Source organism: Psychrobacter sp. SHUES1 (assembly GCF_001652315.1).
In the GTDB taxonomy this organism is placed as follows: Bacteria; Pseudomonadota; Gammaproteobacteria; order Pseudomonadales; family Moraxellaceae; genus Psychrobacter; species Psychrobacter faecalis.
Window position 1 is genome coordinate 115,343 of the sequence record NZ_LXWA01000031.1, and the last position, 57,671, is coordinate 173,013.

Annotated in this window: 39 protein-coding genes, 1 tRNA gene and 1 pseudogene (2 of these 41 running past the window's edge); 15 read left to right on the plus strand and 26 right to left on the minus strand. The window is 44.4% G+C overall.

Features of this window, described 5'->3' with window-relative positions:
- Both A7325_RS03125 and A7325_RS03130 read right to left on the minus strand, forming a co-directional pair.
- Positions 1–798: the beginning of a translocation/assembly module TamB domain-containing protein gene (locus tag A7325_RS03125; RefSeq protein ID WP_068404530.1), read on the minus strand. The gene continues 4,224 nt to the left of window position 1, outside the view; only the first 798 of its 5,022 coding nucleotides appear in the window; its start codon is at positions 796–798; its stop codon lies beyond the left edge, outside the window.
- 120 nt (positions 799–918) lie between these two features.
- Positions 919–4,485, minus strand: a complete 3,567-nt coding sequence (locus A7325_RS03130) for an autotransporter assembly complex protein TamA (protein WP_068404532.1) — start codon at positions 4,483–4,485, stop codon at positions 919–921.
- 324 nt (positions 4,486–4,809) lie between these two features.
- Between A7325_RS03130 and A7325_RS03135 the strand changes: the two genes are divergently transcribed.
- The 7 genes from A7325_RS03135 (at position 4,810) to A7325_RS13660 (ending at position 14,650) form a co-directional block, all read left to right on the plus strand.
- The gene (locus A7325_RS03135) at positions 4,810–6,150 is read left to right on the plus strand and encodes an MFS transporter (RefSeq protein ID WP_068404534.1); all 1,341 of its coding nucleotides are present in this window, start codon (positions 4,810–4,812) and stop codon (positions 6,148–6,150) included.
- A gap of 171 nt (positions 6,151–6,321) precedes the next feature.
- Positions 6,322–6,966: a 2-polyprenyl-3-methyl-6-methoxy-1,4-benzoquinone monooxygenase gene (gene coq7 / locus A7325_RS03140; RefSeq protein ID WP_068404536.1), complete on the plus strand. Its 645-nt coding sequence runs from the start codon at positions 6,322–6,324 to the stop codon at positions 6,964–6,966.
- Positions 6,967–7,212: 246 nt separating this feature from the next.
- On the plus strand, positions 7,213–8,430 hold the full coding sequence (locus tag A7325_RS03145; RefSeq protein WP_068404538.1) for a tetratricopeptide repeat protein: 1,218 nt from the start codon (positions 7,213–7,215) through the stop codon (positions 8,428–8,430).
- A 337-nt stretch (positions 8,431–8,767) separates the two neighbouring features.
- Positions 8,768–11,338, plus strand: coding sequence for an esterase/lipase family protein (locus A7325_RS03150; RefSeq protein WP_068404540.1), 2,571 nt, complete (start codon positions 8,768–8,770; stop codon positions 11,336–11,338).
- Between the two features lie 513 nt (positions 11,339–11,851).
- Complete coding sequence (locus A7325_RS03155; RefSeq protein ID WP_068404542.1) at positions 11,852–13,357, plus strand: cytochrome ubiquinol oxidase subunit I; 1,506 nt, start codon at positions 11,852–11,854, stop codon at positions 13,355–13,357.
- Positions 13,357–14,373 carry a cytochrome d ubiquinol oxidase subunit II gene (cydB, locus tag A7325_RS03160; protein WP_068404544.1) on the plus strand — a complete coding sequence of 339 codons (1,017 nt, stop codon included), beginning with the start codon at positions 13,357–13,359 and terminating at the stop codon, positions 14,371–14,373. Before A7325_RS03155 ends, cydB begins: the two co-directional genes overlap by 1 nt.
- Positions 14,374–14,533: 160 nt before the next feature.
- A complete protein-coding gene (locus tag A7325_RS13660; RefSeq protein ID WP_102077207.1) occupies positions 14,534–14,650 on the plus strand; it encodes a DUF2474 domain-containing protein in 117 nt (38 codons plus the stop codon).
- A 99-nt stretch (positions 14,651–14,749) separates the two neighbouring features.
- Here the strand turns inward: A7325_RS13660 and murU are convergent, their stop codons facing one another.
- Together murU and A7325_RS03170 are read right to left on the minus strand one after the other, a co-directional pair.
- Positions 14,750–15,478 (minus strand): N-acetylmuramate alpha-1-phosphate uridylyltransferase MurU, encoded by a 729-nt coding sequence (gene murU, locus A7325_RS03165; RefSeq protein WP_068404546.1) that lies wholly within the window; start codon positions 15,476–15,478, stop codon positions 14,750–14,752.
- Positions 15,479–15,586: 108 nt separating this feature from the next.
- Entirely contained in the window at positions 15,587–16,672 is a 1,086-nt protein-coding gene (locus A7325_RS03170; RefSeq protein ID WP_225211535.1) for an aminoglycoside phosphotransferase family protein, read from the minus strand.
- A gap of 363 nt (positions 16,673–17,035) precedes the next feature.
- Here A7325_RS03170 and A7325_RS03175 point away from each other — a divergent pair, with 363 nt between their 5' ends.
- On the plus strand, positions 17,036–20,101 hold the full coding sequence (locus A7325_RS03175) for an LPS-assembly protein LptD (RefSeq protein ID WP_068404550.1): 3,066 nt from the start codon (positions 17,036–17,038) through the stop codon (positions 20,099–20,101).
- Positions 20,102–20,288: 187 nt separating this feature from the next.
- The gene (locus tag A7325_RS03180) at positions 20,289–21,698 is read left to right on the plus strand and encodes a peptidylprolyl isomerase (protein ID WP_068404552.1); all 1,410 of its coding nucleotides are present in this window, start codon (positions 20,289–20,291) and stop codon (positions 21,696–21,698) included.
- A gap of 634 nt (positions 21,699–22,332) precedes the next feature.
- Here the strand turns inward: A7325_RS03180 and A7325_RS03185 are convergent.
- Positions 22,333–23,466: an endonuclease/exonuclease/phosphatase family protein gene (locus tag A7325_RS03185; protein ID WP_191689697.1), complete on the minus strand. Its 1,134-nt coding sequence runs from the start codon at positions 23,464–23,466 to the stop codon at positions 22,333–22,335.
- A 453-nt stretch (positions 23,467–23,919) separates the two neighbouring features.
- Between A7325_RS03185 and asd the strand changes: the two genes are divergently transcribed.
- A complete protein-coding gene (asd, locus tag A7325_RS03190) occupies positions 23,920–25,053 on the plus strand; it encodes an aspartate-semialdehyde dehydrogenase (RefSeq protein ID WP_068404555.1) in 1,134 nt (377 codons plus the stop codon).
- Positions 25,054–25,135: 82 nt separating this feature from the next.
- On the opposite strand, the pseudogene A7325_RS03195 reads toward asd, so the two are convergent.
- A pseudogene (locus A7325_RS03195) lies at positions 25,136–25,780 on the minus strand (SOUL family heme-binding protein).
- A 284-nt stretch (positions 25,781–26,064) separates the two neighbouring features.
- On the opposite strand from A7325_RS03195, the gene tgt reads away from it, so the two are divergent.
- Positions 26,065–27,216, plus strand: coding sequence for a tRNA guanosine(34) transglycosylase Tgt (gene tgt, locus A7325_RS03200; protein ID WP_068404557.1), 1,152 nt, complete (start codon positions 26,065–26,067; stop codon positions 27,214–27,216).
- Between the two features lie 150 nt (positions 27,217–27,366).
- Here the strand turns inward: tgt and A7325_RS03205 are convergent, their stop codons facing one another.
- The 12 genes from A7325_RS03205 to rimO all read right to left on the minus strand — a co-directional run bounded on the left by A7325_RS03205 (position 27,367) and on the right by rimO (position 42,631).
- Positions 27,367–28,719 carry a sodium-dependent transporter gene (locus tag A7325_RS03205; protein ID WP_068404559.1) on the minus strand — a complete coding sequence of 451 codons (1,353 nt, stop codon included), beginning with the start codon at positions 28,717–28,719 and terminating at the stop codon, positions 27,367–27,369.
- A 307-nt stretch (positions 28,720–29,026) separates the two neighbouring features.
- A complete protein-coding gene (gene lpxA / locus A7325_RS03210) occupies positions 29,027–29,806 on the minus strand; it encodes an acyl-ACP--UDP-N-acetylglucosamine O-acyltransferase (RefSeq protein ID WP_068404561.1) in 780 nt (259 codons plus the stop codon).
- A 257-nt stretch (positions 29,807–30,063) separates the two neighbouring features.
- Positions 30,064–30,573, minus strand: coding sequence for a 3-hydroxyacyl-ACP dehydratase FabZ (gene fabZ / locus A7325_RS03215; protein ID WP_068404562.1), 510 nt, complete (start codon positions 30,571–30,573; stop codon positions 30,064–30,066).
- Between the two features lie 114 nt (positions 30,574–30,687).
- Positions 30,688–31,704 carry a UDP-3-O-(3-hydroxymyristoyl)glucosamine N-acyltransferase gene (gene lpxD, locus A7325_RS03220; protein ID WP_068404563.1) on the minus strand — a complete coding sequence of 339 codons (1,017 nt, stop codon included), beginning with the start codon at positions 31,702–31,704 and terminating at the stop codon, positions 30,688–30,690.
- Positions 31,705–31,864: 160 nt separating this feature from the next.
- Positions 31,865–34,291, minus strand: coding sequence for an outer membrane protein assembly factor BamA (bamA, locus tag A7325_RS03225; protein WP_068404565.1), 2,427 nt, complete (start codon positions 34,289–34,291; stop codon positions 31,865–31,867).
- Between the two features lie 264 nt (positions 34,292–34,555).
- Positions 34,556–35,932, minus strand: coding sequence for an RIP metalloprotease RseP (rseP, locus tag A7325_RS03230; protein WP_068404567.1), 1,377 nt, complete (start codon positions 35,930–35,932; stop codon positions 34,556–34,558).
- A 59-nt stretch (positions 35,933–35,991) separates the two neighbouring features.
- Positions 35,992–37,200, minus strand: a complete 1,209-nt coding sequence (gene ispC / locus A7325_RS03235) for a 1-deoxy-D-xylulose-5-phosphate reductoisomerase (RefSeq protein WP_082894269.1) — start codon at positions 37,198–37,200, stop codon at positions 35,992–35,994.
- A 156-nt stretch (positions 37,201–37,356) separates the two neighbouring features.
- Entirely contained in the window at positions 37,357–38,166 is an 810-nt protein-coding gene (locus A7325_RS03240; protein ID WP_068404570.1) for a phosphatidate cytidylyltransferase, read from the minus strand.
- Between the two features lie 184 nt (positions 38,167–38,350).
- A complete protein-coding gene (gene uppS, locus A7325_RS03245; RefSeq protein ID WP_068404572.1) occupies positions 38,351–39,109 on the minus strand; it encodes a polyprenyl diphosphate synthase in 759 nt (252 codons plus the stop codon).
- Positions 39,110–39,371: 262 nt separating this feature from the next.
- Entirely contained in the window at positions 39,372–39,926 is a 555-nt protein-coding gene (frr, locus tag A7325_RS03250) for a ribosome recycling factor (protein ID WP_068404574.1), read from the minus strand.
- A 150-nt stretch (positions 39,927–40,076) separates the two neighbouring features.
- A complete protein-coding gene (gene pyrH / locus A7325_RS03255; RefSeq protein ID WP_068404576.1) occupies positions 40,077–40,802 on the minus strand; it encodes a UMP kinase in 726 nt (241 codons plus the stop codon).
- Between the two features lie 206 nt (positions 40,803–41,008).
- Positions 41,009–42,631, minus strand: a complete 1,623-nt coding sequence (rimO, locus tag A7325_RS03260; RefSeq protein ID WP_068404578.1) for a 30S ribosomal protein S12 methylthiotransferase RimO — start codon at positions 42,629–42,631, stop codon at positions 41,009–41,011.
- A gap of 135 nt (positions 42,632–42,766) precedes the next feature.
- Between rimO and A7325_RS03265 the strand changes: the two genes are divergently transcribed.
- The 3 genes from A7325_RS03265 to A7325_RS03275 all read left to right on the plus strand — a co-directional run bounded on the left by A7325_RS03265 (position 42,767) and on the right by A7325_RS03275 (position 46,175).
- Positions 42,767–44,119, plus strand: coding sequence for a two-component system sensor histidine kinase NtrB (locus tag A7325_RS03265; protein WP_068404580.1), 1,353 nt, complete (start codon positions 42,767–42,769; stop codon positions 44,117–44,119).
- 104 nt (positions 44,120–44,223) lie between these two features.
- Positions 44,224–45,870: a sigma 54-interacting transcriptional regulator gene (locus A7325_RS03270; protein WP_068404582.1), complete on the plus strand. Its 1,647-nt coding sequence runs from the start codon at positions 44,224–44,226 to the stop codon at positions 45,868–45,870.
- Between the two features lie 220 nt (positions 45,871–46,090).
- A tRNA-Leu gene (locus A7325_RS03275) sits at positions 46,091–46,175 on the plus strand.
- A gap of 82 nt (positions 46,176–46,257) precedes the next feature.
- On the opposite strand, the gene A7325_RS03280 is transcribed toward A7325_RS03275, so the two are convergent.
- On the minus strand, positions 46,258–47,280 hold the full coding sequence (locus A7325_RS03280; RefSeq protein WP_068404586.1) for a serine/threonine-protein kinase: 1,023 nt from the start codon (positions 47,278–47,280) through the stop codon (positions 46,258–46,260).
- Between the two features lie 96 nt (positions 47,281–47,376).
- Between A7325_RS03280 and A7325_RS03285 the strand changes: the two genes are divergently transcribed.
- Positions 47,377–48,342 (plus strand): ATP-binding protein, encoded by a 966-nt coding sequence (locus A7325_RS03285; protein ID WP_082894271.1) that lies wholly within the window; start codon positions 47,377–47,379, stop codon positions 48,340–48,342.
- Positions 48,343–48,355: 13 nt separating this feature from the next.
- On the opposite strand, the gene A7325_RS03290 is transcribed toward A7325_RS03285, so the two are convergent.
- From A7325_RS03290 to A7325_RS03320, 7 genes are all read right to left on the minus strand, one after another.
- A complete protein-coding gene (locus tag A7325_RS03290) occupies positions 48,356–49,477 on the minus strand; it encodes an MBL fold metallo-hydrolase (protein WP_068404589.1) in 1,122 nt (373 codons plus the stop codon).
- Positions 49,478–49,545: 68 nt separating this feature from the next.
- Positions 49,546–49,809 (minus strand): hypothetical protein, encoded by a 264-nt coding sequence (locus tag A7325_RS03295; RefSeq protein ID WP_068404591.1) that lies wholly within the window; start codon positions 49,807–49,809, stop codon positions 49,546–49,548.
- 92 nt (positions 49,810–49,901) lie between these two features.
- Positions 49,902–50,570, minus strand: a complete 669-nt coding sequence (locus tag A7325_RS03300; RefSeq protein WP_068404592.1) for a glutathione S-transferase — start codon at positions 50,568–50,570, stop codon at positions 49,902–49,904.
- Positions 50,571–50,825: 255 nt separating this feature from the next.
- Entirely contained in the window at positions 50,826–51,896 is a 1,071-nt protein-coding gene (rarD, locus tag A7325_RS03305) for an EamA family transporter RarD (RefSeq protein ID WP_068404594.1), read from the minus strand.
- Between the two features lie 374 nt (positions 51,897–52,270).
- Complete coding sequence (gene rarD / locus A7325_RS03310; protein ID WP_068404596.1) at positions 52,271–53,341, minus strand: EamA family transporter RarD; 1,071 nt, start codon at positions 53,339–53,341, stop codon at positions 52,271–52,273.
- 196 nt (positions 53,342–53,537) lie between these two features.
- Entirely contained in the window at positions 53,538–56,303 is a 2,766-nt protein-coding gene (gene gyrA, locus A7325_RS03315; RefSeq protein ID WP_068404598.1) for a DNA gyrase subunit A, read from the minus strand.
- A gap of 416 nt (positions 56,304–56,719) precedes the next feature.
- Positions 56,720–57,671, minus strand: partial view of an alpha/beta hydrolase family protein gene (locus A7325_RS03320; RefSeq protein ID WP_068404600.1) — the 3' portion only. Its footprint extends 653 nt past the window's final position; 952 of the gene's 1,605 nt are visible here — the last part of the coding sequence; its start codon lies off the right edge, out of view; its stop codon occupies positions 56,720–56,722.

A 57,671-nucleotide genomic window follows, 5' to 3' on the forward strand; every position in this document is an offset into this window, starting at 1 on the left:
GCTGACATCGCTGTCGTTATAACGGCTACGGACTTTACCAACGGTACGTTTTAGCGTACCGGTTGCGGTGATATTTAACGGGTCGATGTAGGCTTTTTCTAACGCACTTACCTCGACAATTCCGCTCAAATCTAAAGGATAGTCGCCTTGTAAATCTGCCTGACCTTTTAAAGCGCTGACTTTTACAATATCTGCATACTGCAATTTGCCGCGCCCGACGTTCACCACGCTACCAACCCAAGTCAAATCTCGCGCTTCGATATCATGCACGACGATAGGGTCTTTGGTGACTTGTTTATAAATAATGGTTTTTATTTTTGCTTGATCAAAGCGCAAATTGACTGGCAAACTAAGCGTTCGATAATCAAACGGCTCGCCCGTAGGTGGCTTATTATTGATAATCTCAATGGTTTGAATGTCGGCATCACGCAGATGCACTTCTTTGGCAAATACCGCGCGCCAGCCTATTTTGACATAAGCTTTATCGACCAATATCTCAAGGTCTTCGGTGGCGTTGATATCGATATCGCTGACCCAAATACCATCGCGCAGATTACCCCGACCGTATTTAAACTTAACTCCCGTTTCAGCACTAATTTTTTCTAAAATGAACTTTGTGCCTGACTCAGTACCGACCGCATATAAAAATATGGCGAACATAATCGCCAGTACAATCAAAATAAGAACCGTTAATTTGAGCAAAAAAGACAGGGAAAACCAACGTCTAACAGCGCGGGCATCGCGCTGTGCTGGATCTTCATCCGAGGGCTTATTTGGCGGGGTATTTTTGGTCAACATGACACTCAGCTATGTTAAAGAAGGATTACCAGCAAGCGCTAGAATGAAAAATAAGGCGGTTTTTGCGTTTTTATCAAGACTGCTATAAGCACTCGTGTTAGGCGTACTTATAGCAGCCATTTATAAAGGCGACCCGATAAACAGATGCAGTCTAACAGGGATGCTATCTTCCGTCACGCCAGCAGCAACATCGACACGTACCACACCAACCGGCGACGCCCAGCGGATACCGACGCCGACGCCAACTTTGGTATCGGTTTCAAAATCTTTGTCATAGGCATTACCGACATCGGTAAAGACTGCGCCGCGGAAACCTGGTCTAAACTCATAGTTATATTCAGCACTGCCGACTGCGAGGATTTGTCCGCCGGTGAGATAGCCTTTCTCAATCGGTGATAGGCTTTCGTAATCATAACCGCGAATACTTTGATCGCCGCCAGCAAAGAAGCGCAGTTTATAAGGCACTTCGTAAAAATCATCCGCCCAAATATAACCGGTATTTAAACTGCCCAGCACTTGGTGTTTATCGTCAGCCCCGAAGCTATAAAGACCGCTCACACCCGCGCGTAAAATTGCCATATCGGTATCACTTAGCAGACTTTCTGAACCTGCTTCAAGCGCATAATACTGACGGAACCCGCGGGTAGGATTGGCAGCATTATCGACGTCTGTTTTGCTCATACCATAACCAAATAACAAAGCGTGCTGCGTCGGTTTCGAGGAAGTAAAGCGCACTGGCAGATTGTCTAATTCTTCCTCATCGACGCCAGTTTCTAACTCATCTAAACGGTAGCGTACAGAGTAGCTACGATCCCAGCCATTTTCACGGCGGATATTACGCGCCAATGCTGCTTTTAAGGTTCGGGTAGATAAGTCAAAATTACCTTCGCCTTGATCGATAACCTCTTCTTCGTAGGTCAAACGGGCATCCAATTTATCGTTTAGCGGATGCTTCCATGGTCGACTGCCATACACGGCGACATTTTTGGTAATGCGCGAAACTTCGGTTTCCACCCCTGCTTGATAGCCTTTACGATTGATCAAATTATAATCTATCTTGGCAGTGGCGCGCACCCCAGTATCGGTACCATAACCGAGACCAACTTGGGCATCACGTGGTTTGTTTGCCGAAACAAAGACGTACAGCGGCACTTTTTTGTTTTCTAACACGTCCTGCGGGGTTTTGCGTCCAGCAAGCGTTGGCGGGACGAAGTTTTCATCGGCAAGGATATTTTCTTCATCAGGGAAGATTTTTTGTGCGACATTACTGATAGAGTCGCTGATTTTACCCAAAATACTAGTGGCTTTTTGGTCTTTTTCATCCAAGACGCGATCATCCGGCAGACGGCTTAAACGCTCAGCTTTTTGTCTAATGGCTTGCAGTTTACTCAAGGTTTCTTCATCGGCTTCAAACTCGATGGCAGCGATATCGGCTGGATTGACCGTCTCACCGCTAGTGGCGTAACGCTCAGCGTCATTTTCGTTAATGACTGTCTCATTTTGCTCGATATTATTGCTATCGAAGTCGTCATCGGTAGTATCAGTACTACTGCTATTAGGCGTATTATCAAAGGCTAAAGTACTGCTTTCTGTGCGCTCATCTGGCGGCAAAATCGTCTCGACGTTGACAGTATTAAAATAGCGGGTTGCCGATAAATCGTTACTAAACTTGGTCACGGCCGGACGATAAAATGGCTCGCCTTCTTCAAAGCCGACCAGCTGCTTTAATAACGACAACTCAACCGGTAGCTTTTCAGGATCGCGGGTCAGCGTACCCGACTCTTGATCATAAGTAAAAAACACCACTTCATCAAACTTGTAACGATCACCCGTATTGTAAACCAGCGACACATCGGCGGTATTGTCGGGCAAGATAATATCGACCGATTTGTTGAGCCAATATTGATCAAAGTAACCATAGGTATCACTGAGGGACTCAAGCGCCGCCTTACTGTCTTTATAAACGCGGTGATTAAAAATATCGCCCTCTTGTGGCGGCAAATCTTCTTCTAACTTGGCAAACTCTTCTTGCTCGCTGCCCTCGCCGCGAATGTCAACAATGCGGCTATCAACGCGTACCGGCTCACCCAACTTTTCAATAATGACATCAATGGTATCGGTATTTGGTTGGCGCAAACGTAGGGTCACATCATAGTAGCCGACGGCTTTGGCAGCATCTAAGGCGCTCTGGCGTAGACGCGGCAGCGCAGCAGTGTAATCAACCACAGACTGCACAGTGGTGTCATCAATAGCGGCTTTGATATTCTTAAAGGGCTGAATATCATCGTCAGCTTTGGTTAATTTTGGTTTAGCATTCCTTGTACTGTTTTGAGCGTTGTTTTTGCTATTATCGTTTAAATTATCTGCTGCGGCTTGTTGCAAATAAATGGTCGTCTCAACATGCGGTAGGGTGACGACGCCACCTTTAAAAAAGCGATTATACAGACGCTTAACAATATTGCCTTTTTTATTACGTGCTATCGGTTTGGGTTTCGCCGCTTGTTCGATACTTTCTTTTACCGCATTGACATCGTTTTCATAAATAGGCAAATAATCATCAGGATTGATGCTGTCTGACTGGGCATTTTCTATCCCACTATCCATGTCCACACTAGTCGCGCTATCGCCAGTGCCACTAGCAACCGAATCGCTGACGTCAATAGGACGCGACATCACATCATCTGTCTCCGCCTGCTTAGCAGCGGCCTCATTTCTACCCAAGGTTTCAAGATTGCTCGGTGCTGGTAAATTGGTAGCATCTAAACTCACATCGAGCCCAATTGGCGGCGTGCTATCGTCTAACCTTGCAACAGGCGCATCAAATGCGCCATCTAAAGCTTGAAAGTCATTGTCGTCATAACGCATACCATCGATATTATTAACGGCATTACTTTGAGTGATATTGCCGATATCTTGAGCGTTTTGCTTATCCATCGCCGCCAGCTCGCGATCAATCTCGTCAGCCGTCATCATCTGATAGCCTTGTTGCTGCACGCTATTAACTTGCTGCTCTAAGTTTTCATTGCTGTCAAATGCTTGGTTGTTGCCTAGACTATCTATGCCATTACCGATAGCACTAGCAAAGTCATTAATACTATCGATATCATTATTTGATAACTGGGACTTATCCGTGTTATTTGCTTGCGCGGTGGCGTTTTTGTTAGGATTTTTAATACCTAAGTTCTGCTCGCTATAATCATCCAATACCGATTGATCGATAATACCTTCTTCAACGGCTTTTTTTAGACGTAAGGCGTCCAAAGCAATATCAAGCTGGCTGTCCTCATAGGCATCTTTAGAAAGTGCTCGTTTAGACGAGGACTGAGCCGAAGAATTGGAAGGCGGTTTTGGCGTTGGTGGCTGCGATTGTCGTTGCGGCTGTGCAGTGGTCGCATCATTGCCACTATTTTTGATAAGTTGGCTGCTGCTTGCATTATTGGCCGTATTATTATTTAAATCAGTGGCGGCAAGAGCACTAGGCGCGATAGCAATACTGACCCCAAAGCCAACCAAACTGGTGGTCAATGCCCGAAATAGCGCCGTACGCGTAAAATAAAGACGAGGGTTATCCATAGGATTTATATGAGTAGGATGAGCAGTTTTAGCCGAACACAGCGGCGCATTTGACGCAGCAGCAGGCGGTATCCCCGATGAGTGGCGCGCTAGAGTTGAAGGCTGATGTTTCATATTTATTTCCTATCACCTCACGCGGCACAAGTGACGGTCGATGGCAATCGCCTCGTCTTACCGGTGAATAAACGTAGAACAGTTCGCTGACATTAAAGGTTTGGACGGCTAAAATTTACAAATCATAACTTAGTTAATTCTCAAATCATAGCACTGTGCGCATGTATTTTTACCAAAGCCTTGCTATTATACGGCGTAACATCGATAAAACCTATGCTATATTTCGATAAGTTTTTGATAGTATTGATAATTGTTTATCTGCCAATCACTGCGTAAAAGTTTGTTTTCTCCTTTATTAGCCGCGACCCATCTGTAGGAATCTTCATGGCCAATCAGTTTCAACTCTTTAAACATCGCCGGTTTAATGCCATGTTTTTTACCCAATTTTTGGGTGCTTTTAATGACAATATCTTTAAGCAAGCACTGATACTGGTGCTGACCTATACTGCTGCCAGCCAATTGGGCATGGAAGTCAGTATTTTAAATAACTTGGCGGCGATGTTGTTTATTTTGCCGTACTTTTTATTTTCGGCATTGGCAGGGCAAATTGCTGATAAGTTTGAAAAATCAAAACTGACGCGCTTAATTAAATTGCTTGAGATAGGTATTATGATTATCGCTGCTGTCGGCTTTGTCTTTGAATGGTACGCGCTGTTATTTGTGGCGCTGTTTTTGATGGGCACGCAATCGACGTTTTTTGGGCCGATTAAGTATGCGTACTTGCCACAAGCGATGAGGGAAAATGAGCTGGTCGGTGCCAATGGTCTGTTTCAAATGGGCACCTCGCTTGCCATTTTGCTTGGTATGATTATCGCTGGGGTATTGACCCAAATTACCCAGCCGCTATTTTGGATAAGTGTGACGGTGCTTTTTGTTGCGGCGATAGGCTATTTTGCCGCCCGTTTTATTCCCACCATGCCAGCGATGCAGCCTGATTTGAAGATTAATTGGAATATCTTTACCACCAGTATGGCGACGGTGCGTTATTTATACTCGTTGCCTTTTTTATTCTTTGTCATTCTTGGTAATAGCTGGTTTTGGTTTTATGGCGCGACGTTTTTGACCCAAACGCCAGAATTTAGCAAAGTCATTTTGCATGGCGATGAGTCCGTGGTGATTTTCTTATTAACGCTATTTTCAGTTGGGGTGTCGATTGGCTCACTACTGTGCAAATCCTTGACCAAAAACCAAGTCAGCTTGCGCTTACTGCCCTTTGGCATTGCAGGTTTGAGCATTTTTGCCATTGATTTATATTTTTCTTTGTCAGGGCTCAAACTCAGTGTCAGCTCGGCTACCTTATTTGGTATCAGTGATTTATGGGGTATGAGCGGTAGCTGGCGCGTATTTGCCGACTTATTCTTTTTGGGCTTTAGCGGCGGTTTATATATCGTGCCTTTATATGCCTCTATGCAGGCTTATGCGCCAAAAAGCCATCGCGCGCGTATCGTCGGTGCCAATAATATCTTTAATGCCATTTTTATGGTGTGTTCGGCGATTTTCTCGATTGTGGTATTAAATGCGCTGGGTCTAAATTTGCCGCAACTGTTTTTAGTCACCGGTATATTAAATATTATTTTTGGTATATTTTTATATTTCAAGCTTAATAAACATGTCAAACACGCCGTTATCCAAACCCATGATGACGAGCAGAATCGATACGACTAGCGCCAAACGCAATATGAATCGGCAAGCCAATAATTTCGCTGCCGAGATTGTCTATTGTTTGTTATAGTGGTTCGATAAGTGTTGTCTGATAGGTTTAGTGGCCTATTAAATAGCTTAAACCTATTCATCATAAGTTCTATTTATAATTCATACAGCCATCAGGAGTGAATCATGGCGCAGCGTTCCTTATCAAAAATTGACCAGCTATTACTTGGCGTAGATAAAGCATTGCGAGCGGTTGTACCGCATTCAAATCCTAGCACTCGCCCGCTGCCTGTTAGCAGTGATGAGATTCCTGAGCTAAGTATCAACGAAGCCCGTCATGTCGCAGGCTTGATGCGTATCAATCATACGGGCGAGGTCTGCGCCCAAGGGCTGTATCACGGGCAAGCGTTTGCCGCAAAAAACGATGACGTCAAGCAAGCCATGCAACAGTCGGCTGAAGAAGAAGTCGATCATTTGGTGTGGTGCGAGGTACGATTAGATGAGCTTGGTAGCCATCCTAGTATTTTTACGCCTTTATGGTACGGCATGTCATTTGGGCTTGGCGCGGTAGCAGGGGCGATTTCTAACGAGTTTAGCTTGGGCTTTGTTGCCGAAACCGAAGCGCAAGTTAGTGAGCATTTGCAAGACCATATCGGTCAATTGCCACCGCAAGATCGACGCTCAAGAGAAATACTGGCGCAAATGGATATTGAAGAATTACATCACCGCGAGTTGGCGCTGGCCAATGGCGGCGCGGCATTGTCGCCACTGGTGCGCCACACGATGCGCTGGATGGCCAATCGCATGAAAGCCACTGCTTATCATTTATAAGCGTTTATCATCTATAATACGCAGGCGCTACTAATCTGCATCCTTTTTTAGTGGCTACAGACGGCATTATTCTGTGCTTTTAACAATCCTACTACTGTTAGCAGTCAGATTAATTTGCTAGGGTATGAAAAATTTGTACGATTTTACGGAATGCCAAAACCTAACGATCAATCAATGGATGAATAGATAACAAGTCAGTAACTACAATAACTGATAAACGACAACGATTAAAAGGTAATTATTTTTATGAAACCCATCAGCCAAACCCCTATTTCTAATAAAGCGCCCCACTCTAGTAAAGCGCCTAGGCTTGCGACCCTAACGGCACTCGCTGCCGCTTGTACCATGCTGCTATCAGCGCCGGCAAATGCAGCTGAAGAAGCGAATACCGCCGCAGCGTCCGCTACGAGCAGCACAGCAGTACCTAGCGCTATCGATTCTAGTAAACGTATCATTCGCCTAGCCAAGCCAAATGTAACGATCAGCACGGCGCAAGCTGACGCTCAAGCCAATGTTGGAGTTGAGACTGGCGCTCAAAATAACGTTCAGCAGAGTACCGCTCAACCAACTAACGTCGCGCAATCAGCTAATAATCAAGCCCCTAATACGCAGCAAAGCAATGTCCAGCAGGCTATTGCCCAACCAAACCGTGCGCCTTTAAACACTGCGCAAAATGCTGCCCAGCCACCAGCCGTACCAACACCAGACACGTCCGAGTTGACCGGTACGACGCGCGTTTATGAGCGTGGTCCTATCACTGCGACGGGGATTGATTTACGCAGTGGTCAGCTGCCAAACATCCCAGCCCCGCAAGTGAGTATTTCAGATATCAGCTTTGTCCCTACCGTGCTCATACCGCAGCAGCAAGGACTTGGCACTGATAAACTGGACGTCAGCTTACTCGATGACTTTATCAAAGAAGTCTCACCAAATGCGCGCCATTATCCACCAAACTTCCCGAACCGTACCCAACGCCACAACGCCCGTGAAAAAATCAAAGTCTTGACTGAATGGATTGAGCCGTATGCTAAAGCGCCAAATGCCTCGTACGATGTCTTAGTTCGTGCCGCCAAACTCAATGGCATGGGACGCAACTTAGATTTAGGCTCAGAATATACGGTACGTGGCGGACAATATATCGATCGCGCCATCAAACTTAAACCAAATAGCGGCGAAGCCAACTTTATCTATGGCATGATGCTCTCAGAAGGTGGCGGCTTTAAAGAAGGTCAAAAATACCTTGATCAAGCCGTCACTCTTGGTTATACCGAAGCTGAGCAGAGTCTTGCGCAATCTGACTTATTAAGTGATCGCCGTGATAAGGCACTAGAGCGTTTACGCCGCTTGGCGCAACAAAACCCTGACAACGCTATTATTCGTCAACAAATCAAGCTCATCGAGGACGGTAAATTCTATATTTGGGATATCCCTGCCCCAGATATTAATATCAAACCAAGCACTTAATTCTTTGTGATGGAAACGTAAAGTGTTAGCTATTTGGTAAAATGATAGCTCACACTGTTTTCTAAAGAGCTGTAAAAAAGCGCGCTACAATTATGATTAATAATGTGAGCGCGCTTTTTTGTGCTTAATTTAGAGATATCTAAGTGGGCTTTGTTAAGCATTGCCTATCCATATTTTCGATAGTATTTCATGCTATATGAATATAAGATAGCTGACTATAAGACAACAACTACAATAGTCGAACAGCTCGACTTACGTTACACTCATGCTGCTATATAAATGTGACATTTATCACTTATTTATGATGCGTTGCTGATACTTATTACTGGAATGACCTATGATATTTGCTGACCCTGCCAACGATATGCCGTCGCTAGAGTATAAGTATAAGCATAAAAACAAGACGCCTTTTGCTCTACTCGCAGTGGTCGCCGCCATGGCAATATTGCCTGCCTGTAGCACCGTCTCCGTCAATAAAGAGCCCTCAGCAAAGACCATCGCCGCCCAGCGCGGCAATATCATCACCGATAACAAACTGAGTAGCGATACCGCCTCAGTCCTATTGTCAGCAGGGCTTAATGAGCAAGCGTGTATGCAGCAGTTTAACCTCTGCCTAACGCAGCTTACCGACAGCATGCTCAATGAACATTATCGCCCAGCTTTGGCAGTATTTGCTGAATTACACTACGCTAAAGCGCGCCAGCTTGGCGAATCTAAAGACTGCCGCAATGCCCTCGCCCGCCCGCCAATTGACCCTTATTATGCCAACGCGCCTTTAAGCGACACTGATGCCAAGGCGCAGCAAAAAAGAACCGATAGCTGCTTGATTGGCTATCAAGAACGTTTATTTGATGCCATTAAAACCAGTTATACCTATTTATTTTATGACAGCTTAGAGCATGATTTTGAAGGTGCGGATAAAGAAACCAGACGCTCACACGCGCAAAGTCGTATTCCAAATGAGATGGATATCCAAACCCAAGACATCTATAACGCTGCCAGTAACGATGTGATTACCCAGCTCTATCAAACGGCTGATGGTGGCGGTAAAATGATGGGTAATACCAAGGTAGAATATTTACCGACGTCCGCAAGTACTGCCACTAGCAGCGAGCAAGCAGTAATTGCCAATCTTACGGCCGTCAAGGGGCAACCAACTGACCAAATTAAAGTCATGAAAATGCACATAGACGACTACAATCTCAATGTCTATTTGCCCAACGAAAATAACTACCTCAAAAATGCCAACCAACAAACCGCTGCCCTAACCGATTTGGTCTCGACCTATGAGCTACGCCTCTCTGGACTAAACTCTATTAGTAAGCGCCCAGGTCTGGGTATCAGCTTGGTAGCTTCATTGGACGACCGCTATACCACTACCATTCGTCAATTATTAATCTCGTCGTTAGCAGATAGGACGGGCAGACTGCATCAAGAAAGCCCTCGTTTAACAGCCAGCGATATAAACGAAAGCTCGAAAGAGCCCTCAAAGGATAGCTTGGACAGTGATGATGCCAGTACGCGTATTTATCCGACCGGTCATTTACTGATGACCGGGCTGATTAAGCCGACGGGCAATAGCGTGCTTGATACCCTGAGCAGCAAACAGCTTGATATTCATTTATACAACCCTTACCGCAGCGAGAGCGCCAATATCTTAGGTGACGATTATCCACTGGCAGCAAACTTTTCAGCAGGTTACGGCTTATGGTTGGCAGAAAACCAGCTCGATGGCGTCGGTTATCTAAACCTGATTACCCGTAAAAAAGAAACCAGTTTACCCAAGCTCTTTATGCTCGAACCTTATGATGCTGATAAGCGCGTCATCATCATGCTGCACGGTTTGGCCTCAAGCCCAGCGACATGGGTCAACTTAACCAACGATATTTTTAATGACGACAAACTGCGCAATAACTATCAAGTTTGGCAGATTTTTTATCCAACCAACTTGCCTATTTTAGAAAATCGCTATCAAATCCAAAAGCTCATCAATACCGCTTATGAGAAAACCGACCCTACGGGGCAAAATATCGCCAGCAAAAACAGCGTCATTATCAGTCATAGTATGGGCGGTATCATTGCGCGTATGATGTTGTCTGACGAAAATTTGCTCGATGATTTGGACCGACTTGACGACCAAAATGCGCTGTCGATGAATGAGAAACGTCAAATACGTGAGGCGATCAAGCAGTCTGCGGGCAAAGAGCAGCTAAAAGAGCGTTTTGAGCTTAAAACTTTGCCACAAGTAGATACGGCGGTATTTTTATCGTCGCCGTTTCGCGGTACCGATTATGCCGACCGCTGGTTCACGCGCGCGCTACGCCGCATCGTGTATCTACCCGTTGGTTTGGTAAAAACGGTGACCGATAACTTAGCAGCCTTGGCCATCCAAGGCGATTTGGCCCAAAACCCGCTCGGCGCGCTATATTTACAAAATGGCGCCAGTCAATTGAGTGACAAATCGTCTTTTATTCAATTAACCAAAGATATCCGTATCAACGACCGTATCACCTATCATTCAATCATCGCCAATAACGATGCTGATATTACCCGAGGTTTGGCAGAAATGCAGCCTGCTGGGGCAAAGCTCGATTTGTCTGAGGAGATAGCAGAAAATGACCATGCAGAGGACGTTATCGATGTCGATGACAGCAATGCGCTGTTAACGGATAGTGATGAGTTACCAGGTCAACCCCTGGTCGCCGCCGTGACAGTCGATGGCGAGATTGGGCAAGCACTCACCGAGCAGCTGTCAGATGGTATCGTGCCCTACACCAGCGCTCACCTCGATGGTGCGGCGTCAGAGACAGTCATCAACGGCGGTCATAGCATCCAAGAAAACCCACAAACTATTTTGACCTTACGCCGTATTTTACATCAACAATTACAGCAGCAAGATACAAACTAAATTTCACCTATATAAAAAGCTTTAAATTCTTATTATTAAAATTTGTTTTTTTATATTACTGTTTGGTATCTATTGATAACAATAGTTAAACAATGACTATTATTTCAAAGATTATTGGCTAATATTGTAAGTGGTTTATGAACGCATAGGTGTGTGATAGCACACTTGTGCAACTTGCGTGTGCGTAAGGTGAAGCGCATAATACTAAGACGTTTACTATGAATAAAACGATCGTTTGATGAATATTTAATAGTTTATAAGGATATAAATTATTTACTTTGGCTAAATAGTCAGCCCTAAAATTTTTGAGTCTTACCATACGGTAATGAATAAAACATAAGGGTAATGAACGCTATTTTAGTTAAATTTTTATCTTAATTACATTTGCCGCTAACTAATACTTAGCGATTGCCCGTAATAATAAGCGCCCTGATTGATGGACGGTTACGGACAGTGACTTGCGCGTATCATGGAAGCCAACGCTATTCAGCTAACAGATAAGGGTAACCGTTTATGTTCGCTACATTTATGATTGATCAAATGGATGCGTTGATGCTCGCGCGCATTCAGTTTGCCTTCGTTATTTCCTGGCATATTATCTTCCCCGCTTTTTCTATCGGTCTTGCCAGCTGGTTGACCGTGCTTGAATTTCGCTGGCTGAGAACTGGCGAGCCAATTTATGTTGAAGTATACAAACATTGGGTTAAGATTTTCGCTGTGGTATTTGGACTGGGTGTGGTATCGGGTGTGGTCATGTCCTATCAGTTCGGAACCAACTGGGCCGTGTTTTCCGACAGAGCTGGTAATATCTTAGGGCCATTATTGGCGTTTGAAGTCTTAACGGCGTTTTTCTTAGAAGCCTCCTTTTTAGGAATTATGCTCTTTGGTTGGGGACGGGTGAGCAAACGTATGCATTTTGCCTCCACCGCTATCGTTGCCATTGGTACCATGATTTCAGGATTTTGGATTTTGGCCGCCAACAGCTTTATGCAAACGCCGCAAGGTTTTATGCTGGGCGCTGATGGTCTGTTATACCCCACCAACTGGATTGAAATTATCTTTAATCCTTCGTTCCCTTATCGCTATGCCCATATGATGACGGCAGCCTTTTTAACCACCGCCTTTGTGGTTGGCGGTATTGGCGCTTATTATTTACAGTCCAAAAAGCACGTTGAGCATCGGCAGCATGGTCGAGTCATGCTCGGCATGGCGATGATTATGGCGATATTTGTGGCGCCAGCGCAGGTCCTCATCGGTGATGAGCATGGCTTAAACACTCTTGAGCATCAGCCAGCTAAGGTCGCGGCGATGGAGGGGATTTGGGAAGATGAGAGTGGTGCGGCATTGCGGCTATTTGCGATACCCGACCAAAAAAACCAAACCAATAACTATGAGCTTAGCATTCCTTATGTCTCCGGTTTGATTCTCACCCATTCACTAGATGGCGAAGTTAAAGGTCTTAAAAATTGGGCACCAGAAGATCAGCCGCCCGTTATGATTGTATTTTGGGCATTTCGTATCATGGTTGGTATTGGTATGTTGATGGTGCTCATCGGTTTATTTAGTGTTTATAAGTACTTTAAAAAGCAGCAGTTCGATCCTGAGAGTAAGCTCTTCCACCGTGCGTGGATGATGATGACGCCGCTTGGCTTTATAGCGCTACTTGCCGGCTGGTTTGTGACCGAAACAGGTCGTCAACCTTATACGATATATGGGGTTATTCGTACTGCTGAGAGTATGTCACCTATCGCAGCGCAGCAAGTGGCGACAACCTTGATTGGCTTTATTGTGCTATATGCCTTTGTGTTTGGCGCGGGCAGCTTTTATATTTTGCGCCTCATTGCACAAGGACCCAAACCGTACGAGGATCCGTCGGATGATCATTTCTATGATCACTCTGTCACCGAAGCCCAAGGTCGCACGCTAAGCGGTGATAAGCGCGCTGCTGATAAAACCAAAGGGCCTGAAGAAGGTTTGGATGAACCTGCTGACGACGTCGATGATGGAGGGTTACGCTAATGTTTAACTATGGTGATGTATTAGATTTACCCTTAATCTGGGGTGGCTTGATTGCGCTATCAGTCTTTATCTACGTCTTACTGGATGGTTTTGATTTGGGCTGCGGCATTCTATTTCCGTTTGCAGGCTCTGATAAAAACCGTAGCCGCATGATGAACTCTATCGCGCCTTTTTGGGATGGTAACGAGACTTGGCTGGTACTGGGCGGCGGTGGTTTATTCGCCGCATTCCCTGTCGCTTACGGCATCATTATGAGCGGTCTTTATCTGCCGGTTATCTTTATGCTGTTTGGCTTAATTATGCGCGGCGTGGCGTTTGAGTTCCGTTTTAAAGCCACCGCCCATCGCTACGTTTGGGATGGTTTCTTTTTTATCGGCTCTGTCGTTGCGACGTTTGCCCAAGGTATTATGCTTGGGGCGCTGGTCCAAGGTTTAGAGGCCAGCAATCGTCTGTATACGGGCGGCCCTTTTGATTGGTTCTCACCTTTCTCTATCATGTGCGGTTTTGCGCTATTGATCGGTTATGCGCTACTGGGTTCTACATGGCTGATTATCAAAACCGAACATACGCTGCAAGTCTGGGCACGCAAAGTATCAGGTTGGCTGCTCACCGCCTTAATCGTCGCAATGATTGCGGTGACGATATTCATGTATTTTTCAGATATCGAAGCGCTTGAAGGCTGGTTTAGTTTACCAGGGCTGTTGTATCTAGCGCCGATGCCAATTATCGTCTTGCTCTTATTCTTCTTTATGCGTAAAGATTTAACCACTGAGCGCGAGTATCGTCCATTTTTATTGACCGTTGCATTATTCTTGATGGGTTATATCGGCGTTTGTATGGCGATATTCCCATATATCGTACCGTATCAAATGACGATTTATGAGGCAGCCGCGGCTGATACTTCGCTCTCCTTTATGCTCATCGGCGCCGGTATTATGTTACCTATTATCTTAAGTTACACGGCTTTCGCGTATTATACTTTTAAAGGTAAAACCGACCACGAGCACATGTATTAAATAAGCTGCGGCTATTATCTATCTAGTAAGAATAGTAGCCGCGCTTAGCTTAATCCGCTCATGAATATGTGATGACTGATTATTAGAAAATGGCTTAGATTAGAAAGGTAGTTTTAAGTTAGAAAATAGCATGGAGTTAAAAGGCAGTTTGGAGATAGTGATGAAAAAACTCAGTAAAAAACAATCGCAATGGGCTTGGTTTATAGGCTTATATTTGGCGGGTTTTTTGGTTGTTTTTACCATTGCCCAATTAATAAAATTGGCAATGGGTGTATAAAATCTCTTTTATCAAAACCTAGCGCCATAAAAAAGCAGCGCTGAATAGTAAATATTCAGCGCTGCTTTTTTGTTTTAACTTTAACTGTCGTAAAACCGTTTATGCACCGCGATGATTATCGACACCACTATTTTCTATATAGTCATTAATTTGTGTTAGACGCTCGGGCGTACCGACGTCTATCCAATTGTCTTTAATCACCTCAGCGGTAATTTGGAACTTTAGCATTGCTTGTTTTAGCAGTGGCGCAAGGGCTGCCGGTTGTCCTGTTACCAGCCCATCAACCAGTCTTGGTGAGATGACACTGATGCCAGCAAAGGTATATTTGTCCGCATCGGCAATCGGCTGCTCGCTTGCCAGTCCATTATTGATAGCAAAGTCGCCGCCATTATTATGCTCAGGATTGTCAATCAATAATAAATGTGCTCGCTGGTCAGCGCCTAACTGATAGTCTCGCAACGGCGCAAAATCATAGGTCGTCCAAATATCAGAGTTGACTAAGATAAAAGGCTCATCGCGCAGCTTATGGTTTTGCAGCGCGTTAAAAATCCCACCAGCAGTCTCAAGCGGCTCATCGCCCTCAATCGACCAATGCAGCGTCACGCCATACTCTGCACCATCACCCAGTGTCTGCATCAGTTTGTCTGCAAGCCACGAGGCATTGATAGTGATATCAGTAATGCCAGCAGCTTGTAGCGCCTTGATATGCCAGACAATAAGCGGCTGCCCGCCTACTTCCACCAAAGGCTTTGGCGTCTCGAGTGTGAGCGGACGCAGGCGCGTACCCTTGCCAGCCGCCAAAATCATCGCTTGCGTTATTACCGACATACACGCTCCTTGTTGTTGGCTGTATGATTGCCTATTATTCATTATCGACTGTTTTGAACAAAGTAAAAGCGATGAATACTGTCATCGTTTTTATTTTGCTCATGTTGTTTAAATATACTGTTGTACAAATTTATGTTGATAAGCAGGCAAGATAGACTCTCGCAGCCATTCATTAAAAGGAGTAACCGCTTGCTGCATATCGGAATTACCGTGTTCTGCCAGCCATTCTAGCTCAAAAATCAGGTCACGCATGACTTTTGGAATATCGGCCAAATAGCGGCTTTTGCCATCACGCTCAAACAGGCGGATAAAAATACCCAGCACTTTTAAATGCCGTTGTACGCCCATGACATTGACATCATTTTCAAACTGCGCTGCATTATCAGCCGTTACCAGCCCTGCCTGTTTTTGCAATTGCCAGCAGTCCTGTATCCAGCTTGATACCTGAGTCTCTGGCCATTCTACATAAGCATCGCGTACCAATGATACCAAATCATAGCTATACGCGCCTATCACCGCATCTTGAAAATCAATCACGCCCAAGCGCGTATGATCTGCTTGGTCTTGCATAAGGTTGCGACTGTGATAATCACGATGGACGATGACCTGCGGCTGCACCAAAATCTCAGCGATTAAAGCCGATTTAAGATTTTCCCAAAGCGTTTGCTCAAGCTCTATACCAATATAAGGAATAAACCACTCGCTAAACAAATTCATCTCACGGTTTAGTAGGGCAGTATCATAATCTGGTAATTGATGATCCGTCTTTGCGGTCGCCACTGGCACCACTTGTAAGGCAACCAAAGTGCGCAGCGCTAATTGATAGTAATCATTCACCTGAGCGGCTGGCGCATCGACCAGCAGATGAGCAAATTCTACCGTACCAAAATCTTGCAATATCAAAAAGCCTTTTGCCACGTCTTGAGCGACGAGCGTCGGAACATTGATTGCTGGCGCCATCAGTTTTGCGACATTAATAAACTGCTGCAACGCGTCTTGTTCGTCAGCCGAATCCATGACAATATAGCGCTCAGTTTCGACAGCATCATTATCAAGTAACTGGATACGGTGATATTGGCGCGCGCTGGCATCACCCGGCAGACTATCAAGAATAAATTTTTGGTTGGCAAACACGTCTTGCAACCATTGCTCTAACTGCTGCTGGCGCGTAGCGGTTACGTTAGGTACTGTCATGGTTTTATCCGTCATAAAAAGTATCGCAAATTAAATATCAGTCATAAATAAGTGATATGTAGGGCAAATAGTTGTTAAAATAATGAGCGTGCGCCTAAACAGTGCAGCCGCTTTAAGCAGACAAAATCTACTGGCTATGTAGCCGTAAAAAGGTCTGTATCATCCGCTATCGTATAAATTTTGGTAAATAGTGTAGCTGATTTGGTTTTTTTTGACTATGATTAGTCGTCATTATATGTAAAACGTTCCGATTTTCGAGATTATCGTCTTAATGATAGGTTTATTCGCCTTTAAATAACGTTAAAATATAGCCTGTCATTTAACGATCGCAATCCAATAGGCTCTACAATCATAGGTGTGCCCTTGTTATATTCTCCGCTTTACCAAAGCATCCGTTTGATTTTATTTGGCGCCTTGGGCTTAACCAGCTTGACGGTCAGTGCGGCTCTTAATCCTGTCGATAACAATGTTGATGCACAGACGACTGAGCCACTAATCACTGAAAATAGTAGTGACGCCACCTTGTATACCCTCTCTACTGAAAAGGGCAATCAAACCCAAAGTGGCACTGCTGATGCTAATAATAAAGCGTTAAACAGTCAATTAACAACTGCGCCTGTTTTCAACAATGATGACGTATTTACCAGTGACAACGTAAATATCACGGCAATTAATGACAGCAGTGACAGGATTGATGTTAATAATAATGCCGTCAACAACGCTACTAAAACAAACAATACCACTGCGCCCGTTAATAACAGCAGCACAGCCAAATCCAATAAGCGCAGCATTGATGTCAATGACGAAAGTATTCAAGACAGCCTGATACGTTTAGCAGAATTTTATGAATTAACGCCTGATACAGATCCCGCTACGTTACATAATAATAGCAATGATGACGTAGCAGATAGCAATAACAGCGATATTCAAAACTCTTTTGCCGCGCAAACCATTGAACCTGTAGGCAACGACTTAAAACTGCTACCAAATAGCGTCGATAGCGCCCAGCGCTGTGAAGGTCAATGGGTTTATCCTAAAAAAAATCCTAATTACCAACGTGCGATCAATGAAACGGGCGCACCTAACGGCCAGCCAGCGCCCAACTTAAACGGCATTCCTAATAATCAAGCGCCACTGTTTGCAGAGTCGGATTATGGCTATTACGACAATGTCGACTACGCCGAGCTTTCTGGTAATGTCATCGTTGACCAAGGAACGCAGCATATCGAAGCGGAAAAAATCGTACTCGATTTGAACAACAATGTCGCAGCCGCACAGGGTAAAGTGATGTTTACCGACCAAGCGACTGGACAAAACAAAAACGCTGCTGGCTTGGCCGAAGCTAACCGTTTTCAAAACAGCAACGGACAAAATATCAATGGTCAAAACGCTAAGTCTAGCCTCACTGAAAAAGCCTCCACTGGCGGTCTTATCGGTGTCGCCGACAGCTTAAACTACAATACCGAAACTGGACAATCAACAGCTAAGGACGTGGCTTTTGCTAGCGTAGAGCTGCAAGCACACGGCTATGCCAAGCGCTTAAACCGCCCTAACGAGACGCAGTATGAGCTTGATGAGGTGATGTTTAGCACCTGCCCGCCGACCAACCGTAAATGGCAGTTTGATGCTAAAAGCATCGATTTAGATACCGAAACAGGCCGCGGCGAAGCTTACAACACAACGTTTAAAATTGCTGATGTACCGGTATTTTATTTACCCTATTTTAATTTCCCTATAGACAATAGACGCAGCAGCGGCTTTTTATTACCGAGCGCGAGTGTCGGTAGTGAAAGCGGACTTGAAGTTGACGTACCTTATTATTTTAATTTAGCGCCATACTACGACGCCACCCTTAATACTCGCGTTTATACCAACCGTAACCCCATGCTCTCCGGTGAGTTTCGTTATCTAACTGAGGAGTACGGCGAAGGGATTTTTAACGGCTCTTATTTGCCCAACGATAAAAAATATGACGGCGAAGATCGCAGCAGCTTTTTTTACGATCATTACTGGTCATCTACCAGTATTCCACGCTTAAGTGGCGACGCAAAATATAGCTATGTGTCAGATGCCGATTATCTCAATGACTTCGATACCTTGGGTTTGTCAGACAATACCTTAAACCTACCACGCCGTGCGCGGGTGAATTATTATAACGATTATGTCAATGGTGAATTAAAAGTCGAGACTTTCCAAACGCTCGATGCATTTAACAATAATGGACAGCCATTACAAGATAAAGACAAGCCGTACTCGCGCTTGCCACAGCTTAAACTTGACTATCGTCTACCATGGGCAAAAAGCTTTGATATCACAGGCGTAAGTGACTCGGCTTATTTTAAAAAATCCATCGATGATGGCTCTGAAAATGAAAAAAGTGGCACGCGTTTTTATAATAAATTAAGCGCCGTTTATCCGATGGAAAAATCTTGGGGCTATATCAAACCTAAACTTAGCTTACAGCATTTATATACTTCTTATGATGAAGACAGCTTGGCGGACAATGATTTGAGCAAAGATGACGGCAACCAATCGGTATTTGTGCCTCAAGTCAGTGTCGATGCTGGCCTGCACTTTTCTCAAGCGGGCTCACCCTTTGGCGCCTTTGACGATACTTTAGGCGGTTATCGCTTGCTCAGTCCGCGCTTAAAATATACCTACTCGCCCTATAAAGACCAAAACGATATTCCTAACTTTAATACCCGTATTGCCTCTATCAACTACGAGCAACTGTTTTCGGACAGCTGGTTTTTAGGTCATGACCGCTTGCAAGATTTGCATGCCTTTACACCCGGTATTAATTATCGTTACATCGATGCAACGGGTGTGACACGTTTTGATGGTAGTATCGCAGAGCAGTTTTATATCGATGATGGGCGCGTGACCCTTGAAGACCAAAAACCCGTGCTGACGAATTCTTCCTCAGGATTGGTTTGGGATACCAGTACCCAGCCTTATAATAACGTCTGGGTCGATGTAAGCGGCGCGCTTACTCATAGCTATGATTTAAACTATATCACCACTGAGCTGCGTTATCAGCCATCTGACAACAGTTTATTTAACGTCGGCTTTGTGAAGCGTATGCGCGATGAAAACACCGACCAGTTACCTTTATCGGCGTTTACCGCATCAGCGGTTTTCCCAATTAATAATAACTGGCGCGTATTGGCGCAAGGTCAATACGATTATAATCGTGATAAAATGCTCGACTCGTTAATCGGTGTTGATTATGAGGATTGCTGTTTTGGTTTTGCAGTTTATGGTCGTCGTTACTATAATGATTTGAATATCAAAGACAAACCAACACAAGCGATTATGGCAGAAATCAGACTCAACGGTCTTGGTAGCGGTAGCAGCCGCTTAACACGCTTACTTTCTGATAAAGTGTTGGGCTTTGAGCCGGTTCAAAGCGCATGGAAAGATGAATAAAACGTCGTCTATATCCTTAGACTCACGTATGATTGATGGTTTATGTATCAAGTAACTTTTGTGCTATAACAGCATATAGCAGTGTTTACACCCTATTATAAACAGCCTTAGCCGCTACTTAAATGAAGAGTAACGGCTAAGGCTTAACCGATTACCATCCGATGCAATGACATTGATGAGGAGCATCATGAGATTTTTTTCTTTACGTCAGACAAGCCGAGTTGTATTGCTTTCTATGGGTATGACGGGCGCTATTGCTCTGAGCCTAAGTGCGCAAGCAGCCACCGTTAAGCCTGCAAAAACTTCAGCTGCAAACGTTGATGCTGGCACTCAGAAAAATAGCGCCGCACGTTTGACGCCTGCCAATAGTACGGACGGTATCATTGCCTTGGTCAATGAAAACGCTATCTTAAAAAGTGATCTCATCGCTGCCATGGCGCAAACCCAAGCAAGGGCGCAGGCGGCTGGTGAACCGATTGCCAATTCAGCCCAGCTGCAGTCTGAAGTGTTAAACGCCCTCATCATGCGTGAATTACAACTCTCAATGGTCAAACGAGTTGGTCTCAATCCTGATGAAGCTGCCATCAATCAGCGGCTGGCTCAAATCGCCCAAGCAGAAGGACTCAGCAGCCTTGGCGAGTTGCAACAACGTTTGGACGCCGCAAAACCAGGCAGTTATGCTACCCTACGCGCGCAATTGATTGAAGATGCCGCGATTCAAGCCTTGCAGCAGCGCCAAATCGCAAGCCGCGTGCGCATCAGCGAACAAGATATCGATGCCTTTTTGGCCTCTCCTGAAGCCAAGCGTTTGAGTCAAAGCGAATATCAAACCATTCACGTACGTATCCCCTATATGGACGATTACAGCCGTCTGTCGGACGCCCAGCGTGAAGAAGCATTAAAAGTCGCGCAGCGTCTACGCACACGACTGCAAGCGCCAAATGTCGATGTCACAGAAGCCATTGCCGCAAGTCAAGGCAGCTACCCTATTCAGTTGCAAGGCGGCGATATGGGCTTTCATAAAGCGGCTGCACTACCAACCGAGCTTGCTAGCGAAATCACCAAACTTGAAGTTGGCGCCGTCAGTGCGCCGTTAGTGACCCCAGAAGGTATTGATATCATCAAACTGGCTGATAAAAAATCCAGTGATACCATGCTAGTGCCGCAGTGGCATACGCGTCACATTTTAGTCAAAGTCGATGAGCTACAAACCGATGCTTTGGCTGAGCAAAAAATCAATGACCTCTACGAGCAATTACGTAAAGGAGCCGACTTTGCGAGCCTAGCTTCAACTTATTCAGATGATCCCGGTTCAGCAGGACGCGGTGGCGATTTGGATTGGGTTGGTGAAGAGCAAATGATTGGTCCGTTTGAAACAATGATGAAGAATACCGCCGTCGGTGATTACTCTGCACCATTCAAAACGCAATTTGGCTGGCACATTCTAAAAGTTGAAGGCAAACGCGAGCAAGATGTCAGCGATGAATACCGTCGCAATATGGCACGTCAAGCGCTATATCAGCGCCTTGCTCCGCAAGCCAAAGAAGACTGGCTACAAGAACTACAAGCCGGCGCTTATATTCAGATACTCGGCTAATTAGTATTTAATAATATCGAAAAAATTTTATAAAAGAAGGGTAGTATATGCTAATGCATGTACCCTTTTTTAATTTAGGTCATTTATTAAAAACTCCATAAATGATGGGATAAGCTTTAGCTCAGAGCTCTATAAGTGAAAAGTAATAACAATACATCACGCACTGCTGATATCAATTTTTCTTGCTAGCTGTGCCTGCGCAGACAGAGGCTACAAAAAATTGATATCAGCAATACCGTCGCGTTTTTAGGATATTTTAACTATACATTCATTAACGCTTTTATTAACGCTTTTATTAACGGTCGAAAATATTTTTCAAATAAAAATAATGCACAAAGAAAAGCCCCGAACCTAGGGCGTTGGGTTCAGGGCTATGGCGTTTCATATTGTTGTTATTATCTCTTCCGTGTTGACTCGTCCTAAGTCATAAACAGTAACCTATAAGACAGCGGGCTGACCTGTGCTTTTATTGTTACTGCCTCAACACTGCATCCTTACGTATCCTTGTGTTGATGGTTGTATTCTAGGTGAATTGACGCGGAACGACTAGAGGCTAAAGACCTTATTTAGCGTAAGCATTTGCTTACGTCGCCATTGTTTGTGGCGAGGGTTTTATACAGATGATAAAACCTTTTTAGCAATCACTTTCCTTTTCAGCCTCTGCATGTTCTTTTGATACTTTACAGCCCTCTTCCTTACCCGCTTCAATGGTATTTTTTGCCTCTTTGACATCTTCTGCCTTCTCAATTGGCGCATTAGTTTCTTGGGTGCTGACTTTTTCGGGCTCGTATTGTAGCGTTGTCAGCACCGGAAAATGGTCGGAGCCGATAGACGGCATGCGCTGAATATCGACTAAGGTGAAGCAGGCACTATGGAAAATATGATCTAACGCCCAACGTAAAAACGGATATTTAACATGAAAGGTATTGATAAAATGGCGCCCGATACGAGGATCTAGCAAGCCTGAGATACGTTGAAAGCGGCGGGTAGTCTTTGACCAAGCGACATCGTTTAAATCTCCTGCCAATATCGCCGTTTGCTTATTTTCTTTGATATGTTTTCCAACCATCAGCAGCTCAGCATCGCGGGTCGTAGACTTATCTGCCTCTGTCGGACTGGGCGGCATCGGGTGCAAACAATAGAGCCAAATCACTTGTCCACCCTGCAAACGTAGCTGCGTATGGATAGATGGAATATCATCAATCATCAAATACTTAACTTCAGGGTCTATGAGCTCAAGCTTAGAATACAGATGCATACCGTATAGATTATCCAAAGGCACTTTGACAGTATAAGGATAATTTGCTTCTATTTGATTAAGGGCTTTCTCCCATTTTTTATCAGTCTCTAAAGTAATTAAAATATCGGGGCGCTTATCTTTTACCAGTTCAACCAGTTTTTGGGTCTCATCATTGGGCGTCAATACATTTGAAACCATGATTTTAAGCTGGTGCGCATGTCCATTTGGCATATCCTTGGCAGTGAGCACTTCTTTTTTCCAAAGTATGGTATAGGGCAACACCATACGCAATTGAAAGGCGAGCGCGCTACTTAAAACGATAAATAACAGCCACTGACCAAGCTGCCAGTCCGACCAAAATATAACCATGCCAAGCCAAGCGGCGAACCCGAGGAACATGATTTGAATACGGGGAAACTCAACACCTCGCACCCACCAATTATCAAGAGGCAACAAGCCCCAAATAGTGACAAAGGCGATGAATCCTGCCAACCACTGAGCGCCATAATATAAGAGGGAGAGATCCATAATGTGTGTCGACCGTTTATTAAATGAATGGCAAAGCCAATAATAGTGAATATTCTTTATATAATAATTGTTTGGGCTAAAATTATTTAAGCTAAAAATGATTGAGCGGCTAAACTCTAAACCTTTGTCACAAGATAAATAGCCTGCTTACTTTAGCACCTCATCACGCCTGCGCCTACTATTGAACATTCATTAGACGTTAGCGGCTATAAAAAATTACAATTTAAGCCTTATTTAGAGGGGCTTGAATTTAAGAGAAGTTGACACGATAAACAATCAGCAAGCTTAATAAATAGCAGGCTTTATGGGTAGTAGCATTGATAAGTAGAAAAGTGAATAAGTCATATCTGAAAAATGCGGTATATTCTCTAAAAAACCTTGCTTTTTGCTGCTATTCACGGCATTGTTATCGGTTGGCAGTGCAACAACTTATGGTGAAAAGGATTGAGTTTTATGAGTAATTTAACAGTAGGCTTGGTAGGCTGGCGCGGTATGGTCGGGTCAGTATTGATAGAGCGTATGCGTCAAGAAAAAGACTTCGATGGTATCACACCAGTGTTTTTTTCGACCAGTAACGCTGGCGGCGACGCCCCAAGCTTTGACGGTATCAAGACCAGCAAACTAAAAGATGCTCATGATATTGAAGCACTTGCTGCCTGTGACGTAATTATCACCTGCCAAGGCGGCGATTATACCTCAAAGGTACATCAGCCCCTACGTGATAGCGGTTGGACTGGCTACTGGATTGACGCGGCAAGTACTTTACGTATGGAAGATGACAGCATCATCATTCTTGATCCTGTTAACCGCAATGTGATTGATAAGGCACTGGCAAATGGCAAAAAAGACTTCATCGGTGGTAACTGTACCGTGTCACTGATGCTGATGGCAATCGGGGAGCTGTTTAATAAAGGCTGGGTTGAATGGGTCAGCGCCATGACTTATCAAGCAGCGAGTGGCTCTGGCGCCAACAACATGCGCGAGCTAATCGAAGGTATGGGCGTACTCCATGAAGCAGTCAAAGACGAGCTTGCCGACCCTGCCAGCGCCATCCTTGAGATCGATAAAAAAATCGCTCAGACACAGCGCTCAGACGACTTTCCAAAGCAATACTTTGGCGTACCACTAGCAGGCAGTTTGATTCCTTATATCGATTCGCAGTTAGAAAACAAACAATCGCGCGAAGAATGGAAAGGTGGCGTTGAAACCAATAAAATCCTTGGCAATTCTGAAGCCGATAAAATTGCCATTGACGGTATGTGTGTCCGCGTTGGCGCCATGCGTTGTCACGCTCAAGGCTTAACGATTAAACTTAAAAAAGACATCCCGCTAGAAGAAATCGAAGCGGCATTGAAAAATAGCGATAATCAGTGGTTAGATGTGGTTGAAGATACCAAAGAAGCTGCTATAAATCGCTTAACACCGGTAGCAGTAACTGGCACTTTAACAGTGGCGCTAGGACGCCTACGCAAGCTCAATATGGGCCCTGAATATTTGGGTGCGTTCACTGTCGGCGACCAGCTATTATGGGGCGCAGCAGAGCCATTACGCCGTATGCTGAATATCATCCGTGAGCAAAACAGCTAATCTTATTTAATCGCCAATAAAAAAGACAGCGCTTGCTGTCTTTTTTTAGCATCATTTTTGGCGTTATTTTTTTAATAATGAATCATTTAGGCTGATAAGCAATCATTATTTCATTGCGGCGCATAAATGGCAGCGTCCAAGGTGGATTATAACGCGCCAGCTCAGGCTTACCTGTGATGGTTAAATTTTGCCCTTGCATCCAAGATTGTAGCTCTTTAGTTTTTGCCGCGACCTTTTCAGTACCCGCCAATCCTGAAAATTTAATAACGCCATAAGTTTGCGCTGGAACTTCTACAATTTCGATATTCGGATTATTGGGTTTTGGCAGCGTTTGCAGCGTATATCGGCTTGGCATGGTAAATTGCACGCGCCATTTGTCTTTAGTTTGTTAAATGCTGACTGGCGCAGTCATACTAATTTTACGACTCTTGCCATTTGCGGCGCTATTATTGCCAAAGATATAATCTGCTAGAATCTTAAATCCTGCACGGCTGGCGGCATCTTGGTCGCCCGTTACCCAAGTCTGTGCCATTAACTGCTCATCGTAACGACGCAGCTCAAAGTCTTCAGTCTGTTTTAGTACAGTATATTTTGGCTCTTCGGTTGCCATAGCTGCTCCTGATAGTAATAATGCGCTCGTTAATAACAGACCATTTAATAGGGCTTTATTTGATAAGTCATTATTCAATAGCAAGCGAATCGATGACAAACAAATTGCTTTATCCATATCCTCTCTCCGCTATATACATTTAGCACTTAACATTTATTTGATTTATAGTAGCTACTCTTCTAATTTAGCAATGACTTGGCAAGAATGTCTGTATTTTTTGGTTATAGCATGCCAATTAATAAGCGATTAATGTCCCGTTTAATTGTTAGCATGCTTAGGCTATTTTATAAACGCTCTCCTTATCTAAACCAATTGTCAGCCGCTTAAATATCCATGTCCAAAAAAATGCTTAACAATGTTATAATTAGCGCCATTTTCATAGCTTAAATAGCGGTTATCTTATGCAATTTGTCTTACACAAAACGGCCAGCGGTATCACGCGCGCACGCCGTGGTACGGTTCATCTCAATCATGGCGATGTGCAAACGCCTGCTTTTATGCCAGTGGGTACTTATGGTACCGTAAAAGGCATGCTGCCACGTGATATCGAAGCGATTGGCGCTGATATTATCTTGGGCAATACTTTCCATTTATGGCTGCGTCCGGGCACTGATATCATTGATAAATTTGGTGGTCTGCATAAATTTATGCATTGGGATAAGCCTATTCTCACCGATTCGGGTGGTTTCCAAGTATTCAGTCTTGGGGCCATGCGTAAAATCACCGAAGAAGGCGTGACTTTTAAATCGCCTATCGATGGCGCAAAAGTATTTTTATCGCCAGAAAAATCGATGCAAATTCAATATAGCTTAAACTCAGACATCGTGATGCAGTTCGATGAGTGCACGCCCTATCCTGCCACTCATGAAGAAGCCAAAAAATCTTTAGAGTTGTCACTACGCTGGGGCCAGCGCTGTGTCAATGAACATAAGAAGCTTGGCAGTACCAATGCTTTATTTGGCATTATCCAAGGCAGTATGTATGCCGATTTGCGTCAGCAATCGCTCGAAGGTCTGCTTGAGATTGGCTTTGATGGTTATGCCATCGGCGGTTTGTCGGTTGGCGAACCAAAAGAAGAGATGATAGAGGTTTTAGATTATATCGCTGATGATATGCCGGCTGATAAGCCGCGCTATTTGATGGGCGTTGGTAAGCCTGAAGACCTTGTTGAAGGGGTACGCCGCGGCGTCGATATGTTCGATTGCGTGATGCCAACTCGCAACGCCCGTAATGGTCATTACTTTGTCACCGGTGACGCTGAGAACGCCGGCATTATACGCATACGTAATAGCCAGTATCGTACTGATGAAGGGCCATTAGACCCTGAATGCGACTGCTATACCTGCCAAAACTTTAGTCGTGCTTATTTATCACATCTGAATAAATGTAAAGAGATGCTAGGGGCGCAACTGGCGACCATTCATAACTTGCGTTACTATCAGCGTTTGATGCAAGGTATCAGAGACGCGATTGAACAAGATAAATTTGATGAGTTTGTGCATGAGTTTTATAGTAAACGCGGTCAAAGCGTTCCTGAACTCAATTTACGTTAACCATTTTTAGAGTTATTTTATCTGCGTAAGCTGCTTTAAGCTAAAGGCATTAAAATGGAAAAGGGCTTAAGATTAATCTTAAGCCCTTTTTATTAGCTAATAATCAATACCGCCTAGAATTATAAGTACGTATTAATCATAGTTAATCTATTAGCTCATCAAAGTGGTCACGAAGACAATCAGTACAGCAATAGGCGCGACAAATTTAGCAATGATTTGCCATAATTGCCAGGTGCCATTAGACAATCCAAGCTCTTGCTGAATGCTACGCTGATCCATTTTCCAACCGACAAAGATAATCGCGGCAAGACCGGTTAAAGGTAACATGAATTTACTGGTTAATTTGTCCAAAGCATCAAAAATACCATTACCCATGATGGTAAAGTCGCTCCATAGATTAAATGACAACAAAGCTGCGATACCTAATAACCAAACCGCGATACTGGCGACGATGGTCGATACCGTACGGCTCATTGGCGTACGCTCTTCTAACAGCTCAACCGTTGGCTCAAGCAGTGAGATTGATGACGTCACAGCGGCAAAGGTAATCAATAAGAAGAATAAAGTACCAATGATGGCACCGGCGCCCATACTACCAAAAGCAATAGGCAAACTGACAAAGATAAGACCAGGACCAGAAGCAGGATCAAGACCGTTGTTAAAGATAATTGGGAAAATAGCCAAACCAGCGGCTAAAGCAATGACAGTGTCTAGAATAACAACGGTACGCGCCGTGCTTAATAGATTGACATCACGACCCAAATAAGAGCCATAAGCAACCATGATGCCCATACCGATAGATAAGGTAAAGAAAGCATGACCAAGCGCCGCTAGCATCACATCGCCATTTAACTTACTAAGGTCTGGCGCAAACAGGTAGTTCACCGCTTCGCCAAAACCGCCGTTCATGACGTTGTAACCAACAATCACGAATAAAATCACACCCAGTAAAGGCATAAGCACTTTGGCCGTGTTCTCAATACCTTTGGTGACACCAACACCGACGATTAAAGCGGTGATTGCCATGAAAACCGTATGCCAAATTGTCAAGGTGCCAGCTGACGCCAACATCGCATCAAAGGTTGCCGCTACAGAGTCACCGTCTTGTCCGGCAAAGCTGCCTGAGCCAACTTTGGTGATGTAATTAAGCGCCCAACCACCGATGACACTATAAAACGATAAGATTAAAAAGCCACCTAAAATACCAGTCGCACCGACAATACCCCAACTGCGTGATTTACCTTCGCTTGCGGCGACATCAGAAAACGTATTGATAGGGTTTTTTTGCCCACGGCGACCAATCAGCCATTCTGCAACCAAAATTGGAAAACCAATCAGAGCAAGACAAAATAAATAGGCGATAACAAAAGCGGAACCACCACTCTCCCCAACCATATAAGGGAACTTCCAAATATTTCCTAAACCAACTGCCGATCCTACTGCTGCTAGTACGAAGCCAAAACTTGAGCTCCACTGAGCATGTTCTTGTTTATTAATAGCCATTTTGCCTTCCTCGTGCTTCAATTACTGTTGCTTATAATCTTCCTTGATTATCATAAATCGCTCTTAATGACTGAGACTCATTTAACCAGCTTGTCAATGTGACGCACTTAGCAACATTATGAAAGAATTGTTTACAATATCGTAAACGCCCAGTTTCTGCTAAGCGACCAAAAAAGTCAAGTAGCGATAAATATAAAAAGCCATAACTAATAGTTATGGCTTTTTATATTTATCGAGATAATTTGTCAAAGTATATTATTTTGAAAATCGAGCTATCACAGTATTTTTATAATTAGTAAAACTATGTTTAGCGAACCACACCGCGGCGGCTTTTTTGTAGCGAATCTATTAGCAGGGCGATTTTTGGCTCTGTTGGTAATAGCTCTGTTTTTAAAATCTCAAGCGCTTGAGCCGTTGTTAGACCTGATCGGTAGATAACACGATACGCTTGGCGCAATACATCAATCGTCTCTTTAGACCAGTCTTTACGGCGCATACCTTCGACATTTAGCCCGTGGGCTTTAGCAGGATTACCTGAAACCATGGTAAAAGCAGCGACGTCTTTTAAAATTAGGCTGGCGCCGCCAACCAAACTGTAATCATCAATGGTACAAAACTGATGAATACCTGAGTTGCCGCCAATAATCGTATGATTACCGATAGTCACATGCCCTGCCACCCCAACATTATTAGCCAATACATTGTGGTCACCGATTAAGCAATCATGGGCCACATGGGTATTGACCATCAAAAGATTGTGACTGCCAATCTTCGTTAAGCCGCCGTCTTGCTCAGTGCCACGGTGCAAGCTACAAGCCTCGCGAATGGTATTATGATCGCCAATCTCAAGCCACGTGCGCTCACCAGCGTATTTCAAATCCTGCGGGTCTTCCCCAATACTGGCGAATTGATAAAACTGGTTGTACTGCCCAATACGCGTCAGTCTTGCTACGACCACGTGCCGATGCAAAACCGTATGGGCACCAATAGAAACCTCATCACCGACAATACAATAAGGACCAATGATGGCAGTCTCATCAATGTTAGCGGACGGTGAGATGAGTGCTGTTGGATGAATCTGACTCATAATATGGACCTTTGTATCATCTGATGCGAATAAATGGTAAAACAAGTAAAGCAAGCTTAGGGTAAATAATCAACCTGATACTGGTTCTGGTTAAAACTGGTTAAAAAGACAACGACGCCCAAAAGCACAGTGGTGTTTAAAAATGGCAATCTAGGTAAAATACCGAGATAAATTTCTAGATTTCTACTAACAATTATCTAAAGGCGAAAGATTTAGCCAATCTTATAAACTTGCCATACGTTAGCGTTCATCGTATTTTATTGTCCCTGACGGGCAATCATAATTTGAGCACTAGCAGCAAGCTCATCTTCGACATGGACGGTACAATCAAACTTATAAATACCCTGCTTTTGCATCACGGTTTTTGCACGGATAATCAGCTGGTCACCAGGGATAACACGGCGTTTAAAGCGCACTTTATCCACCCCTGCAAACAAATACAAATAACCATCTTCTGCCGTCAATCCAGCGCTGATAAACCCAAGGACGCCCGATACTTGCGCCATCGACTCCACCATCAATACACCCGGCATGATGGGCTGATCGGGAAAGTGTCCATTAAAAAACTCTTCATTAATGGTCACGTTTTTGATCGCTGTAATGCATTCGCCAGGGCTGCACGATATGACTTTATCTACCAGCAAAAACGGATAACGATGCGGCAGATAGTGCTTCAATGTATGATAGGTTAATGGCAGTGTTAAGCCTTGTTCTGCTAAGCTTTTGATGTCTTCATCGCTCGGGCTATCAATATCAGTTGTGCTCATAATGGCGCTTCCTTGCTATATACTAAGCAGTGCTTTATGTTTAAGCATTGCTGTGTTTTTAAATTTTATGAATAAATTGGATATGTTGTTAAGTTATGTATTAACCGTGCTAGACTAATCGCGACCAAGCTGGCGAAAGCGTACCGCCGCACGGCGCCAATTGGCGGTTGGCATGGCTGCTGTACCAGAGGAGTATGAACCAGCCTTGGTAATGGATTTGGTCACCATGGTCATGCCAGATAAGGTGACGTCATCAGCAATCTCAATATGGCCAGTAATGCCAACAGCGCCGCCGATAATACAGCGCTTGCCAATAGTGGTACTACCGGCAATGCCAGTTTGCGCTGCGATGGCAGTACCATCACCGATACGGACGTTATGGGCAACTTGTACAAGATTGTCAATAATAACATGATTGCCAATCACCGTATCGTCAATTGCTCCGCGATCGATACAGGTTTGGCTACCTATACGTACATCATCGCCAATCACTACGCGTCCTAATTGAGCAATACGCTCCCAGCCAGTAACACTAGGATTACTCGTAGGCGCAAAGCCGAAGCCTTCTGACCCTATGCTAACGCCAGCATGCAATCTTACACGATTACCAAGCACACAATCATGCCCGATGACCACTTGTGACTTGAGCACACAATCGGTACCAATATTGCTGTTCTCTTCAATGACCACGTGCGCATCGAGCACACTGCGATCACCAATTTGTACCCCTTCGCCAATCATACAAAAAGGCCCAACAGTCACCTCATTGCCAATAACAGCGCTTTCCGCTATCACGGCACTCGGATGAATACCCTCAAATAAAGATGTACGGGAAAAAAGCTGACTGGCACTGGCATAAGCCAAATAAGGTGCCGCAACGATTAAGGCAACCGTATTCTGTGCAACTTTGCTTTGATGGTCTGAGGTGGTCAGCACAGCTCCAGCCTGACTGTTTGCCAGACTAGGCAGATAATGTGGGTTGGCCAAAAAGCTTAACTGCTGCGGATTGGCGGTGGTTAAATTACCGATACCCTCTAATTTTAGACACAACTGTTCAGCGCTAAGGTCATCCTTGTTAAGAACCGGCTGACGCTGCTCAATGCGAGTGATAAGTTGCTCAATCGTTATCATAGTTGCTATTGGTATAATTAAAATTAGTATGGGTATCAATAAGTGAGTCGCCAAGTTGAGATATCAGCTTGGCGACCTATTAAATTTTAACTGCGGACTAGTTTACTTAGCTGCATAAATAAACAAAAGCAATTAAACCGCTGCATTTAACTTTATCGGACTAAAAAGTATTACCAATTTGGAACTGAACTTTTTCAGTCTCATCGCCTTCTTTATCACCGATAGGCACAGCATAACTGAGCGAAATCGGACCAATTGGTGTATACCAGGTTACCCCTAAACCCGCACTAAAGCGGAAATTATTGTCTTGGGTTAATAATGGAACACCCGTGTCGTCACCACTAACAGGATCAATAAAAGTGCGGTCCTCTTTATCTGTGGTATCAAATACTTGACCACCTTCGGCAAATAGTACTGGACGTACTTGATCCGCCCAATCGCCTTTAAATGGCATCGGTAGAATTAGTTCAGTACCAAAGCTAACCAACGCATTACCACCGATCTCTTCTGGTTTCAACGAGCCTGGTTTATCACTGACCGCATCATAGTAGCTTTGCGATTTAGGTCCTAGCGTTGAAGCTTCGTAACCACGTACTGAGCCATAGCCACCGGCGTAGAAGTTTTCATAAAATGGCAAGTCATTACCGTAGCCAAGCTTGGTATAACCGCGGGCAACCCAATCTTTATAAATCGGATAGTAGATATTGCCACGATAAACAAGTTTTTGATAACTTTCATCGCCAAAGCCAATGGTTGCATCGACAGTATGGCTCATGCCTTTGTTTGGGAATACGGGGCGATCTAGCGTACTGTAATCCCAGCCTAATAATAAGTTATAGGTCTGATAATCGTTTTTAAAGCCGGTGCGACCCGAGAATTCATTATCATCATTGATAAATTTTTCGAATGAACCACCACCATCAATAATCTGCTGCACGTTGGACACACCAAGACGGCTACCAGCACGTACGGTGGTCTTATCAACGTTTAAACCTGCACTCACACGTTTGGTTTCATCAACAGGATAGCTGTAGTTCAGCGTGGCACCGTAAGCGTCGGTGACATAGTTACTAACGTTTCTGTCGTCGTATTTGGTTTCGCGATAATATGCGCTGACACCTTGCGACACACCGTTTTCGGTAAAGTACGGATCGGTATAACCTAAGCTGTAAGAATCGCGCGTTTCTGAACGTGATAGCGCAGCTTTCACGCGGTTACCCGTACCCATAAAGTTATTTTGGGTTAAGTCTAACTGGAAAGTCACGCCGCCACTTTGCGAGTAACCAGCAGCAATCGTTGAGCTGCCAGAAGGCTGCTCTTCGACCGTATAGTTGACATCAACTTGATCTGGCTGGTTTGGCACAGGCTTTACATCAACGTTGACCGCCTTAAAGAAACCGGTACGCATCAAACGAGTACGCGACAGCTGAATTTTATCATTAGAGGCCAGTGTACCTTCTAACTGACGCATTTCACGGCGCAATACTTCATCTTGAGTTTTTAAGTTACCCGTAAAGTTGATACGGCGCACATAAATAGGACGCGCAGGATCAATATAATAGTCGATATCGACCACTTTGGTCTCATCATTGATACGCGGTACTGGTCTGATTTGCGCTAAATAATAACCTTCATTACCATAACGGCTCTTCAGTGCAGCAGTGGTCGCATCAAGTTTGGCTTGTGAATATTTTTCATCGGGCGCAAACGTGACCAGCTCTTTTAGCTCAGCGTTATCAAAGGTTGGTTTACCTAAGAAGTTCACCTCGCCAAACTGATACTGCTCGCCTTCGCTAAGACTGACTTCGATAAACACATTGCTCTTATCTTCGCTAATATTAAGAACCGCATTGTCGACAGAAAAACGTACATAGCCATCGTTTTGATAAAGTGCTTTTAGATTTTCTAAACTTGCTGCCAGCTTTTCTTTGGCATAGCGATCAGACTTAGATAACAGGCGCGTCCACGACGACTCTTTTACCGCAAAGACGTCTTTAATCTGCTCATCACTAAAGTGCTTATTACCAATGATATTGATATCGACGACTTTAGCGGGCTTGCCTTCGATAAAGCGCACGTCAAGCTTGACGCGATTACCATCTAATAGTGTCTGATCGACTTCAATATTGCTATTGTAATAACCTTGACTGATATATTGCTGTTGTAGCTCGTTGGCGACACCTTGCAGCGTCGCTTGCTTTAGCACATCACCGACAGACAAACCGGCGTTACCAAGCCCTTGCTCAAGCCCTTCTTTTGGGATAAGTTTATTGCCTTCAAAGTTGACTTCAGCAATGATAGGACGTTCGACGACATCAAAGCGCAGCTTGCCGCCTTCGACACGACTTTGAATATCAGCGAAGTTTTCAGTCGCATATAGTGCCTTAATACTGGCGGCCAAACGACTATCATTAACCGTATCACCCACCGAAATCGGCAAAACTGGATAGAGACTATCAGGAGTTAGGCGTTGTAGACCATTAAAGCCGATATCAGTGACCACAAATTCTGCAGCCTGCACCGGCATACTCATCATTGCTACAACTAACGGCAACCCAGCCGCGCTCATAAATAAAGGCGTACGCATAAACACTATCCGTCAATAAAAAACTTGCTTAAGTTAAGGTAAAAAGCACGTGTTGTCTAGCCCATTTCGCATAAAGTCGAAAAACTTCAGCACGGCAGACTCAGGACACTTTATATAAAACGCATCATAAAATAAACTAAAAAATAAAATTAGTACAGTAGCGGTAATAGAAAATGATCGCCGTATTACATGAACTGCCTGCGCTGTAGCAGCATGCAAGCATTAAACCATCATGCTTTAGTGAATAAACCGCCGCATCATTTATCAAAATAGCCGACTGATATCATTACCAATTGCTAACACCATGAAACCTGCCAGCAAGAGTAAACCGATATTTAGACCGACCATTTGCACGCCCTCAGACAGCGGTTTACCGCGTATCAGCTCAATAAGGTAGTAGACAATATGTCCACCATCTAATACTGGAATGGGCAAAAGATTCAAGACCGCAAGGCTCAAACTGATCAACGCTGCTGTCGATAATACCATCTGCCAGCTAATATCAAAGCTTTGTTTGGCGACTTTCGCAATGGTAATCGGACCTGATAAATTCTCCAAACCTATCATACCTGACAGCATCTTACCCATTGAGCTGACTGTCATAACGGCTAACTGTTCCGTCTTTTCAAATGACTTGATTAAAGATTCCCCAGGACCATAAACGACCGTGGTTTTGTAGGCGTCAGGAATGACAATTTCAGACTCTGCCACCATAGCACCAATTTGCCCGTAATCGTTACCTAAATTGTCTTTTTTACCTTGCGGCATGATGGATAACTGAACTTGTTTACCATCACGCAATACAGTGAAATTAAGCAAAGTTTCAGGATTGTCGCGAATGATACGTGTGGCGCTAATCCAGTCGGTAATCTCTTTACCGTTAATAGCCGTAATGCGGTCACCAACCTGCAAGCCTTGACGGCTGGCAGCGCCATCGGGCGTTAAATTGCCAACGATTGGTGCGATGTTTGGTTGCCACGGTATCATACCAAAGCTTGATAACGCATCTTTGCCTTGCGCGTCGCCTTGCATAAATTCTTTAATCGGTGCTTGATAGGTTTTGGTGGCGTTACTACCTTTCGCCTCAGATTGTAAGGTGACACTGACATGATCGGTTTCACCCATACGTCCCGCAAGGCGATAGTTAATACCTTCCCACGTTTGGACGTCATGACCGTCAATAGCGACAATTTTATCACCCACAGGCAACTGTGCCATCGCTGCTGGGGTATCTGGCAGCACTTGCCCTATCTTTGTTGCCAATTGCTCAGACGGGGTCATAAATAACACCCAAAATAGTGCAATAGCGATGACAAAGTTCATAATAGGACCGGCGGCAACCACTGCAATCTTTTTGAGCGGATGTTGGCGATTAAACGCTAGATGTAGCTCGTCTGCTGCTACCTCACCTTCACGCTCATCAAGCATTTTGACGTAACCACCAAGCGGCAGTGCCGAGATACGATAATCAATGCCGCTTTTTTTACTGGTCCAACCAAAGAGTTTGGGACCAAAGCCGATAGAATAAGTCAGTACTTTAACGCCGCAAAGCCGCGCCACGATGTAATGACCCCACTCATGTAAGGCGATGAGTGGACCTAAGACAAATATTGCCGCAAGTAGCGTTAATAAAAACGTCATGATCTTTTCTCAATATGCTCTTTTAACATCGTTTATCAAATGACTGAACTTCTATAGATTCATGCCAACTTTGCTACTAACGTATCAGTATGCTGACGCGCTATTTGATCAATCGCTAAAATATCTTCGATATCGGCAGTCTCATTTAATACCGCTACTTGTATCTCATCTAGTGCTTGCGCATTAATATCGGCAATATCAGTCAGACGAATCTGCCCATTTAAAAATGCGGCAACTGCAATCTCATTGGCCGCATTTAGTACAATCGTGGCCTGCGTACCCGCTTGCATCGCTTGCCTTGCCAAGCGCAAACAGGCAAATTTTTGCAAATCAGGTTCAATAAACTCTAAACCGCTTAACGCAAATAAATCTAATGGCTGCGAGCCGCTATCGATACGGTCAGGGTAACTAAGTGCATGGGCAATAGGCGTTTTCATATCAGGGCTGCCAAGCTGCGCCAAAAAGCTACCATCACTATATTCTACCATTGAGTGAATGATACTTTGTGGATGAATCACCACATTTATCTTATCCTCACTCAAATCAAATAAATGACAAGCTTCGATGAGCTCAAGCCCTTTATTCATCATCGTTGCTGAGTCAACCGATATCTTTTGTCCCATTGACCAATTGGGATGTTTAACCGCTTCAGCAATGCTTGCTTGCTGCATTTGCGCCAACGATTTCTGTAAAAAAGGCCCGCCAGACGCGGTCAACCATAGCTTACGAACGCCATGGTTTGGCTGATGAATTTGGCTACTGTCTTGTTGAATCGCAAAGGGTAAACACTGGAAAATCGCATTGTGTTCTGAATCTAAAGGCAACAAAGTCGCGTGATGCGTTTTAACCGCATTAATCATCACCTTCCCTGCCATGACCAATGCTTCTTTATTCGCCAATAAAATACGCTTGCCTGCACGCGCTGCTGCCAAAGTAGAAGGCAGACCGGCTGCGCCTACGATAGCAGCGACGACGGTATCGGTTTGCGGATCAGTCGCAATATCGACCAACCCTGAAGCACCGCCGACCACGTCGATATTTAAACCAGCGGCACTAAGACGCTGAGCGAAATCATCGACCGCTGCTGTCGGCACACTGACGCGTTTTGGCAAAAACTGTTGGCAAAGCGCGAATAATTTATCTAAACGGTGGTAGCCTGATAAGGCATAAACGTCGTAGTTCTGTGGTTGTGCCGCCAAAATTGCTAACGTGCTATCGCCTATCGAGCCTGTCGCGCCTAGTATGGCGATGCGTTGGGTCATAACCATCTATGCCTATAATACGGTGAAATTAAATGAGAAATAAAGACAATAAATATAAGGTATAAAACCTAATAAGAGGCAGCCTAGTCGCTACCAAATACGTAAGCCCTACCTATTTTATATCTTTAGCCTGATAGCTTTTTATTTTTGGACTACTTATTGTTATACGACAATTAGACCAAGCTGCTGTAGCGCCCAAAAGCCAAGCGCAAATATCGGAGTAGCAGATAATAACGAATCAATGCGGTCAAGTACCCCGCCATGCCCTGGCAAAATGGTGCCAGAGTCTTTGACGTCAGCGCGGCGCTTGAGCATCGACTCAAATAAATCGCCGAGTACAGAACCCAAAATCGTCAGTGCTGACAATGCTACAAAGGCGACTAACGGTAGACCAGTCAACTGTAGTTTAAAGACACTAATGACGATGACCACAAGCAAACCTGTGACCAAGCCGCCTGCTAGGCCTTCCATGCTTTTATTGGGGGAGACGTTTGGCGCCATCTTACGGCGACCGAGCTTACGCCCAACAAAGTAAGCGCCACTATCGGCACACCAAACCAATAAAAATACATACAGCAGCCACCATGCAGACAGTTGCCATAAATAGAACATAGCGGTAATGGCAGCGGTTAATATAATAGCGCCCATCCAAGCCAGTTTTTTACCGTACCAGTTGGTATGACTAGGAAAGACTCGAACCCAAGACAGGGCCATCAGCCAGATAACTAGTGATGCCACCCACCAAAACAGCCAGGTGACTTTAAACATCAGCGAGACGATGGTCAGCGCCAAAACCAACAACACAAACAACGCAGGCTGCTGCCATTTTGGCATCAGTTTGGTCCACTCGTGGGCAGCGATAATGACACCAATCGCTAGCAGCGGTGCAAATAAAATAGGCGTTTGGCTCGCAAACATTGCAATACCAACGATAATAACGAGAACAATTGCCGTCTTAATTCGTTGCCACATACTTATCGAGCCTTATATAACGAAAAATGTTTGGTCAAAATCTAGCATAACAGCACTCTATAATAGCCCATTAAACAGGATTAACGCCAATTAAAGCAGCTTATCATAGACCAAACAAGTGTAATTCAAACCTCGCGGACGACTTAAGCAATTATTTCTACAGCGCTTATTTGCTAAAATTATTTTAAGAAGTCTGCTGCTCTATTACTACTTGTTCGCTGGTTTTGCCAAAGCGGCGTTGGCGCTGAGCAAACTCTGTTATCATCGCAGCAAGTTCGGCTACTTTAAAATCGGGCCACAGGGTTTGAGTAAAAAACAGCTCCGCATAAGCAGATTGCCATAATAGGAAGTTTGACAAACGGTATTCGCCGCCCGTGCGTATCAACATATCAACCGCAGGCGCATCTGCTAATTGCACATATCCGCCAAGCATCTCTTTATCGATGTCTTCTGCGCGCAACTTGCCCGCTTCGACTTGCTGCGCCAACTGCTTAGCAGCATGGGCAATATCCCACTGACCACCGTAGCTAATAGCGATTACCAAGGTCATCGCTTCAAAGTCAGCAGTTTTTGCCTCGGCATCTAACATCAATGCTTGCAACTCTTCACTAAGCTGACTGCGATCACCAATAAAACGCAAGCGAATGCGATATTTTTGCATGCGCGGTAATTGCTCATTGATGGTTAAGCTCAACAAATGCATCAGCAAAGCCACCTCGCTCGGTGGACGTTGCCAATTCTCACTAGAGAAGGCAAAGACGGTTAAGACTTCAATGCCCGTGCTAACGCAATATTCGACAATGGGATCTAGCGCATCTTTGCCAGCGATATGCCCCTGACCTTTGCCTAACTGATGGATTTTACCGTAGCGGTTATTGCCATCCATGATGACGGCGATATGCCGCGGGAGAAGCGCGGGAGATGAAGTATCTGAAATAGACATAGGCTGACTTGCTTGTGGTTTGGGTAAAGTAAGGTGACGCGAATTATCGCCTGTTAAGAAAAATATTGCATATTTAGTAAATGACTTATTAAAAACCTAAACTTAGCAAAAAACGCTTTCATAAAGGGTTTTTAACAAAACAATTACTTAACAATGGCTTAATTTCTTATACGGCAATAAACAGTCAACATGCATATAATATTGACTGTTTTTAGAGAAAAGATACTGCTGCTGTCTTTAATTAACAAGAAAAGACAGCCGCTTATACTTCCATCAAATCGCTTTCTTTTTTGCTCAAGCGGCTATCAATGGTTTCAATATATTTGTCAGTGATTTTTTGGATATCATCACTGGCGCGGCGCTCGTCATCTTCTGAAATCTCTTTCTCTTTTGCCAATTCTTTAATATCATTCATCATATCGCGGCGGATATTACGGATAGAAACGCGGCTGTTTTCCGCTTCACTGCGCGCAAGTTTTTGCATATCGCGGCGTGTGTCTTCGGTCAACGCTGGCATCGGTACACGAATAACGTCAGCAGTCATCGGGTTTAAGCCCAAATCTGCTTCGCGAATGGCTTTATCAATCGCTTGCACCATGCTACGCTCAAATGGCTGTACCAGTAAGGTGCGTGAGTCTTCGACGTTGACGCTGGCAACTTGATTCAATGGCGTATCGGCGCCGTAGTAGCTAACCATCACGCCAGATAGCATACCTGGGTGCGCGCGGCCAGTACGTACTTTGCTAAAAGTCGTCTCAAGCGCTTCTAAGGTTTTTTGCATGCGTGCTTCGCCGTCTTGCTTAATCTCTTTAATCATCATGTATCCTTATTTATCGCTATCGATAAATCACTCATTATTGTTAGGTATAAAGTTGTTAGGTATAAATCTTATGCAACGATTGATGCTTACAACATCAATGATCTTTATTCATATAATCATTTAGTCATCTATAAAATAAGCGAGCGCTTAATGATAAACGCGCGTGCCTTCATTTTCGCCCATAATGACGTTTAATAGCGCATTAGGCTTGGTCATATCAAATACTTGTAGTGGGACGTTATGCTCGCGGCATAAAGCAATCGCTGTTAAATCCATGACGCCAAGTTTTTGCTCGAGCACTTCATCAAAGGTTAAACCGTCATATTTTTTGGCATCCGCATGGAGGCTTGGGTCTTTATCGTAAACGCCATCTACTTTGGTGGCTTTTAAAATTAAGCCCGCCTCGATTTCGATACCACGTAGGCAAGCGGCGGTATCAGTGGTAAAGAACGGATTGCCCGTGCCCGCGACAAAAATACACACTTCGCCATTTTTAAGATAACGAATGGCATTACGGCTACTATAGCTTTCAGTGACTTCGCCAATTGGCAATGCTGACATCAAACGCGTTTTAATATTACGGCGCTCGAGGGCATCACGCATGGCCAGACCATTCATCACAGTGGCTAGCATACCCATTTGGTCACCAGTGACACGGCCGACCAAGCCTTCTTGTTGCAACTGGGCACCGCGATACAAGTTACCACCGCCGACGACGATACCGACTTGTACTCCAAGTCCGCGTAAGTGGGCGATAGACAAGCTCATCTTATCGAGCACTTCGGTATCAATCCCCATCTCTTTGCCACCAGCTAAGGCTTCACCAGAAAGTTTTAGCAAGATACGAGAGTAACGCGGGTTTTTGTCAGACATGAGGTCACCTTGTTAGCATGAAATTATAATGAAAATAAGCGGTAAAACACAAATTGCATTGGACTTTAGCTTACCCTTTCAAATTATCCTAAATGGCATAATAAGCGCCAAAAACGATGTCAAATAGGTAAAAAGCCAAATTGCGCTAATTGTAGCAAAAACTGCCCACGATTGGGCAACTTTCACTCGGTTATCGTTGTGGCTCTCTAACCTTTATAACTGGCAAACAAATCATATTCGCTAGCGTCATCGATCGTGACGGTTAGGAACTGTCCAACTTTGACTTGCGCGGTGATATCATCGACATAGACGTGACCGTCAATCTCAGGTGCATCAGCATAACTACGACAAATCGCGATGCCTTCTTCATCATCAATCTCATCGACCAATACCATCAAGGTTTTACCGACTTTTTCTTGCAGCTTTTGTGCCGAAATCTCTTGCTGTAGTGTCATCAAACGCTCATAGCGTTCTTGCTTAACGTCTTCAGGTACATGATTTGGCAAATCATTGGCGACCGCACCTTCGACTTCTGAATACGTAAAAGCACCGACGCGATCAAGGCGCGCCTCGACCAGCCAATCAAGCAAGCACTGAAAATCTTCTTCGGTCTCGCCTGGGAAACCAACGACGAAGGTTGAACGAATAACAATATCAGGGCAAATCTCACGCCACGCTTTGATACGCGCCAAAGTATTTTCGCTATGCGCCGGACGTTTCATCGCTTTTAAAATACTGTGGCTAGCATGTTGGAATGGAATATCAAGATAAGGCAGTAGTTTTTTCTCGCCCATCAGCTCAACCACTTTATCGACATGCGGATAAGGATAAACATAGTGCAGGCGTACCCAAATACCCAAATCATTTAACGCTTGGCATAAGTCATAAAATTTCGACTTTAGCGGCATGCCATTCCAAAAGCTGGTTTTATATTTTAAATCCAGCCCATAAGCAGACGTATCTTGTGAGATAATCAGCAGCTCTTTCACGCCAGCGTTTTTCAGCGCCATTGCTTCATTCATCACGCTATCAATCGGCCGCGAAACCAAATCGCCACGCAAACTTGGAATGATGCAAAAAGTACAGCGATGGTTGCAGCCTTCTGATATTTTAAGGTACGCATAATGACTGGGGGTCAATTTAATCCCCGCCTCATTAATCAAATCTATCTTTGGATCATAGTTGCTATCTATATCGCGCTTGGGTTTGGGCACATGCTGCGAGACGGCAGTAATTACCTCATCATAAGCATGCGCACCGGTAACCGATAGCACAGCTGGGTGCATGGCACGGATTTTATCGGCCTCTTTACCCAAGCAGCCGGTGACAATCACTTTACCGTTTTTGCTAATCGCTTCACCGATGGCGTCCAAGGATTCTTGCACGGCTGACTCAATAAAACCGCAAGTATTAACCACAACCAAGTCTGCGCCTTCATAGTCGCTGGCAACTTGATAACCGTCACGACTAAGCTCGGTGATAATGCGCTCACTATCGACCAGCGCCTTTGGACAACCAAGCGATACAAAGCCAATCTTTGGCGCAGCGTTCACGGGCGCATCAATCGTCGCTGAATTGGCTAACGTCACATCGCTACTTTGCTCAATACTACGGTTTTGATTGTGATTGGCTTTATGGTGGTAAGGCTGGTTAGTGTTTGCTTGACTGACATCTGCCTGACTGCTTTCTTGCGCTATATTTGGCTTTGCAGGATTAAAAATAGTGGCAGTGTTTTTTGGCATAGAAGCTGATGAGGCAGAAGCTGACGATGTAGAAATTGATGAGGTGGTAACAGTCGTATTAAGCGACTCGGTAGAAGTGTTGGGCATGGCTGACCTTGCTAGAGATAAATTGGCTGTGCGCATTGTACGTTTTTTTTGTGATAATCGCCAGTTTTGCCGCGCTAGTGTGTTGATTTATGGTTAAATATTATCCCCAGTATCGCTTAATTTTAGGCATTATCCATGACGGCTGATTTGTCCATTGCCAAACCGAACCCAGATTCGACGTTTATATTACAGCATTTATTTACCGCTATTTTATGCGTTGATGAAGCGCTGACCATTAGGTGGCTAAATGCGCAAGCCGAGCAGCTGCTTGCCATTAGCAGCGGACGTTTGCGAGGTCAATCAATCTTGACCCTGCTTGCGCCCGATGAGTTGACGTTGAAAGACAGTCTTATTAGGAATAATAATCGAGAAGACAAAACTTACTCTTTGACGGAGCGTTTTAGTCAAGCAAAACACTATCAACAGCCGTTTATTGATCATGATCACCTTATACACACCCAGCTAAACGGCGGACTGACGTTATCTGTGGATTATAGCGTGACGCCCGTTAGCGATGAGCAGCAGTCTTATTTTATTATAGAGATATGGGGCAAAGACCGGCAAAGTCGTATTTCAGAAGAACAGCGCCAGCAGCAGCAATATAGCGTCGCCCGTCATATGTTACGCTCGGTCGCCCATGAAATTAAAAATCCATTGGCAGGTATTCGCGGGGCGGCGCAATTATTACAGCGGCAATTTATTAAGTTTAATGAATTTTCTGCTATTGTGAATGAAAATTTGAATGTAGCGGATGAAAATAACCTGACAAAGAATGCGACAAAGCTGCGGAGTTATACCGATATTATCATCTCAGAAACCGATCGTCTGACCCAGTTGATTGGGCAGCTTCTTGGCTCTCATCAATTGCCAAATTGGCAAATGCTCAATATCCATGAACCGCTAGAGCACGTTTTGGCTTTAATCATTCATCAATATCCAGACGTGATGCTACAACGTGATTATGATTTATCGTTACCCGAGTTATGCGCGGATAACGATCAATTAATCCAAGTGTTTTTAAACCTGATGAATAATGCATGTGAATCGATGACTGAGTTTGAGCAAACGCTGCAACAAAATACGCCAGCCACGTTTGGCAACTTTCCATCAGCTATTGCGCAGAAACACTCTGATATTAATGATAACTATCAACCTAAGCTGCATATCCAAACGCGGGTTGTTTTTCAGCATACCATCGGTAGCTTGCAGCACAAACAAGTCTTGCAAATCACCATTACCGACAACGGCTCAGGGATAGACGACGCATTAATCGGTCAGATATTTTTCCCGATGGTGACCAACCGCGCAGCTGGTACAGGTCTAGGTTTATCCATCGTCCAAGATATCATCAGCCGCCATCATGGTATGATTGACGTTAGCTCAAAGCAAGCGCAAGATTTTAGCGGCAGTTTTAAAAGTCATTATCAGCACAATCAAACCCGCTTTACCCTCTACCTGCCTTTTTCTCAGCCAAGCGCTGACCGTTAAGGCTAAGATTTTATATTCATTTTCCATTTCTCACTGCTTATCAGGCGAAACCCATGACTCAGTATAATGACACAAAATACCTTACGAGCAATGAGCAAATCCCTATGGTCACCGTGGGCAATAATCCTGCTGCTACTCCCGCGACATTGTGGCTTATCGATGATGATGCGGCGCTGCGCTTGGTATTGGCAGATACCTTTGAAGAGGCAGGCTTAACGGTTATTGGCTTTACCCAAGCGCAAGCAGCGTGGACGCGCCTGAACGATATCTTGCAACAGCGCGTATCAGTTGACCAACTGCCAGATGTGATATTGACTGATATTCGTATGCCAATGATGGACGGTCTGTCATTTAGTGATTGGGTACATCAGCATTTTCCTACGCTACCGATTGTCATTATGACCGCGCATTCCGACCTAAGCTCTGCTATTAATAGCTATCAAACTGGCGCGTTTGAATATCTGCCTAAACCCTTTGATTTAGATGAAGCGGTTGCCACAATTTATAAAGCCATTAATTATCAGCCGAATTTAGTAATAGCAAGTCATGCAGATGATCCTGCTCAAAAGACTGTCAAGAAAGCTAAAAAGGAAACCAAAACGACCACCGAACTTAAATCTAAACCTAAACCTAAAAACCCAACAGGTAGCGGTATTAATAACAATCCGAGCGGTATCATCGGTCAATCACAAGCGATGCAAACGGTATTTCGCGCGATTGGACGCTTAGCGCATTCTCCTATTACCGTTTTAATTACTGGTGAATCAGGCACAGGTAAAGAGCTGGTGGCAGGCGCGCTTCATGCGCATTCTCCAAGAGCGCAGCAACCTTTTATCGCGCTGAATATGGCAGCGATACCGCATGACTTGATTGAGTCGGAATTGTTTGGTCACGAAAAAGGCGCTTTTACGGGCGCAACGACGACGCGGCAAGGTCGTTTTGAGCAAGCGGACGGCGGCACGCTATTTTTAGACGAAATCGGCGATATGCCATACAGTACCCAGACGCGACTGCTGCGCGTATTGGCCAACGGTGAGTTTTTTCGCGTCGGCGGACAGCAGCCGGTCAAAGTCAATGTACGCATCATTGCCGCTACCCACCAAAACTTAGAAGAATTGGTCAAACAAGGCAAATTTCGTGAAGATTTATTTTATCGCCTTAATGTGATTCGTATGCCCTTGCCGCCCTTACGGACGCGCCCTGAAGACATTCCTGCATTAGCAAACTACTTTATGCAGCGCGCCGCCAACCAATTAAATAGCGCCGAAAAGCAGCTGCATCCTACCACGCTTCAGATGATGCAATCTTTTGCGTGGCGCGGTAATGTCCGTCAACTTGAAAACGTTTGCCTTTGGCTGACGGTAATGACCACGGGCGACATCGTTATGATTGAGGATTTGCCGCCAGAGCTGCTAGACAATATTACCCCTAATGTAGAGCAACAAAGCAATGCGGCATATCACGTGCATCAAAACATGCAAAACAGCCAGAACAGTCAACTGACCCAAACGAATGATAAGCAAAGCTGGCAGCAAGCGTTGGCTATATGGGCTGAGCAGTCTTTACAAACTGGTGAAACCGATATTTTACAAACCGCAACGCCAGAGTTTGAACGTGTATTGCTTAAAGCTGCTCTCAATCATAGCGGCGGTAAAAAGATAGCCGCCGCCAACTTACTGGGTTGGGGGCGCAATACTTTGACCCGCAAATTACAGCAATTAGAGATTACCGCATCAGAGCAAAATAATTGAAATTAAAACCAGAAATCATTATAAAAAATTCCTATAAATATCAGTATTTTATGAAATACATCGAAAATAATTGCTAAATAATTAAAAAAAATCGCAAATAGGGGTTGCCAAACGATTCAAACTCTATATAATAGCCAACCACTGAGACGCACTACCGAATCAGTTAACTATCTCGATGGCATTTGAATTTAACTGCCTTTGATGATAGAGTAACGAAAATGGGGCTGTGGCGGAATTGGTAGACGCACCAGATTTAGGTTCTGGCGCCGCAAGGTGTGAGAGTTCGAGTCTCTCCAGCCCCACCATTTTCGGATAGTACATCTTAGACCAAATATTAAAGCCTGCTTTTTAGCAGGTTTTTTTGTGTCTAGCATTTAGCGTTCATGATTATAACCTTTCTAAATCCATCACGATTTCTTCCATACTTTGATAACGTTTTTCAATTCTCTTCGCCAACGCTTTATTGATGATACGTTGATAGCGCCTATACTCTAACGGCAATGTTGCAATTGGCTGTTGGCAATGCTGAGTCGCCCATTCTCTTAACGGCGCACCACTCGGATTATCAATCTTAAACGGTCGCTCGCCTGCCAATATTTCATATAGCATTATCCCAAACGCATAAATATCGCTTTGCAGCGTTGCGCCTTGCCCTTGCCAGCGTTCAGGGGCAAGGTAAGCGGGCGTGCCAGCATTATTTTCCGTACTATTTTTCTTATTTATTTGAGTAATACCATTATTAATGGGTTCTGCCAAAGCAAAATCAGTTAATAATAAATTAGGTACGATACCGCCAATAGCCCTATGATTTGGCACGAAAGCATCTAGCAAAATATTACTCGGCTTAATATCATTATGCAGCCAACCTATGTGATGCAAATTGGCAATAAGTTTTGCTGCTTGAATGATTAATTGCTGCTTTTGCTCGGCAGTCAGGCTTTGCCTTAAATAGCGCGCGACACTGCCGTTGGCATAATTTGGCATAACAACAATGGTGAGTGTTTGACTGTTATTTAATACTTGTAGCTGTAAATGATGACTGGCTAATAGCGGCGGCGCGATAGAAGAAAATCTACCCTGATGGTTCGAGAACTGATTGATAGATTTTAGAACGTCGGCCTCATAAGATAAATCAGATCCGTATCGATGAGCATCGGTACTTAATTGCCATTTCATCATGGCCTCACCAAACTGGGGATGCTTGGCGCGTGTTAAACCTTGATATTCAAGCACATTAGTGACACTCTGCTGACTGATACGCTGATGTGTTATCTTATTATACTTCAAGTCCAAGAATGCTATGGTCAATACAGGCAGAATTTGCTGCGCATCCGTTTGCAACGTTTGTTTTGCCAAGTCTTGCTTTGGCTTTGCTTGAATTGCAGCTTGATTACTGGCACTATTTTTCATGATAAGTGCTGCCTCGATGCATGTACTTGATAGATGTAATAGGCAATCTGCCATTTTTATGATTATAAGTAACTAAATTATAAGCGACTATGTATTATGCCCCAATCTACTACGCCTGTTATGAATTACGCCCTACCCGACCATGTATTAAATTTACTTGAGCAGTATTTGCAAGAGCAGGTCACGCCAACTATCGAGATTGATCCTGCCCAGCTTGCTTATCGTTGGGTTGGCGGTCAACAAGGGCACCTGGAGCCGTTGGCAGTGAATTTGTTTTTAAGTTTAGATGACTTGCATGGTATCGATACGCAAAAGGCAAAACTGGTACAAAACACGCGCCAGTTTTTAAAGGGCTATCCTGCCAATCACGTCCTGATGACAGGCACACGCGGCGCTGGCAAGTCATCGCTGATTCGGGCACTGCTACAAGCCTATCATAGCGAAGGGCTACGTATTATCGAAATCGCTCGCGATGACCTGCGGATGCTTGATAAGATACGCGCTGCGATTAATGCGCTACCAGCGGACTGTGATTGCCGTTATGTGGTGTACTGTGATGACTTGGCGTTTAACGGTCAAGATGAAAGTTATCGGACGCTAAAAAGTGTGTTAGACGGCGCACTGGATTCCGAGCAAGACAAGCTACTCGTCTATGCCACCAGTAATCGTCGCCATCTTTTGCCGCAGTTGATGAAAGACAATGTCAATATTTATAACGGTCAGACTGACGAGGTCAACCCTTATGAAACCATTGACGAAACGGTCTCCTTGTCTGATCGCTTTGGCTTATGGTTGTCCTTTCACCCGATGGATCAAAACACGTATTTACATATTGTGCGCCATTATTTATCACTTTCGCCAAACCGCAAGCTAGATAATGCGAATGACGTTAAAGAAAGTAATCATCATGCAGAGGAAAATAATACGCTGCCTGACGTCATTAGAGCAGCGGCGTTACGCTGGGCATCAGAGCGCGGTGGCCGCTCGGGGCGCGTGGCCTATCAATTTAGCCGTTACTGGATAGGACAAATGCAATTAGCAGCTGAGGACAATCAATCTTAAATATGACTATAAGTCATGAATGATTGTCGCGTGCAGAGCCTAGATACTGTACGCGGCTCCCCTCTTCTGCGCTTACTAAGTCAGCTGCGCCATTCACCATATATTGATCAAAGTCAGCGGCTAACCATAGATTGCCTTGATAAGCACTTTGGGCATCCAAGCGGATATGCGCCATATTGGGCGTATCACTATGAGGATTATCAAATCTTTGATAACGGGCGCTAAAATGGGTCAAAATTAAATTTTTAACGCTGTTTTCTTGGGCAAATTGACCGACCGATTGCGCGCTACTGTGCATCGGATCAAAGTCTGGATTTTTTGCCTGAATCTTATTTAACACCTCATGAGTATACGTGGCTTCATGTACCAACAAATCGGCATCGACTACCGCAGCACTTAGGCACTCTGGCGTATCGTTATCGCCCGCCACCATAACCTTTGTGCGCTGACTGTTATTATCGACGTAATCGGCTGAATAAAGCGTGCGTCCGTCTTCGGTCACAACATCTTCGCCTTGCTGCAGCTTGCCCCACAGCGCGCTTGCTGGAATACCATCGGCTGTCAATTTATCAGTATTCAGCGCACGGCGGCTGATAGTTTGGGTGATGGCAAAGCCATAAGAGGCCACGCGATGCGATAAAGGATAAATACCTATCGTCAGCTGATGCTGATTGTCTAGTGTAATCGTTACTTGAGTTTTATTTCCCTCATCTGATTCAGAGAGCAAATCTTCTATCGCCATAAAGTTAATAACAAATGGAAAATATAGCTCTGTCGTCAAAGTTACCGCTTCAAGCAACGTGGCGATTGCTTTTGGCGCAACGATGATTAACGGCTCACGGCGACCTGACATTGCTGTACTCGCTAGTAGCCCTGGCAGACCATAACAATGGTCGCCATGCACATGAGTGATGCAAATTGCTTGGAGCTGATGTAAAGATAACTTAGTATGTAAGAGCTGCTGCTGTGTGCCTTCGCCGCAGTCAACCAACACCCAAGGCCGTGATTTTTTAGATTGAGTCGTGTTTTGGGTGTTTGAGGCATAGGGATTAAGAGACTCAACAGCTAATGCGGTAACATTACGCTGCTTGGTTGGCACGCCCGCTGAGGTGCCCAAAAAGGTAAGCTTTAACATAGGCAAACTCTTTATCTAAATACTTTTTATAGCGACGTTCTTATAGTGATGTTTTTATAAAGACGACTTTATAAAGACTGGCATAGCATGGTTCTTTGACCCTCAATCATTTTACCGCCATTGGCCGTACATTCATTGACCATATTAGATTCATAGGATTTCCAGCCACCATAAAAGCTCGCAAGACATAGGAGTACTACCAGCAGCTTTTGTGACCACGCTTTGATAGAGACTTGCTGGTTATTGCTATGACCTTCAGCCATATTAATGGGTTGTTCGGTAACCGCACCAGCATCCGTCTTCTGGTTGTTTGTTTTATTTAAGTCTGTCATTTTTTATCCTAAAAAAGGTTTTGTCTATAAATAAACAAAACCTTTATTTTAATATGAATTCAGTCATTTATTAATGATGAAGTGTGCTGCATCTAAAATTTTAAACGCCCACCTTTTTCTTCTGCACGTTTAAAGGCGTCGCGCTCTTCACAGCGTTTTAGCCAGTTTAAGATATTGGCATATTTACTGCTATCTAAACCTGCTCCCGCATTGGCACCGACGACCGCAAGATGCATCTGAATATCCGCGGCACTGAACTCTGCGCCTGCAAACCAATGATTATCTTGCAGATGTTGCTCCATCATGGCCAGCATTGTATCCAAACTTTTGCTAATCATGCTTTTTTCCACCTGATTGCGAATGCTTTTGCTCACAGGTTTGATCAGCATCGGCGATTGCTCAACCACTTTGGTAAAGACCAGACGCATGACCAATGGCGGCATGAGTGACGCTTCTGCAAAATGTAGCCAAAACGTATAAGCATCCCATGCCGCTTCATTGTCATCAGCAGGCTTGAATTGGCGTTCTTTATCGTAATGCTTAAGCAAGTACTCAATGATAAATCCCGACTCGACGAGCGCACGATCGTTTACCTCTAATATGGGCGCATGACCGAGCGGATGTACTTGTTTTAAACTGTCTGGGGCGCGATAAGCCTTGTTGCGCTCGTAGCAGGTCAATTTATAATCGAGTCCAAGCTCTTCTAATAGCCATAAAATACGAAACGAGCGTGAGTTTGCTAAATGATGAAGATGTAACATAAACCATCCTAGTTAAAATGTGAATAAGCGATAATCTTAAATAAGACATATATTAATAGGCTACGCCCGCCCTTCACTATTGACTTTTATTGAGCACAATTGAACGTTACGAAACATGATTGAGCAAGGCGCCCTTATTGTCGATAATAGCGCAATTAATCGCCCTTTAATACAGAAACTATGTAGAGCAATAACGAAAAATATAATGAAAAACAACATCTGCTAAGTTTAATTTAGCTTCTTGGCAGGACAGTTTTATTTGGCATGTAGCTCTTCAATTTTACGCGTTATCTTATCTATTTTTTGCTGATATTTTCTAATTTTACGAAAGCGATGCGCAATCAAAACCCCTTTAATACGGCGATTTTTTAGGCGGCGGCGCGGCGGGAAACTGCCGACTTGTGGCTCATTGTACGCTTGCAGGCGGTCGTGACGCTTACGTGCCAAATAGCCAAGCGCACTATCAGCAATCATAATCAGCAGCGCGATGACAATCATGCCATACATAAACAGCGAGCCGCCGTCATTGATACTTTGGTGCAAAATGGTGATGGAAAATATAAATAAAAATATCGGCTCAAGGTAGCATAACGTGCCAAATAGCGACACGGGTAGCTTTTGGCTGCCAACCATGGTCAGCGCCATCGCCGCCGTACTAATAATACCGAGTAGCGGCAATAGATACCAAAACTTATCGGTCGCGAACGCCAGCTCAAAACCGCCGCTTAAGTATAATATCACCAACACCACCGGCGTTAATAATACCAAATCCGAGATAAGTCCGGTGATGGGCGGTACGGCAAGCTTACGCCGCAGCAGATAATAAGGCGGATAACCCAAACAGACAAATAAAGTCGCCCAAGAAATGCTGCCATATTGCCACACATCATAGCCAATACCGAGCGCCGCACAAATGGTCGCAAGCCATTGCAGCAAGCTCATGTCTTCATTATAAAAAAAGCGCCCCACGACAATCATAATCATCGGGTATAAAAAGTAACCTAATGTCACCTCCAACCCCAAATCATTGACCGGCGCCCACATAAATATCCAGATTTGCGCACCCAAAATCGGCGTGGGAATGATAAATAAAAACCACTCTTTTGCCGTCTTTAAGGTTTTTAAATAATCAAAAATATGCTGCCACTGTTTCAGCACACTGACCAGTAACACCAAACTGAGTAGCATCATCAGCACGCGCCAAGCAGCAACTTGTGTCCCTGATAACGGCTGCATCAACAGACCAAATAAAAACAACCCTGCATATAAAAAGTTTGCGGCGACTGCAACGATGGTGCCTTGCGACGTCTGATTGGTGAGGAGCATAACAATTGCCTTTAAAAATAAGCGCACGTCCTTGGCAATTTTGAAAAAAAACAAAAGCCTCAGACGCGAACGTCGGAGGCCTTTTGTCTATCAGCTCTATTGTTGATAGAAATTTTTATCTATAGTCAAGGAATTTTAGAATCGCTACAAGGTGACCGACCGCAGATAGTACATTGAGTACATCTAGGGTGGGCAACACCGTAGCGGTTTAAAAGTGCTGTGACTATATCCTTTAACTAAATAAAATTAAGATAAACGCTTCTGTATCTCATGCTCAGCATTATGTCAAAGTCGGCATAGATACGCAATACATTGGCCTAACCCGTCTGTTCATTTAAAAATCAGGTTTATTCATTTGCCATACATGTAAAGATTTATTTGCTATCAAGCTGCTCGATTTTACGCTGTATGCTATCGAGTTTCCTTTGATAACGACGCATCTTACGGAAACGATGTGCGGCTAACACCCCATCGATACGGTAATTTATCAAGCGGCGACGCGGCGGAAAACCGCCCACTTGTGGCTCGCGGTAGCCATGCAAATGGTTGTCGCGGCGGCGACGAAGATAACCCATCACACTATCAGCAATCATAATAAATAGCGCCAGCGTAATCATGCCGTACATAAATAACGAGCCGCCTTCCTCAATGCTCTGGTTTAACACGGTGATAGATAACACAAACAATAGCATTGGTTCTACATAACTTAGGGCACCAAATAACGAGACGGGTAATTTACTACTCGCAATCATGGTCAATGACATCGCAAGCGCACTAAACGCGCCAAGCAGCGGTAATAAATACCAAAACTTCATGTTTTGTGCCGCCACGCTAAAGCCGCCACTGCTGTATAACATAATAAGTACCACTGGCGTCAGCAAGGTCAAATCTGACAACAAACCAGTAATCGGCGGTACGGCAAGCTTACGCCGCAGCAGATAGTAAGGCGGATAACCCAAGCAGACAAACAACGTAACCCAAGAGATGGTGCCATATTGCCAAATATCATGACCGATACCTAAAGCGGCCAACAGTGCCGCTAACCACTGTAGCGCGCTCATATGCTCATAGTAAAAAAAGCGCCCCAATATGATCATCACCAGCGGCAATAAAAAATAGCCCAAAGTGACGTCAAGCCCAAAGCCATTGACCGGCGCCCACATAAATAGCCAAATTTGCCCACCCAAAATCGGCGTCGGCAAGATAAATATCAGCCATTCTTTTGGCGTTTTTAAGGTTTTTAAATAGTCAAAGACATGTTGCCACTGCTTAGTAAAGCTGACCAATATAAGCAAACTCAACAGCATCATCAATATGCGCCATGATGCTACCTGCGTCCCTGACAATGGCAGCATAAATAACCCAAACAAAAACATCATCGAGAATAAAAAACTCGATGATATTGCCGCTAACGTTCCCTGAAAAGTTTGATTGGTCGTAAGCATAACAACGGCCTTAAAAAATAGCGCTTAATAGATATTATTTATCATAATTTTATAGAAGCTAAGCATACAAAGTTAAAAGCTAAAAAACACGCTGTAAGAATAAACAGCGCTCAGAAAAAAGCCTCCAACGATGACGTCAGAGGCTTATTCTAGAGCAGTATTACTCACTAAACTAAAAAGCTAACAACTGAAGTAGTTATTCGTCATCGTCGGTGTTTTCATCTGCGGTATCAGTCGACGTTTCGTCATCTAACGTATAGTCATTGGCAATATCGATAACATCGTTGACGTCGGTCACTGTCGCATGACCCGTTTCGGCATCAATATCGATTTGTTCTTGACCCTCTACGCCAAAAGTACCATCTTCTTTCATTGCCTCGACCAACTCGTCGTCGCCCTCTTCGTTCTCAACGCACGCCATGGCCACCAGTTTTTCATCTTTTGACAGACGAATCAAGGTAACGCCTTGGGTATTACGACCCGAGCTTGCCACTTGTTCAACGGGCGTACGAACCAGCGTGCCTTTATCCGAGATTAAGATAATATCGTCTTCAGGCTCAACCTTGGTCGCCCGAACCAAGGCGCCATTACGGGCGCTGGTTTTGATAGCAATGACACCGCCACCGCCGCGATTTTGCGTATTAAACTCTTCGACAAAGGTACGTTTACCAAAGCCGTTTTCACAAGCAATGAGGATTTCGCGCACATCATCTTCGATAACCACCAGCGATTTGATAAATTCATCGGCGGCCAGACGCATACCGCGCACACCTTTAGCAGTACGGCCCATCACGCGCGCGTCGTTTTCATCAAAACGAATGGCTTTACCGCTCGAAGCAAATAACATCACTTCTTGACTGCCATTGGTAATACGGGCGCTGACCAATTTATCATCATCTTCTAGGCCAACGGCAATCAAACCGTTCGAGCGAATATTGGCAAACTGTTCAAGCTCAACACGCTTAACCGTACCATTTGCCGTGGCAAAGAAGACAAAATGCCCGCTCACATCCGCGGTATTTTGCGGTATTGGCAATATCGTGGTGACCGTTTCATCAGCATTTAAACCAATCAAATTCACTAGCGGACGACCACGCGAACCGCGGCTGGCAATCGGCACTTCAAAACCACGTAAGCTAAATACACGGCCTGTGTCGGTGAAACACAATACCGTTGCGTGCGTTGAGGTCACGACTAAATGATCGATCACATCGTCTTCTTTCATCGCGGTTGCAGATTTGCCTTTACCGCCACGCTTTTGCGCGACATAATCATCAATCGGCTGCGTTTTTGCATAGCCCGTACGCGATACTGTCATCACAACGGTTTGCTCTGGGATCAGATCTTCACGATTAAAGTCCATACGGGAATCAATGATATCGGTACGACGCTCATCACCGAAGTTTTCACGAATCTCGATCATCTCATCAGAGATAATGGTCATTAATTTATCAAAATCACCAAGAATTGACTCTAAATGAGCAATTTCACGTAATAAATCTTGATATTCTTCGGTCAATTTATCTTGCTCAAGACCCGTCAGACGATGCAGCTGCATGTCTAAAATGGCATTGACCTGCTCAAGGGATAAGCGATAGCTTTCTTGATTGTCAATCAGACCAAACGGCGCTTTTGGGTCTTCGCCTTCGATAAAGTCTGGACGTACCGACTGGCTACCTGCCGCGGTTAGCATCGCAACGACGCTACCTGAACCCCATGTATTATTGAGTAAGTTTTCACGAGCAAGGCCGCGGTTTGCAGAGGCTTTAATCGTCGCAATAATCTCGTCAATATTGGCTAGGGCAACGGTTAAGCCCTCTAATAAGTGACCACGAACGCGGGCTTTATTTAGCTCAAAAATGGTACGGCGCGTCACCACCTCTTGACGGTGACGGACAAAGGCAGCGATGAGCTGGCGTAACGTCAACAGCTTTGGCTGCCCGTTATCGAGCGCCACCATGTTGATACTAAAGCTAGATTCGAGCGGCGTTTGCAAGAATAAATTATTAACGATCACTTCTGCCGTTTCACCGCGGCGCAAATCGATGGCGATACGCATACCGTCTTTATCAGACTCGTCACGAATCTCGGTAATGCCTTCGATTTTTTTATCGCGTACCAGCTCAGCAATACGCTCAATCAGTTTGGCTTTATTGGTTTGATAAGGCACTTCAGTAAAGACAATGCGCTCACGGTCACGGTTGACGCCCGTATCGCTCATTGGCTCAATGATATAGCGACCGCGTACATGCAAGCGGCCTTTACCCGTGCGATAAGCGTCTAAAATACCCGCCCGACCATAAATCACACCGCCGGTAGGAAAGTCAGGCCCTGATATATGCGACATCAACTCTTCGGCTGATATTTGCGGGTTTTCGGCATACGCTAAGCAGGCATTAATCACCTCAGTCAGGTTGTGCGGTGCCATATTGGTCGCCATACCAACCGCAATACCGGTTGCGCCATTGACCAATAAGTTTGGAATACGTGCAGGCAAGACGCTTGGCATACGCTCAGAGCCATCGTAGTTGTCTTCCCAGTCAACCGTATCTTTATCCAAATCCGCTAGCATTTGGTGGGTCAGCTTGGTCATACGCACTTCGGTATAACGCATCGCCGCCGGTGGATCATCATCAATCGAGCCAAAGTTACCTTGCCCATCAACCATCGGATAACGCAAGCTAAAGTCCTGCGCCATCCGCACAATTGCATCATAAACTGCACTATCACCATGTGGGTGATATTTACCGATGACATCACCAACCACACGTGCTGATTTTTTATACGGTTTGTTATAATCATTAGACAATACATGCATCGCATACATCACACGGCGATGCACTGGCTTAAACCCATCACGCACATCAGGCAGCGCGCGCGAGACGATCACGCTCATCGCATAATCCAGATAGGACTGCTTTAATTCATCCACGATGGCAATAGGACTGATCGAGTCGCTCATATACACTCCTTTATTTACATTCTTTTTCTAGTATTTGGCTCGGTTAAAAATGCTGATAGTTGTACAAAAATAAAGGCGCTAAAAAGCGTCAATATCCATGATGTACAGACTATAAAAAGCGTTATCAAACAGGCTAAACAATAGGAAAATGGCGATACGGTTTTTGTTAAAAATAACGTTTAATTAAAGAAGCTATTTTAACACATTTTTGTCTATTTAGGGGATTGTAGATGCTATTAAAATCAAGCAAAACAGCTGATTAGCACATGTTTTTATCTTTAGTGATAACGATAAAAACGACTTTAATAATTGAACATTGTCTCTGCTGTTTTTAAAGGCTATTTCATAAAAAAACTGTATCCAAGGGATACAGTTTTCATTATTAGTATGAATATTAGACTCAAACTTAAACAATCTTACGATCGGTTAAAATTTTGCTCAAAGAATTCACGAGTAGCCTCAGTACAAGAAGTAGCCACTAGACCACCGTGATAGCTAGATAAAAAGCTATTGCCAGCATCGGTAACACTATCGTTAAAGCGAGTTTGGATATTAGGAATAGTACTGTTCTGCAACCATGGATTAGCTAGGGCCGACTGACTCAAAGGTGCAATAGTAGGCACTCCTCTATTTGCTTCATCGCTATTATCAACATCTAATACCGTTATATTTAGATTAGCTGCTGAGTTATTATCGTTATATTGCTTTAAAATAGCTAACATTGACCCTGTATTTAAATCGTAATACACGGTTGGATCACGATGACCACCGCATAATAATGTTGGCACCTTAGGTTTATAACCACGAAGATCATTATCTTTTAATGCTTTACGAATATTACTTTTTGGATTGGCAGCGGGCATTCCCGTCGGTGTTGTCGACGTTAGACTATCAGGGTTTCGTAACGCATCTGCCATGTACATAGCTCGAAAATCAGTTTTTATCAAATATTTTTCAGCAGCGAATCCTAAAAAGGCAAAAGGCAGTTCACTATCGGGTAATTGATTTAGTAAAGGGTCACTAGTAGGTTTGGCTTCAAACAAGGCAAATCTAGGAAGTTGTCCAGCTGCGACTAACTCTTCAAAATTTAGTAAACTTGGAAATTGAGTATTAGCATAATCAGCACTGAATATCTCTGATCGACTGCTATAAATATTAGGATATTTTTTCTGTAATCCTATCGCTAATAGTGGTGCAAAACGAGTTGCGCCAAGATTGACATTACCTGCAAATATAAAATCACCAAACGCTGCTAAAGCGTAAGGGCCTGATGCTGGTGCCATGGCAGTAATAGGTTTACCTTGTTGCTCTAGCTTACGTGCGGTCGCCATAGCGACGTGCCCACCTTGCGAATAGCCGCTCAAAAAC

Excerpts from the sequence above, each read along its gene's own strand:
- pyrH (WP_068404576.1), bottom strand. The coding sequence starts at position 40,802 with ATGTCTGACAAAAACCCGCGTTACTCTCGTATCTTGCTAAAACTTTCT.
- frr (WP_068404574.1), bottom strand. The coding sequence starts at position 39,926 with ATGATTAAAGAGATTAAGCAAGACGGCGAAGCACGCATGCAAAAAACC.
- A7325_RS03265 (WP_068404580.1), top strand. The coding sequence starts at position 42,767 with ATGACGGCTGATTTGTCCATTGCCAAACCGAACCCAGATTCGACGTTT.
- asd (WP_068404555.1), top strand. The coding sequence starts at position 23,920 with ATGAGTAATTTAACAGTAGGCTTGGTAGGCTGGCGCGGTATGGTCGGG.
- A7325_RS03135 (WP_068404534.1), top strand. The coding sequence starts at position 4,810 with ATGGCCAATCAGTTTCAACTCTTTAAACATCGCCGGTTTAATGCCATG.
- lpxA (WP_068404561.1), bottom strand. The coding sequence starts at position 29,806 with ATGAGTCAGATTCATCCAACAGCACTCATCTCACCGTCCGCTAACATT.
- rarD (WP_068404594.1), bottom strand. The coding sequence starts at position 51,896 with ATGCTCCTCACCAATCAGACGTCGCAAGGCACCATCGTTGCAGTCGCC.
- A7325_RS03280 (WP_068404586.1), bottom strand. The coding sequence starts at position 47,280 with ATGAAAAATAGTGCCAGTAATCAAGCTGCAATTCAAGCAAAGCCAAAG.
- A7325_RS03295 (WP_068404591.1), bottom strand. The coding sequence starts at position 49,809 with ATGACAGACTTAAATAAAACAAACAACCAGAAGACGGATGCTGGTGCG.
- lpxD (WP_068404563.1), bottom strand. The coding sequence starts at position 31,704 with ATGATAACGATTGAGCAACTTATCACTCGCATTGAGCAGCGTCAGCCG.
- murU (WP_068404546.1), bottom strand. The coding sequence starts at position 15,478 with ATGTCGGTAATAACGCAAGCGATGATTTTGGCGGCTGGCAAGGGTACG.
- bamA (WP_068404565.1), bottom strand. The coding sequence starts at position 34,291 with ATGCGTACGCCTTTATTTATGAGCGCGGCTGGGTTGCCGTTAGTTGTA.
- A7325_RS03130 (WP_068404532.1), bottom strand. The coding sequence starts at position 4,485 with ATGAAACATCAGCCTTCAACTCTAGCGCGCCACTCATCGGGGATACCG.
- rimO (WP_068404578.1), bottom strand. The coding sequence starts at position 42,631 with ATGCCCAACACTTCTACCGAGTCGCTTAATACGACTGTTACCACCTCA.
- gyrA (WP_068404598.1), bottom strand. The coding sequence starts at position 56,303 with ATGAGCGACTCGATCAGTCCTATTGCCATCGTGGATGAATTAAAGCAG.
- A7325_RS03150 (WP_068404540.1), top strand. The coding sequence starts at position 8,768 with ATGATATTTGCTGACCCTGCCAACGATATGCCGTCGCTAGAGTATAAG.
- A7325_RS03270 (WP_068404582.1), top strand. The coding sequence starts at position 44,224 with ATGGTCACCGTGGGCAATAATCCTGCTGCTACTCCCGCGACATTGTGG.
- A7325_RS03285 (WP_082894271.1), top strand. The coding sequence starts at position 47,377 with ATGCCCCAATCTACTACGCCTGTTATGAATTACGCCCTACCCGACCAT.
- A7325_RS03180 (WP_068404552.1), top strand. The coding sequence starts at position 20,289 with ATGAGATTTTTTTCTTTACGTCAGACAAGCCGAGTTGTATTGCTTTCT.
- coq7 (WP_068404536.1), top strand. The coding sequence starts at position 6,322 with ATGGCGCAGCGTTCCTTATCAAAAATTGACCAGCTATTACTTGGCGTA.
- cydB (WP_068404544.1), top strand. The coding sequence starts at position 13,357 with ATGTTTAACTATGGTGATGTATTAGATTTACCCTTAATCTGGGGTGGC.
- A7325_RS03240 (WP_068404570.1), bottom strand. The coding sequence starts at position 38,166 with ATGTGGCAACGAATTAAGACGGCAATTGTTCTCGTTATTATCGTTGGT.
- rarD (WP_068404596.1), bottom strand. The coding sequence starts at position 53,341 with ATGCTTACGACCAATCAAACTTTTCAGGGAACGTTAGCGGCAATATCA.
- ispC (WP_082894269.1), bottom strand. The coding sequence starts at position 37,200 with ATGGTTATGACCCAACGCATCGCCATACTAGGCGCGACAGGCTCGATA.
- fabZ (WP_068404562.1), bottom strand. The coding sequence starts at position 30,573 with ATGAGCACAACTGATATTGATAGCCCGAGCGATGAAGACATCAAAAGC.
- A7325_RS03155 (WP_068404542.1), top strand. The coding sequence starts at position 11,852 with ATGTTCGCTACATTTATGATTGATCAAATGGATGCGTTGATGCTCGCG.
- A7325_RS03300 (WP_068404592.1), bottom strand. The coding sequence starts at position 50,570 with ATGTTACATCTTCATCATTTAGCAAACTCACGCTCGTTTCGTATTTTA.
- A7325_RS03170 (WP_225211535.1), bottom strand. The coding sequence starts at position 16,672 with ATGACAGTACCTAACGTAACCGCTACGCGCCAGCAGCAGTTAGAGCAA.
- A7325_RS03185 (WP_191689697.1), bottom strand. The coding sequence starts at position 23,466 with ATGGATCTCTCCCTCTTATATTATGGCGCTCAGTGGTTGGCAGGATTC.
- uppS (WP_068404572.1), bottom strand. The coding sequence starts at position 39,109 with ATGTCTATTTCAGATACTTCATCTCCCGCGCTTCTCCCGCGGCATATC.
- A7325_RS03145 (WP_068404538.1), top strand. The coding sequence starts at position 7,213 with ATGAAACCCATCAGCCAAACCCCTATTTCTAATAAAGCGCCCCACTCT.
- A7325_RS03205 (WP_068404559.1), bottom strand. The coding sequence starts at position 28,719 with ATGGCTATTAATAAACAAGAACATGCTCAGTGGAGCTCAAGTTTTGGC.
- A7325_RS03290 (WP_068404589.1), bottom strand. The coding sequence starts at position 49,477 with ATGTTAAAGCTTACCTTTTTGGGCACCTCAGCGGGCGTGCCAACCAAG.
- A7325_RS13660 (WP_102077207.1), top strand. The coding sequence starts at position 14,534 with ATGAAAAAACTCAGTAAAAAACAATCGCAATGGGCTTGGTTTATAGGC.
- rseP (WP_068404567.1), bottom strand. The coding sequence starts at position 35,932 with ATGACGTTTTTATTAACGCTACTTGCGGCAATATTTGTCTTAGGTCCA.
- tgt (WP_068404557.1), top strand. The coding sequence starts at position 26,065 with ATGCAATTTGTCTTACACAAAACGGCCAGCGGTATCACGCGCGCACGC.